The organism is Intrasporangium mesophilum (assembly GCF_054783095.1).
In genome coordinates this window covers 170,777-228,051 of the sequence record NZ_BAAGRF010000003.1, presented here as the reverse complement: position 1 = coordinate 228,051, position 57,275 = coordinate 170,777, and the positions used below count along the sequence as shown (strand labels likewise).

Annotated in this window: 54 protein-coding genes (2 of these 54 running past the window's edge); 22 read left to right on the top strand and 32 right to left on the bottom strand. The window is 70.4% G+C overall.

Annotated features, from left to right (window positions below; translation table 11 throughout):
- Positions 1-965: the 5' portion of an AAA family ATPase gene (locus tag ACYVLP_RS02395; RefSeq protein WP_460625925.1), read on the bottom strand. The gene continues 85 nt to the left of window position 1, outside the view; the window shows 965 of its 1,050 coding nt (coding positions 1-965); it begins with the start codon at positions 963-965; its stop codon lies beyond the left edge, outside the window.
- Positions 966-1,343: 378 nt separating this feature from the next.
- Positions 1,344-3,479 (bottom strand): DNA gyrase/topoisomerase IV subunit B, encoded by a 2,136-nt coding sequence (locus ACYVLP_RS02390; RefSeq protein ID WP_460625733.1) that lies wholly within the window; start codon positions 3,477-3,479, stop codon positions 1,344-1,346.
- Between the two features lie 366 nt (positions 3,480-3,845).
- Here ACYVLP_RS02390 and ACYVLP_RS02385 point away from each other — a divergent pair, with 366 nt between their 5' ends.
- Both ACYVLP_RS02385 and ACYVLP_RS02380 read left to right on the top strand, forming a co-directional pair.
- Positions 3,846-4,070, top strand: coding sequence for a DUF7455 domain-containing protein (locus tag ACYVLP_RS02385; protein ID WP_460625924.1), 225 nt, complete (start codon positions 3,846-3,848; stop codon positions 4,068-4,070).
- A gap of 108 nt (positions 4,071-4,178) precedes the next feature.
- Positions 4,179-4,667 (top strand): DUF456 domain-containing protein, encoded by a 489-nt coding sequence (locus ACYVLP_RS02380; protein ID WP_460625732.1) that lies wholly within the window; start codon positions 4,179-4,181, stop codon positions 4,665-4,667.
- 170 nt (positions 4,668-4,837) lie between these two features.
- Here ACYVLP_RS02380 and ACYVLP_RS02375 read toward each other — a convergent pair whose 3' ends face one another.
- From ACYVLP_RS02375 to ACYVLP_RS02350, 6 genes are all read right to left on the bottom strand, one after another.
- The gene (locus ACYVLP_RS02375; RefSeq protein ID WP_452267805.1) at positions 4,838-5,242 is read right to left on the bottom strand and encodes a DUF3040 domain-containing protein; all 405 of its coding nucleotides are present in this window, start codon (positions 5,240-5,242) and stop codon (positions 4,838-4,840) included.
- 124 nt (positions 5,243-5,366) lie between these two features.
- Positions 5,367-6,746, bottom strand: coding sequence for a DNA polymerase IV (dinB, locus tag ACYVLP_RS02370; protein WP_460625731.1), 1,380 nt, complete (start codon positions 6,744-6,746; stop codon positions 5,367-5,369).
- A gap of 123 nt (positions 6,747-6,869) precedes the next feature.
- Positions 6,870-7,634 (bottom strand): class I SAM-dependent methyltransferase, encoded by a 765-nt coding sequence (locus ACYVLP_RS02365; RefSeq protein WP_460625730.1) that lies wholly within the window; start codon positions 7,632-7,634, stop codon positions 6,870-6,872.
- A gap of 234 nt (positions 7,635-7,868) precedes the next feature.
- The gene (locus tag ACYVLP_RS02360) at positions 7,869-11,915 is read right to left on the bottom strand and encodes a DNA polymerase III subunit alpha (protein ID WP_460625729.1); all 4,047 of its coding nucleotides are present in this window, start codon (positions 11,913-11,915) and stop codon (positions 7,869-7,871) included.
- Between the two features lie 8 nt (positions 11,916-11,923).
- Positions 11,924-12,373, bottom strand: coding sequence for an SAV_6107 family HEPN domain-containing protein (locus ACYVLP_RS02355; RefSeq protein ID WP_460625728.1), 450 nt, complete (start codon positions 12,371-12,373; stop codon positions 11,924-11,926).
- A 43-nt stretch (positions 12,374-12,416) separates the two neighbouring features.
- Entirely contained in the window at positions 12,417-12,959 is a 543-nt protein-coding gene (locus tag ACYVLP_RS02350) for a DUF6504 family protein (protein WP_460625727.1), read from the bottom strand.
- 237 nt (positions 12,960-13,196) lie between these two features.
- Here ACYVLP_RS02350 and ACYVLP_RS02345 point away from each other — a divergent pair, with 237 nt between their 5' ends.
- Both ACYVLP_RS02345 and ACYVLP_RS02340 read left to right on the top strand, forming a co-directional pair.
- Positions 13,197-13,733, top strand: a complete 537-nt coding sequence (locus tag ACYVLP_RS02345) for a YbaK/EbsC family protein (protein WP_460625726.1) — start codon at positions 13,197-13,199, stop codon at positions 13,731-13,733.
- Positions 13,734-14,047: 314 nt separating this feature from the next.
- A complete protein-coding gene (locus ACYVLP_RS02340) occupies positions 14,048-14,824 on the top strand; it encodes a DUF4126 domain-containing protein (protein ID WP_460625725.1) in 777 nt (258 codons plus the stop codon).
- Positions 14,825-14,836: 12 nt separating this feature from the next.
- Here the strand turns inward: ACYVLP_RS02340 and metF are convergent, their stop codons facing one another.
- A complete protein-coding gene (gene metF / locus ACYVLP_RS02335; RefSeq protein ID WP_460625724.1) occupies positions 14,837-15,745 on the bottom strand; it encodes a methylenetetrahydrofolate reductase [NAD(P)H] in 909 nt (302 codons plus the stop codon).
- A 104-nt stretch (positions 15,746-15,849) separates the two neighbouring features.
- On the opposite strand from metF, the gene ACYVLP_RS02330 reads away from it, so the two are divergent.
- Positions 15,850-16,944: a polyprenyl synthetase family protein gene (locus ACYVLP_RS02330; RefSeq protein WP_460625723.1), complete on the top strand. Its 1,095-nt coding sequence runs from the start codon at positions 15,850-15,852 to the stop codon at positions 16,942-16,944.
- 35 nt (positions 16,945-16,979) lie between these two features.
- On the opposite strand, the gene ACYVLP_RS02325 is transcribed toward ACYVLP_RS02330, so the two are convergent.
- Positions 16,980-17,363 (bottom strand): Rv2175c family DNA-binding protein, encoded by a 384-nt coding sequence (locus ACYVLP_RS02325; protein WP_460625923.1) that lies wholly within the window; start codon positions 17,361-17,363, stop codon positions 16,980-16,982.
- Positions 17,364-17,667: 304 nt separating this feature from the next.
- Here ACYVLP_RS02325 and ACYVLP_RS02320 point away from each other — a divergent pair, with 304 nt between their 5' ends.
- From ACYVLP_RS02320 to ACYVLP_RS02310, 3 genes are all read left to right on the top strand, one after another.
- A complete protein-coding gene (locus ACYVLP_RS02320; RefSeq protein WP_460625722.1) occupies positions 17,668-18,612 on the top strand; it encodes a lytic transglycosylase domain-containing protein in 945 nt (314 codons plus the stop codon).
- Positions 18,613-18,698: 86 nt separating this feature from the next.
- A complete protein-coding gene (gene pknB, locus ACYVLP_RS02315; protein ID WP_460625721.1) occupies positions 18,699-20,738 on the top strand; it encodes a Stk1 family PASTA domain-containing Ser/Thr kinase in 2,040 nt (679 codons plus the stop codon).
- Between the two features lie 11 nt (positions 20,739-20,749).
- Positions 20,750-21,649: a DMT family transporter gene (locus ACYVLP_RS02310; RefSeq protein WP_460625720.1), complete on the top strand. Its 900-nt coding sequence runs from the start codon at positions 20,750-20,752 to the stop codon at positions 21,647-21,649.
- 87 nt (positions 21,650-21,736) lie between these two features.
- Here ACYVLP_RS02310 and ACYVLP_RS02305 read toward each other — a convergent pair whose 3' ends face one another.
- From ACYVLP_RS02305 to ACYVLP_RS02280, 6 genes are all read right to left on the bottom strand, one after another.
- Positions 21,737-23,452 carry an alpha/beta hydrolase gene (locus tag ACYVLP_RS02305; RefSeq protein ID WP_460625922.1) on the bottom strand — a complete coding sequence of 572 codons (1,716 nt, stop codon included), beginning with the start codon at positions 23,450-23,452 and terminating at the stop codon, positions 21,737-21,739.
- A 190-nt stretch (positions 23,453-23,642) separates the two neighbouring features.
- Positions 23,643-24,707: a threonine aldolase family protein gene (locus ACYVLP_RS02300; RefSeq protein ID WP_460625719.1), complete on the bottom strand. Its 1,065-nt coding sequence runs from the start codon at positions 24,705-24,707 to the stop codon at positions 23,643-23,645.
- Between the two features lie 13 nt (positions 24,708-24,720).
- A complete protein-coding gene (locus tag ACYVLP_RS02295; protein WP_460625718.1) occupies positions 24,721-26,157 on the bottom strand; it encodes a class II 3-deoxy-7-phosphoheptulonate synthase in 1,437 nt (478 codons plus the stop codon).
- 54 nt (positions 26,158-26,211) lie between these two features.
- A complete protein-coding gene (locus ACYVLP_RS02290; RefSeq protein ID WP_460625717.1) occupies positions 26,212-26,922 on the bottom strand; it encodes a response regulator in 711 nt (236 codons plus the stop codon).
- Between the two features lie 45 nt (positions 26,923-26,967).
- A complete protein-coding gene (gene macS / locus ACYVLP_RS02285; protein WP_460625716.1) occupies positions 26,968-28,179 on the bottom strand; it encodes a MacS family sensor histidine kinase in 1,212 nt (403 codons plus the stop codon).
- Positions 28,180-28,196: 17 nt separating this feature from the next.
- Positions 28,197-29,063, bottom strand: a complete 867-nt coding sequence (locus tag ACYVLP_RS02280; RefSeq protein WP_460625715.1) for a lysophospholipid acyltransferase family protein — start codon at positions 29,061-29,063, stop codon at positions 28,197-28,199.
- A gap of 138 nt (positions 29,064-29,201) precedes the next feature.
- Between ACYVLP_RS02280 and ACYVLP_RS02275 the strand changes: the two genes are divergently transcribed.
- The gene (locus ACYVLP_RS02275) at positions 29,202-29,819 is read left to right on the top strand and encodes a hypothetical protein (protein ID WP_460625714.1); all 618 of its coding nucleotides are present in this window, start codon (positions 29,202-29,204) and stop codon (positions 29,817-29,819) included.
- 131 nt (positions 29,820-29,950) lie between these two features.
- Here the strand turns inward: ACYVLP_RS02275 and ACYVLP_RS02270 are convergent, their stop codons facing one another.
- The 3 genes from ACYVLP_RS02270 to ACYVLP_RS02260 are packed head-to-tail and all read right to left on the bottom strand — an operon-like array spanning position 29,951 to position 31,912.
- A complete protein-coding gene (locus ACYVLP_RS02270; RefSeq protein ID WP_460625713.1) occupies positions 29,951-30,919 on the bottom strand; it encodes an ROK family glucokinase in 969 nt (322 codons plus the stop codon).
- Positions 30,916-31,464 (bottom strand): hypothetical protein, encoded by a 549-nt coding sequence (locus ACYVLP_RS02265; protein ID WP_460625712.1) that lies wholly within the window; start codon positions 31,462-31,464, stop codon positions 30,916-30,918. The genes ACYVLP_RS02270 and ACYVLP_RS02265 overlap by 4 nt, the downstream gene beginning before the upstream one ends.
- A 4-nt stretch (positions 31,465-31,468) precedes the next feature.
- Positions 31,469-31,912, bottom strand: coding sequence for an SRPBCC family protein (locus ACYVLP_RS02260; RefSeq protein ID WP_452267824.1), 444 nt, complete (start codon positions 31,910-31,912; stop codon positions 31,469-31,471).
- Between the two features lie 210 nt (positions 31,913-32,122).
- Between ACYVLP_RS02260 and ACYVLP_RS02255 the strand changes: the two genes are divergently transcribed.
- Positions 32,123-33,913, top strand: coding sequence for an AMP-dependent synthetase/ligase (locus ACYVLP_RS02255; protein ID WP_460625711.1), 1,791 nt, complete (start codon positions 32,123-32,125; stop codon positions 33,911-33,913).
- Between the two features lie 42 nt (positions 33,914-33,955).
- On the opposite strand, the gene ACYVLP_RS02250 is transcribed toward ACYVLP_RS02255, so the two are convergent.
- Positions 33,956-35,308 (bottom strand): hypothetical protein, encoded by a 1,353-nt coding sequence (locus tag ACYVLP_RS02250; RefSeq protein WP_460625710.1) that lies wholly within the window; start codon positions 35,306-35,308, stop codon positions 33,956-33,958.
- 109 nt (positions 35,309-35,417) lie between these two features.
- Complete coding sequence (locus ACYVLP_RS02245) at positions 35,418-35,705, bottom strand: hypothetical protein (RefSeq protein ID WP_460625709.1); 288 nt, start codon at positions 35,703-35,705, stop codon at positions 35,418-35,420.
- Positions 35,706-35,803: 98 nt separating this feature from the next.
- Here ACYVLP_RS02245 and ACYVLP_RS02240 point away from each other — a divergent pair, with 98 nt between their 5' ends.
- A complete protein-coding gene (locus tag ACYVLP_RS02240) occupies positions 35,804-37,720 on the top strand; it encodes a DEDD exonuclease domain-containing protein (RefSeq protein WP_460625708.1) in 1,917 nt (638 codons plus the stop codon).
- A gap of 19 nt (positions 37,721-37,739) precedes the next feature.
- A complete protein-coding gene (locus tag ACYVLP_RS02235) occupies positions 37,740-38,024 on the top strand; it encodes an Lrp/AsnC family transcriptional regulator (RefSeq protein ID WP_460625707.1) in 285 nt (94 codons plus the stop codon).
- 4 nt (positions 38,025-38,028) lie between these two features.
- On the opposite strand, the gene trpD is transcribed toward ACYVLP_RS02235, so the two are convergent.
- On the bottom strand, positions 38,029-39,081 hold the full coding sequence (gene trpD / locus ACYVLP_RS02230; protein ID WP_460625706.1) for an anthranilate phosphoribosyltransferase: 1,053 nt from the start codon (positions 39,079-39,081) through the stop codon (positions 38,029-38,031).
- Between the two features lie 8 nt (positions 39,082-39,089).
- A complete protein-coding gene (locus ACYVLP_RS02225) occupies positions 39,090-39,560 on the bottom strand; it encodes a response regulator (protein WP_460625705.1) in 471 nt (156 codons plus the stop codon).
- A gap of 180 nt (positions 39,561-39,740) precedes the next feature.
- Between ACYVLP_RS02225 and ctaE the strand changes: the two genes are divergently transcribed.
- The 5 genes from ctaE (at position 39,741) to ACYVLP_RS02200 (ending at position 44,799) form a co-directional block, all read left to right on the top strand.
- Positions 39,741-40,403: an aa3-type cytochrome oxidase subunit III gene (ctaE, locus tag ACYVLP_RS02220; protein ID WP_452267832.1), complete on the top strand. Its 663-nt coding sequence runs from the start codon at positions 39,741-39,743 to the stop codon at positions 40,401-40,403.
- A gap of 70 nt (positions 40,404-40,473) precedes the next feature.
- Positions 40,474-41,280, top strand: coding sequence for a cytochrome bc1 complex diheme cytochrome c subunit (qcrC, locus tag ACYVLP_RS02215; RefSeq protein WP_460625704.1), 807 nt, complete (start codon positions 40,474-40,476; stop codon positions 41,278-41,280).
- Between the two features lie 49 nt (positions 41,281-41,329).
- Positions 41,330-42,439 (top strand): cytochrome bc1 complex Rieske iron-sulfur subunit, encoded by a 1,110-nt coding sequence (gene qcrA, locus ACYVLP_RS02210; protein WP_460625703.1) that lies wholly within the window; start codon positions 41,330-41,332, stop codon positions 42,437-42,439.
- Positions 42,436-44,193 carry a cytochrome bc1 complex cytochrome b subunit gene (qcrB, locus tag ACYVLP_RS02205; protein WP_460625702.1) on the top strand — a complete coding sequence of 586 codons (1,758 nt, stop codon included), beginning with the start codon at positions 42,436-42,438 and terminating at the stop codon, positions 44,191-44,193. Before qcrA ends, qcrB begins: the two co-directional genes overlap by 4 nt.
- A gap of 252 nt (positions 44,194-44,445) precedes the next feature.
- Complete coding sequence (locus ACYVLP_RS02200; protein ID WP_460625701.1) at positions 44,446-44,799, top strand: metallopeptidase family protein; 354 nt, start codon at positions 44,446-44,448, stop codon at positions 44,797-44,799.
- Positions 44,800-45,146: 347 nt separating this feature from the next.
- On the opposite strand, the gene ACYVLP_RS02195 is transcribed toward ACYVLP_RS02200, so the two are convergent.
- Genes ACYVLP_RS02195 through ctaC form a run of 3 tightly spaced genes read right to left on the bottom strand, consistent with a single transcriptional unit; the run spans position 45,147 to position 48,228 of the window.
- Entirely contained in the window at positions 45,147-45,548 is a 402-nt protein-coding gene (locus ACYVLP_RS02195; RefSeq protein ID WP_460625700.1) for a cytochrome c oxidase subunit 4, read from the bottom strand.
- 5 nt (positions 45,549-45,553) lie between these two features.
- Entirely contained in the window at positions 45,554-47,314 is a 1,761-nt protein-coding gene (gene ctaD / locus ACYVLP_RS02190; protein ID WP_460625699.1) for an aa3-type cytochrome oxidase subunit I, read from the bottom strand.
- Complete coding sequence (gene ctaC, locus ACYVLP_RS02185) at positions 47,311-48,228, bottom strand: aa3-type cytochrome oxidase subunit II (protein WP_460625698.1); 918 nt, start codon at positions 48,226-48,228, stop codon at positions 47,311-47,313. Before ctaC ends, ctaD begins: the two co-directional genes overlap by 4 nt.
- Before the next feature lie 148 nt (positions 48,229-48,376).
- On the opposite strand from ctaC, the gene ACYVLP_RS02180 reads away from it, so the two are divergent.
- Positions 48,377-49,558, top strand: a complete 1,182-nt coding sequence (locus tag ACYVLP_RS02180) for a cysteine desulfurase family protein (protein WP_460625697.1) — start codon at positions 48,377-48,379, stop codon at positions 49,556-49,558.
- Positions 49,555-49,884: a sulfurtransferase TusA family protein gene (locus ACYVLP_RS02175; protein ID WP_460625696.1), complete on the top strand. Its 330-nt coding sequence runs from the start codon at positions 49,555-49,557 to the stop codon at positions 49,882-49,884. The genes ACYVLP_RS02180 and ACYVLP_RS02175 overlap by 4 nt, the downstream gene beginning before the upstream one ends.
- Here the strand turns inward: ACYVLP_RS02175 and aat are convergent.
- Positions 49,853-50,527, bottom strand: coding sequence for a leucyl/phenylalanyl-tRNA--protein transferase (gene aat / locus ACYVLP_RS02170; RefSeq protein ID WP_460625695.1), 675 nt, complete (start codon positions 50,525-50,527; stop codon positions 49,853-49,855). The two genes, ACYVLP_RS02175 and aat, sit on opposite strands and share 32 nt — an antisense overlap.
- Before the next feature lie 58 nt (positions 50,528-50,585).
- Positions 50,586-51,572 (bottom strand): carbohydrate kinase family protein, encoded by a 987-nt coding sequence (locus ACYVLP_RS02165; protein WP_460625694.1) that lies wholly within the window; start codon positions 51,570-51,572, stop codon positions 50,586-50,588.
- Positions 51,573-51,659: 87 nt separating this feature from the next.
- Here ACYVLP_RS02165 and ACYVLP_RS02160 point away from each other — a divergent pair, with 87 nt between their 5' ends.
- Entirely contained in the window at positions 51,660-51,854 is a 195-nt protein-coding gene (locus ACYVLP_RS02160; RefSeq protein WP_452267844.1) for a hypothetical protein, read from the top strand.
- A 100-nt stretch (positions 51,855-51,954) separates the two neighbouring features.
- On the opposite strand, the gene erpA is transcribed toward ACYVLP_RS02160, so the two are convergent.
- From erpA to ACYVLP_RS02140, 4 genes are all read right to left on the bottom strand, one after another.
- Positions 51,955-52,332 (bottom strand): iron-sulfur cluster insertion protein ErpA, encoded by a 378-nt coding sequence (gene erpA / locus ACYVLP_RS02155; RefSeq protein ID WP_045192555.1) that lies wholly within the window; start codon positions 52,330-52,332, stop codon positions 51,955-51,957.
- A 160-nt stretch (positions 52,333-52,492) separates the two neighbouring features.
- Complete coding sequence (locus ACYVLP_RS02150; protein WP_460625921.1) at positions 52,493-53,659, bottom strand: glycerate kinase family protein; 1,167 nt, start codon at positions 53,657-53,659, stop codon at positions 52,493-52,495.
- 206 nt (positions 53,660-53,865) lie between these two features.
- Complete coding sequence (locus ACYVLP_RS02145; RefSeq protein WP_460625693.1) at positions 53,866-54,996, bottom strand: S-adenosylmethionine:tRNA ribosyltransferase-isomerase; 1,131 nt, start codon at positions 54,994-54,996, stop codon at positions 53,866-53,868.
- Positions 54,993-55,811, bottom strand: a complete 819-nt coding sequence (locus tag ACYVLP_RS02140; RefSeq protein WP_460625692.1) for an SDR family NAD(P)-dependent oxidoreductase — start codon at positions 55,809-55,811, stop codon at positions 54,993-54,995. The genes ACYVLP_RS02145 and ACYVLP_RS02140 overlap by 4 nt, the downstream gene beginning before the upstream one ends.
- Before the next feature lie 140 nt (positions 55,812-55,951).
- Here ACYVLP_RS02140 and nadA point away from each other — a divergent pair, with 140 nt between their 5' ends.
- Together nadA and ACYVLP_RS02130 are read left to right on the top strand one after the other, a co-directional pair.
- Complete coding sequence (gene nadA / locus ACYVLP_RS02135; protein ID WP_460625691.1) at positions 55,952-57,166, top strand: quinolinate synthase NadA; 1,215 nt, start codon at positions 55,952-55,954, stop codon at positions 57,164-57,166.
- An 8-nt stretch (positions 57,167-57,174) separates the two neighbouring features.
- Positions 57,175-57,275, top strand: the beginning of a protein-coding gene (locus ACYVLP_RS02130; protein WP_460625690.1) for a metallophosphoesterase family protein. The gene runs 685 nt beyond the window's last position; the window shows 101 of its 786 coding nt (coding positions 1-101); the start codon lies at positions 57,175-57,177; its stop codon lies off the right edge, out of view.

Here is a 57,275-nt window from a genome sequence, read left to right as displayed (position 1 = left end):
ACACGGTGTCGCAGCACCCGGTGCGTCAGTGCCTTGATGTCGTCGGGGACCACGTGGTTGCGCCCGTCGATGAGCGCCCGAGCCCGGGCCGCGCTCGTGAACGCGATGCTCGCGCGGGGGCTCGCGCCGAAGTCGACGTAGGCCGCAAGACGCGGCTCGATGTAGTCACGCGGGTGGCGCGTGACGTAGCCGATCCCGACGACGTAGTTGACGATGGCCGGGTCGATGTAGACCCGGCCCACAAGTCCCTGCAGGCGCTTGACGTCGGGGATCGACACCACGGGCCTGGAAGCGTTGAGGAAGACACCGGAGTCGATGCGGCGCAGCACCTCGGCCTCCTCGGCCGGCGACGGGTAGTCGAGGACGTCTTTGAGCATGAAGCGGTCCATCTGGGCCTCGGGCAGCGGGTAGGTGCCCTCCTGCTCGATGGGGTTCTGCGTCGCAAGCACGAGGAACGGGTCGGGCAGGGCATAGCTGCGGTCGCCGATCGAGGTCTGTCGCTCCTGCATCGCCTCGAGCATCGCTGACTGGGTCTTGGCGCTGCTGCGGTTGATCTCGTCGAGCAGTACGAAGTTCGCGTGGACCGGCCCGAGCTGGGTCTCGAAGGTCCCAGAGTGCTGGTTGTAGACCTGGGTCCCGACGATGTCGCTCGGCAGCAGGTCGGGCGTGCACTGGATCCGGTGGAACCGGCCGCCGACGGCCTGGGCGATCGTCTGAGCCGCCGTCGTCTTGGCCAGGCCAGGCACGCTCTCGAGCAGGACGTGCCCGCCGGTCAGCAGCGCGACGAGCAGCGTCTCCTGGAGCCGCGACTGGCCGACCACCTTCGAAGCGAACGCGGTCGAGATCGCCTCGATGGTCTCCCCAGCCCAGTGCAGCTCGTCCGGCGTGAGGTACCGGGCAGCCGGAGGCGAGGAGGTGATGAGCGCTGGGGCGCCGGGTGAGCCCGTGCTGCCGTCGGGGTTCATGGTGCCGTCGGAGGTCATGGTGCCGTCGGAGGTCATGGTGCCGTCGGAGGTCATCGTGCCGTCGGAGCCCCACGCCGCCCCTGCGATGCCGGCCGCAGCCTCAGCGCCCGGACGCGCGCCCGCCGGCAGATCCACGGCGTAGCTGTCGTGGCCCGCTCGGAACGCGTCCGGCTGCTCGTCGGCGACCGACTCCTCCGCATTGACGTTGCCCACCATCGATTCCCCTTCTCGACGATTGCCGGCGGAGGGAGTCGCGCCGGCACCGACATCGTAAGCACGAGGGCTGTGCGACGCGGTGGTGTTCAGCCCTGAAGGGGCGCCCGGAAGGGCCCGGCAGACTCCCCGGGGACCCGGCTCCTCGGAGGCCGGGCCTGCGCCTCAGGCGTCGATCCGCTCACGGTCGACGTCGGCGGCGGACTCGATGATGAAGTCCTTGCGAGGGCCGACCTCGTTGCCCATGAGCAGGTCGAAGATCCGCTCGGCGGCCTCGAGGTCGCGCATCGTCACCTTGCGCAGGGTCCGATGACGCGGGTCCATGGTCGTGTCGGCGAGCTGGTCGGCGTCCATCTCACCGAGGCCCTTGTAGCGCTGCATCGGCTGTTTGATCCTCTTGCCGCTCTTCTCGAGCCGCGAGACGGTGCGCCGCATCTCGAGCTCGTTGTAGGTGTAGATGAGCTCGTTCTTCTTCGAGCCCTGGTTGATCACCTCGATGCGATGCAGCGGGGGCATGGCCGCATAGACGCGCCCGGCCTCGACGAGGGGGCGCATGTAGCGGAAGAACAGCGTGAGCAGCAGCGTGCGGATGTGGGCGCCGTCGACGTCGGCGTCGGTCATGATGATGACTTTGCCGTAGCGGGCGGCGTCGAGGTCGAACGTCCGGCCGGAGCCGGCGCCGATCACCTGGATGATCGAGGCACACTCGGCGTTCTTGAGCATGTCCGAGATCGTCGCCTTCTGGACGTTGAGGATCTTGCCCCGGATCGGCAGCAGCGCCTGGAACTCGGAGCTGCGGGCCTCCTTCGCGGTCCCCATGGCGGAGTCGCCCTCGACGATGAACAGCTCGGAGCGGTCGACGTCGGTGGTGCGGCAGTCCCGCAGCTTCGCCGGGAGCGAGGAGCTCTCCAGGGCGTTCTTGCGGCGCTGGGTCTCCTTGTGCAGACGCGCGCTGATGCGCGTCTTCATCTCGGAGACGACCTTCTCGAGCAGCCGGGTGGCCTGGTCCTTGTCGGCACGACGGGTCGATCCGAGGCGGGAGCCGAGCGCCTCCTCGACCACCCGCGCCACGATGGCGCGCACGGCGTTGGTCCCGAGGACCTCCTTGGTCTGGCCCTCGAACTGGGGCTCGGCGAGGCGCACGGTGACGACCGCGGTCATCCCCGCGAGGATGTCGTCCTTCTCCGGCTTGTCGCTGCCGACCTTGAGCCGCCGCGCATTGACCTCCAGCTGCCGCCGGAAGACCTTGAGCAGGGCCTGCTCGAAGCCGACGAGATGGGTGCCGCCCTTCGGCGTCGTGATGATGTTGACGAAGGACTGGACCTTCGTGTCATAGCCCTGGCCCCAGCGCAGCGCGACGTCGACCTCGCACTCGCGCTCCAGCTCGGTCGGCGTCATGTGGCCGTTGACATCGAGCACGGGCACGGTCTCGGTGAAGGTGCCCGATCCCTCGAGGCGCCAGACGTCGGTGATCGCGGCGTCCGGCGCGAGGAACTCGACGAAGTCGGTGATGCCGCCGTCGTGCTGGAAGACCTCCTCGACCGGCCCATCGGCGCTGGGCGTGCCAGGCAGGCCCCGTTCGTCGCGCAGGACGAGCCGCAGCCCAGGCACGAGGAAGGAGGTCTGCCTCGCCCGGTCGGCGATGGCGGGGTAGTCGAGCTCCGCGTCCTTGAGGAAGATCTGACGATCGGGCCAGAAGCGGATCCGCGACCCGGTCGCGCCACGCCGCGCCTTGCCGATGACCGGCAGAGCGCTCTTCTTCTCGTACGGCGTGAAGGACGACTCCGGCGAGTGTGGGCGACCTGCGGCGTCCGTGAACGTGCCTGGCTCGCCGCGGCGAAAGCTCATGCCGTAGGTCTTGCCCGCCCGCTCCACCTCGACGTCGAGGCGAGAGGACAGCGCGTTGACCACCGAGGCGCCGACCCCGTGAAGGCCACCGGTGGCGGCATACGACGCGCCACCGAACTTGCCGCCCGCGTGCAGCTTGGTGAAGACGACCTCGACCCCGGAGAGGCCCGTGCGGGGCTCGATGTCCACCGGGATGCCGCGTCCGTTGTCGCGCACCTCGATCGAGCCGTCGGCGCCCAAGATGACCGAGATGTCCGTGCAGACTCCGGCCAGGGCCTCGTCGACCGCGTTGTCGATGATCTCCCACAGGCAGTGCATGAGGCCGCGCTGGTCGGTGGACCCGATGTACATGCCCGGCCGCTTGCGGACCGCTTCGAGCCCTTCGAGGACCTGGAGGTGGCGAGCGGTGTAGTCGCCGTTGCCGGAGGGTGCGGGGCGGGAGGCGGAGGCCACGGTGAGTCGGTCTTCCTTCGTTCGGTGAGCAGTCCGTCGGCAGGTGTATGCCGGCCGGCACTGGCAGCCTAACGACCCGCGCCGACGGGGCCACGCAGGCTCGCGGTCCACCGGTCGAGACCGACCGCTCTGTCCCGGGGCCGCCCCGATGTGCGAGGTACTCGTGGACGGCTGACACGTAACGATCCGGGTGCGAGGAGCAGCAGCTGCCCGCAGCCTCGCCGCCGGGAAGGTTTCGACGTGATTCACTGTTGGAACGTCCGCGAGGTGCGGCCGGGCACGAAAAGCCCGCGTCGAGCGTCGTAGGTACGTGACAGGGTCCGTAGGACGGGACCCATGAGGAAGAGAAAGAAGGCGAGCACAGAGATGACGACAGCACTGGCACCCGAGTTGACGGCAGAAGACCGCTGCGACCGGTGTGGGGCCCAGGCGTACATCCGCGCCCGCCTCGTCACCGGCGGTGAGCTCCTCTTCTGCGCACACCACGGCCGTCAGCACATCCCGGCGCTCATGGACAAGGCGATCGACATCCACGACGAGTCCGAGCGGCTCAACGAGACGGCAACCTCGGCGTCCTTCGACGAGCGCTGATCCCTGGACCGTCCGAGACACTGATATCACCCGCCTCCCGCTGAGTCCCGTGCCTGCGAACCGTCGCGGAGTCGGGCCGGTCGGGGTCACCCCTGATCGAGGTGCCTTGTGATCACCGGCACCAACGTCCTGGTGTTCCTCGCGATGCTCGTGGGGACCGCGGGGATCGTGGTGCCGGTGCTGCCCGGGCTCATGCTGGTGTGGGCGGCCACCCTGGTGTGGGCGCTCGAGGTCCAAGGCACCACGGGCTGGCTGGTCTTCGGCACCGCCACAGCGCTGTATGCCGCTGCGATCGTCCTGCAGTACCTCCTGCCTGGGCGGCGGATGAAGAAGGCCGGGGTCGACTCCTGGGTCGTCGCGGTCGCGCTGGGCGTCGCGGTCGTCGGGTTCTTCGTGGTGCCTGTCGTCGGAGGACCACTGGCGTTCGTCCTGGCCATCTACCTGCTGGAGCTGGCCAAGCACCGCGAGCACACGGCGGCCTGGCGGGCCACGGGGCAGGCGATCCGCGCCGTCGGCCTCAACATGGGGATCGAGCTGCTCGCGGCCTTCGCCATCATGACGACGTGGGGCCTCGCGGTCTACCTCACCCGCCCCTGATCGAACTCTGAGCCGTCGCGCTCGGAGGCGTCGATCCCTGATGCGGCGGGCCTGCGTCCGAGCAGGTCGGCGGAGCGGCACCACTGCGCCAGCACGGGGGCGGGCCGCGCCCGCACAGCGCGACGACCGCCGGACATCGTCCGGCGGCCGTCGTCAAATGTCTGGGTTTGTCACCACTGGTCGCGGCGACGCTTCTCCCACCGCTCCTCGAGGCGCTCCATGAACGACGCCTGCTTCGATGGACCCGTCTTCGCTCCGCCGCTGCCGCTGCGGGGCTTGGGGTTGCCGTCGTTTCCCACTGCGGCCAACTTGGTCTTGGACGGCGTGATCGCGTAGACGATGCCGGCAACCATGATCGCGAAGCCGACCGCGCCGAGCCAGATGGCGCTGCTCATGGCGGAGAACACGACGAGTGCCAGGCCGGCCACGCCGGCCACGACGCCGGCCACTATGCGGCCTCGGCCCAGGACTCGCGAGTTCGACTTCTGGATCCGTGACGCGAACCGCGGATCCTCGGCGTAGAGGGCTTCCTCCATCTGCTGGAGCAGGGCTTCCTCGTGTTCCGAGAGTGCCACTCGGCACCTCCCTGTGCGATCTCGACTGTTTCGCAATCGTATGTCGAACCAGCCGACACGTGTTGCTTTCCTTCAGGATAAGTCGCGTTGCCCGCGATGGGAACCTGAGGGGAGGTCAGGTCGGTCACGCTGGTTCCGTCGGCGGGTCCTTGCGGTCCCCGGCCGGCCGGTCGACCGCCCGCCGGGCCTCGCCGCGGCGGGTCCAGGGGTCGGTCCGGCGCTGCGCCGGTGGGCTCGACCTGCGGCGCGCCTCGCGAGGGTCGGGGTCATCGGGACGGGCGGGCTGGTCGGGCAGCAGGCTCGCGGGGCGCACCGAGCCGGCACCGAACCGCGCTCCGGCGCGGTCGACCGCCCGGTCCGCCTCCCGCCATCCGTGCTCCGGCTCGTCGAGGCGCGCCTGGATCGGGGCCGCCGCCGTCGGGACCAGGCCTTCGAGCCGCACCCCGACGAGCCGGATGCGCGCCCGCTGCAGACCCAGCCGGTCGTAGAGCTCTCGCGCCGTGGCGAAGATGTCCCTCGACACGTCCGTGTGGTGGCGCAGCGTCTTGGCCCGGGTGATGGTCGTGAAGTCGGCGAAACGGACCTTGATCGACACGGTCCGCCCGGTCATCCCGGCTGCGCGTGCGCGCGCCGCCGTCCGGTCGGCGAGCCGGAGCAGCTCCCGGTGAATCCGGAGGGGGTCGTCGATGTCATGCGAGAAGGTCTCGTCGGCGCCGATCGACTTCTCTCGCCGCTCGGGGACCACGGTGCGCGGGTCACGACCCCAGGCGAGGTCGTGCAGGCTGCGGCCCGCGACGTCACCGAGGGCTCGTTGCAAGGTCTCCACGGGGGTGTGTGCGAGGTCGGCCACCGTGCGCAGGCCGAGGCGGTGCAGCTGCTCCTCGGTCTTGTCGCCGACTCCCCAGATGGCACCGACCGGCAGCTGGTGCAGGAACGAGACAACCTCGTCGCGGGGCACGACGATCAGGCCATCGGGCTTGGCGAGGTTGGAGGCCAGCTTCGCGACGAACTTGGTCGAGGCCACGCCGACCGAGCAGGTGATGCCCTGCTCGTCGGCGATCGTGTCGCGCAGCTGCTCGGCGATGGCCGTCGGGCGACCGAGGCGGCGCACGGCCCCGGACACGTCGAGGAAGGCCTCGTCGAGGGACAGCGGCTCGACGTTGTCGGTGATCGAGGCGAACGTGGCCATGACGGCGTCGGAGATCGCCGAGTAGCGCCGATGGTCGGGCTCGATGATGACCGCCTGCGGACAGAGCCGTTGCGCGCGTGCCATGGGCATGGCGGAGGTGACTCCGAAGGCCCGGGCCTCATAGGTCGCCGACAGCACGACGGACCGACCGCTCGCCCCGCCGATGATCACCGGCTTGCCTTTGAGGTCGGGCCGGGAGATGAGTGACGCCGACGCGTAGAAGGCGTCCATGTCGACATGCAGGACGGTGCACCCGGTGTCGTCGGGCGGCTCCGCGTCGTTACGGGTCGGCGCCGCGAACTGTCGGCGACTCACCGTGCACCCTCGCGGCGACACCCGCCAGTCGTCGGTGACCCGATGTGACCGGGGAGGCAAGGGCGCGACGGCGCTGGCAGTGCCGGCCGGACGGCATTCCGGCGCGGCACAGCCGGCGGGACCTCAGCCGCGGCGAGCGACGACGTGCAAGGCATAGCCGAGCGTCCGGAGGAACTCCCGGCCGGGGCCGGTGACGAGCAGGTCGTCGAGCTCGGCGAGCGCCGCGCGGTCGGAGTCGGAGTCGATGTGGGACGCCGGGACGAGATGCCCCAGGATGTCGGTGCCGCGGACCTGGACCTCGGTGAAGCCGGCCTCGGCGAGGAGCGCCTCGAGCTCGTCGACGTCGAACCGGCGCGGCAGGGGGTCGGTGCTGCCCCAGCGGCCCGATGGGTCGACGAGCGCGGACCGGGCCTGCGCGAACTCTCCGGCGATGGCCTTGGCGAACACGACCGCGAGACGTCCGGCCACGAGGAGCGAGAGCACCCCGCCCGGCCGCAGCGCGGCGCCGATCGCGCGCAGGGTGGCTGCCGGGTCGTCGACGAACTCGAGGGTGCCGTGGCAGCAAGCCAGGTCGACCTGGCTACCGGCAAGGACCGTGCTGAGCGAGTCGCCGTCGCCCTGCACCCCGCTGACCTGGTCGACGATGCCGGCTTCGCGAGCCCGTCGAGCCAGCGCAGCGAGGGCATCGGGGCTCGGGTCGACGACGGTGACCCGGTGGCCGGCTTCGGCGAGCGGGACCGCGACACCGCCCGTCCCGCCACCCAGGTCGAGAACCTCGATCGGGCGGCCGAGGCGCTCGGAGCACTCCGCGGCAAGCCGGGCCACGGCCGAGACGACAGCAGAGGGCCGGACCCCACCACGTCGCTGGGGGCGGTGCTCGTCGGGCACGGGATCCTCCGTCTGCTGGGTCGCGCGAACCGGCCTGCGTGCCGGGTTGCGTGCCGGTTTGTCTGCCGGACGGCCGTCGCATCGGCCCCGCGCCCGCGGTGGCGCTGGGTGTGCTGGCGGGCCGGATGGCCGATCAGGTGGTCAGCCTGCTTGCCGGTCACATGGTCGGCCGCGCTGCCGGTCACATGGTCGGTCGAGTGGTCGGTGGTGGGGCGGTTCGTGTGCAGGTTCACCCTAGTGCCCCGCGCTGCCGGGACTCGCATGCCAGAGCTTGCGTGGCGGCTCGTCGACGGCGTCGGCGGGGACCAGCCCCGACGTGCCGCGGGCACCGCGGACCTCTTCGCCCGCCGGCCTGATGTCGGCGTACGGCGACTGCTTGAACCCCGACGCGTGGACCAGCACCCTGCGCCCATCGCGGGTCTCGCCCACCCCGCGGGGCGCCTCGCCCGGACCGCTGAGGGCCGCCGCCCGTTCCCACGCGGTCCGGTCGGCCGCGTCGAGCGCATCCCGGACGGCGCCGATCCCCCCGGTCGTCCAGGCGTCCTGAAGCGCGCTGAGCTCCCACGCCCCGGTGGCCCGGATCGACAGGCCCTTCGGGCCGGTGCGACGGACCAGACCGCGGCACAGCAGCAGCCACGAGTGGAAGACGGTGGCGGCATACGGCCCCTGGACATCCTCGAAGAAGGTCAGGTCGACCGGTCCGGTCGCATCGTCGAGGGTGAGGAACACCACCCGGCGACCCGAGCGCACCGGTGGCGTCTGGGTGGCCACCTTGACGCCGGCGACCCAGACCTCCCGGCCGCTGCGCCCGGTCAGCAGGTCCCTGGCGCGGGTGATGCCGAGCGCGTCGAGCATCGGGGCGTAGAAGTCGACGACGTGCCCGCTCGCGTCGAGCCCGAGCACCTCGAGCTCGGCCCGGACCCGCTCCGGACCGGTCATCTCGGGCAGTCCGCTCGTCGCCGAGAGCCGTGGGGCGTCGCCGAGGTCGAGGGCCATCTGGGTGGGCATCTGGTCGGGGACGCTCGCGGGCGCTTGTGACTGGGCGGCCGCCAGCGCTCTGATGTCGCCGTCGGCGGACACCGACGTCACCCGCCGCCGCGACCGGTCCGCGGCGGAGACCGCGCGACTGGACCGCTGGGAGGCCGACCACCGGTCGAGCTCGGCGACGTGCAGCAGCAGGTCGCGGCGGGTCACCTTCCCGCGGCGACCCAGCCCGCTGCGCGCGCGCCGGACCGTTGCCCGGCCGCTGCCCTCGTCGAGGCGGGACGGCCCGCCGAGGTCGATGGCGTGGATCGTGTCGAAGGCACCGGCCAGCACGAGCCGCTCGGCCACCGGACGCGAGACGTGGGCGCGCTGCCAGAAGTCCGAGAGGCTGGTGTAGGGCTGACCGGCGACGACGTGGGCGACCTCGACCCCGCTGATGCCGTTCACGTCGGCGAGCGACAGCCGGATCGCCTCCCGGCCGTCCTCGGTGCGCTCGAACCGGTAGGTGCCGGTCGACGCGTTGACGTCGAGGCCGAGGATCTCGATGCCGAACGCACGTGCGTCGTCGAGAATGAGGCGTTTGGGGTACATGCCTGGGTCGTGGGTGAGCACCCCGGCGAGGAAGGCGGCCGGATGGTGCGCCTTGAGCCAGGCGGACTGGTAGGTCGGCAGGGCGAAGGCCGCTGCATGCGCCTTGCAGAAGCCGAAGGACGCGAACGCCTTGAGCACCTCCCAGATCTTGTCCGCGACGTCGGGGTCGTAGCCCCGCGCCGTTGCGGCCGGCCGCCACCAGCTCTCGACCGAGGCCTGCCCGTCGGTCGTGCCGAGCGCCCGCCGCACCTCGTCGGCCTGGGCCAGGGTCAACCCGGTCGTCTCGGCGACGATCATGAGCACCTGCTCGTGGAAGACGACGACCCCCTCGGTCTGCTCGAGCGCCGGGATGAGCGTCGGGTGGAGGTAGGACGGGTCCTTCCAGCCCTGTCGGGCGTTGAGGAACGGGATGATCATGTCGCTCTTGACCGGCCCGGGGCGAAAGAGCGAGATGTCGATGATGAGATCGTCGAAGCTCTGTGGCCCGAACTTGCCGATGAGCTCACGCTGCCCTGGGCTCTCGATCTGGAAGCAGCCGAGCGTCCGGGTCGACCGGACCAGCTCGAAGGTGGCCTCGTCGTCGAACGGCACCTGACCCTCGTCGTCGAGGTCGACCCGGAGGCCGTCGACCCGCTCGATCTCGTCGACGGCGTGCGCCATCGCCGACTGCATCCGGATGCCGAGGACGTCGAGCTTGAGCAGCCCCAGCTCCTCCACGTCGTCCTTGTCGAACTGGCTCATCGGAAAACCGAGCCAGCTCGCCTCGACCGGGGTGCGGTCGAGGAGTCCGGAGTCCGACAGGACCACGCCGCACGGGTGTAGCGCGATGTGCCGCGGCAGGCCGTCGAGCCGCTCGACGATGTCGAACATCAGCTGCAGGCGTGGCACGTCGAGCCCGCTCGCCCGCAGCTCGGGCAGCTCGGCGAGCGCGAAGCGGACGTTGCGCGCCGCGATGTGCGGGAACGCCTTGGCCATCGCGTCGACCTCGGGTGGAGGCAGGCCGAGCGCGGCCCCGGCGTCGCGGATCGCATGTCGCACTCGATAGGTGTCCATCATCGACACGCACGTGACCCGCTCCCCGCCGAAGTGCTCGAGCACCCGCTCGTAGATCTCGGTGCGGCGGGCCGACTCGACGTCGATGTCGATGTCGGGCAGCTCGGCCCGCAGGGGCGAGCAGAACCGCTCCATGAGCAGGCCGTGCCGCATGGGGTCGACGCCGGAGATGCTGAGCAGGTAGTTGACGAGCGAGCCGGCGCCCGAGCCGCGCGCTGCGACGCGAACCCCCATCTCGCGGATGAGGTCGCAGACCTGCGCCACGGTGAGGAAGTACGTCGCGTAACCGAGGGAGTCGATGACGGCGAGCTCGTCCTCGAGCCGGTCGCTCACGGCGGCGAGCTCGCTCTCGGAGCGCCCCGGGTAGCGGGCTGCGATCGACTCACGGCACCGACGCGCGAGGACCTGCTGCGGGTTGACCCCGGCCCGGATCCCGAGGACGCCTGGCTCTGGCAGGTGCACCGAGCCGATGCCGAGGTCGGCCCGCGGATCCTGGATGCACTCGGTGGCGAGCGTCGTCGTGCGGGCGATGAGCGCACGGGCCTGCTCGCGCGCGAGGGCGCCGCCACCGACCAGGCCAGGACCGGAGACCTGGACGACATCGAGCGCCAAGGCGTGCATGAGCGGCGTCGGCGACAGGTGGCCCGCCGTCGTGACGCGGTCGAGGTGGCGCTCGTCGAGCGCCACGAGCCGACGAGCGGCGTCGAGCACGTCGACGATGGCGGCGTCCTGCGGGTCGGCGTGGCGGACAGCAGCGGTGATGACGCTCGGCACCCCGACCTCCCGCGCCAGGGCAAGCATCCGGCCCGCCTGGCCGAGGCTGCCGGGCAGGTGCTCAGGGCCTCCGTGGCAGACCACCTCGACGACGACGCCGCCGTGTGGCAGGAGCGCCACCCAGCGCTCGAGCGCCGCCTTGGCGCGGCCGTGCCGCTTGGCGAGCACTTCGCGGCCGACGTCGGAGTCGGGCCCGAGCAGGACGACCAGCCGCGGGACTCGGGTCGACTCCTCGCACGCCATGGCCGCCGGGCCGGTATGCCGGACGGCGGGGTCCCCGGGCCCAGGTGGCGCTCCGGCGTGGTCGGCGACGACGCGCGCTGTCGTGACGGGGGTGCCTCGCTCGCCGCGCAGATGGGTCGCCGTAACGAGCCGGCAGAGGGCAGCCCATCCCTCCCCCGGGGACAGGCCGGTGCCGGCGCTCCCTCGCGCGAGCACCGTGACCCGGGGCAGCCGCGGGTCGACGAGGGCACCGCCCCGCACCGGGGTCCGGACCGCCTTTGCCCGGCGCTCCGGCGCATCTGCGCCGAGCGCGAGGTCGACGCCCAGGATCGGGGCGACCCCGTGGTCCATGCACGACCGGACGAACTTCACTGCGCCATAGAGTCCGTCGCGGTCCGTCAGCGCAAGGGCGGGCTGACCCCACGAGGCGGCCCGCTCGACGAGCTCATGCGGCTTGGCCGTGCCGTAGCGCATCGAGTAGCCCGACGCGACGTGCAGGTGCACGAAGGTCTCGATCGGCGCACGGTGCGCTGTGCCGGTGCTGCGGCCGGTCGCGTCCGTCGCACTGCTGGTCGCGCCGGCCGCGCCGATCGTGCTGGTGGCGTCCGTCGTGCTGGTCGTACCGGTTGTCGTCGCTGTGCTGGTGGTGCTCGTCATGCCACTGGTCACGCTCCGCTCGCCCGGCTCCTCGACACGGGGGTGATCGACTGTGGCAGCGGGATGGTCAGTGGCACCCCGAGGAGGTCCTGGACGATCTCGAGGAACATCTCGGCCTGGCGCAGCAGGTCGTCGGCCTCCCGGACCGAGATGTGGCCGCCACGGTCGATGACCGAGCGGTGGGCCGAGCAGGCCGCGAAGAATGCTGCCCACTCCCCCAGCTCAGGTGCGACCCCGGGCAGCACCTGCCAGACACTGCGTGGTCGCGACCGCGGCGTCGGCGCAGTGCGGGCTGCGACGACCGCGGCCGCGGCCCGCAGCGCACCGAGATGCGCGTCGCGGTACCGCTCGGACGCGTCGGAGGTGCGGCACGCGGCCTCGAGGGTCGTGCGGGCTCGCTCGAGCAGGTCGAGCACGGCGACCGAGATCGGCGGTCTGCGTAGCGGGGCGGTGGTCACGATCGGCTCCTTTCTCGTCACGGATGGCTCGTCAGTCACGCGGTCAGTCGGCGATGCGGACGAGCGACCACCGGTCGCTCGGGTCGTGGCCAGCCGCCTCGTCATGGGCCAGGTCGTAGACGCCGGGTGCGAACGACCACCCGGGGCTCGCCTCGACCCGCCAGATGTGCTGCTCGCTCGCGGCCGCGGCGAGCGTCTGGCCCGGGCGTACGTGCTCCTCCTCGGCCTCGAGGGCATCGCGCCACCAGGCCCGCCGCTCCCGCCAGTGGGCGAGCACGTCGCGGACGACATAGAGGCGGCCGCGCCAGATGAACGCGGCGGGGACCGCGCCCGAGTGCAGCTTCACCGGCACCTCGCTCGGCACGTCCGGGGTGCCGGCCGGGGCGGTGGGTGCCTCATCGGGCACCTCCCCCTGCACCCCGACCGGCACGCTCTCGAGCCGTCTGACCGGCACGTTCCGCTGCACTCCCACCGGCACCTCGGCCGGCACTGCGACCTGCACCTCGGCAGGCACTGCGACCTGCACCTCGGCCGGCACTGCGACCTGGACCTTGACCCTCACGGGATCGCTGAACCTGCGCACCACGACACGTCTCCCTCGGACACGTCGAGGCCGGACATCACGACCCAGGCCGCTCGCGCCCCACACGAGCAACCCGACACCAACCGACGACTGAGCTGACTGAAATACTGGTTGGACAGATCTCTGACTCGAACATCTGTTTCGAACATGTGTTCGATATGCACAGCGTAGCCCCCGGCGCCGACACCGTGTCAAGCGAGTCCGACGAGTCGGCTGAACGCCGACGCTACGGTGTCGCTCATGGTCCAGATCGACGCCCCGACGCCGCAGAACCCGTCCGCCGTGCTCGACCATCCGTCGGTCCGACGGGTCCGCACCGCCTTGACGGATGCCGGCGTCACGGGCGAGGTCGTGGTCCTCGACGGCGCAGCTCGGACGGCGGCCCAGGCAGCCGAGGCACTCGGCACCTCGGTGTCGGCGATCGCGAACTCCCTCGTGTTCCTGGCGACCCGCTCCGACGGGTCGCGGATCCCCCTGCTCGTGCTCACATCCGGAGGCCATCGCGTCGACACCGGCCACCTCGCGGCCGAGCAGGGCTTCACGTCGGTTGGCAGAGCGGACCCTGAGTTCGTCAGAGCCACAACGGGATTCGCGATCGGAGGCGTCGCGCCTGTCGCCCATACGACCCCGGTGACGACGCTGGTCGACGCTGCACTCGCCCAGCAGGCTGTCGTGTGGGCGGCCGCTGGTCACCCGCACACCGTGTTTCCGACGTCACATGACGAGCTCGTCCGGATCACCGGCGGACGCTCGGTCTCGGTCCGCCCGCCGGGCTGACCCGCCCTCCCACACGCCACATCGCCGCCCATCCAAGCCTGCGCTCACACGGGTCAGGGCACCCGCATGTCGGGTCGGCGGACCCCGGCCATCGCCCACGTGAGTAGGAGTGCTCAGGCGTCACACCCGCACCACCCGGCAGAGTCTGTCGTGCGGGCCCGGTCCGCGAACGGAGGGTTGCAGGGGTGCCGTCCGCTCGCGGATCGGGCCCCATGCGTGTCGTCTCTCGTGTCACCTCGTTGCACGCAGGCCGGGAATAGGGCACCGTCCCAGATGTTGGAACCGTGTTCTCGCCACCGCACGCAAGGAGCGACATGGGCACCGAGCTCATCCCCATGGCCTTCACCACCGGGTGGGGCAGCGGCATCAACGCGTACCTCGTTGTGCTCGTGCTTGGCCTTGCCGACAAGGCGTTCCACCTCAGCCAGATCCCGGATGCCCTGGCCCGCACCGACGTGCTCGTCATCGCCGGGATCCTCTTCGTCGTCGAGCTCGTCGCCGACAAGGTCCCGTACGTCGACTCGGTATGGGACACCATCCACACCGTGATCCGACCGGCCGTGGGCGCGACCATCGGCTACCTCATCGGCCATGACACCGCGAGCCTCGACGCCGCGATCGGTGCGGCCACGGGCGGCGTCACCGCCCTCATCTCGCACGGCATCAAGGCCGGCCTGCGCGGTGTCATCAACACCTCACCCGAACCGGCGAGCAACATCGTCGTCAGCACCTCCGAGGACGTGACTGTCACCGGGGTCACCGCGCTGGCCATCGCCCACCCCTGGGCCGCGGCAACGATCGCCCTGGTCCTGCTCGCCCTGGGCGCCTGGATCGTCTACAAGCTGGCCGGACGCATCCGTCGCCTCAAGCGACGCTACGACGCCTGGGGTGAACGCGTCGGCATCTCGCAGCCGCCTGCCCCGCGCACCGCCCCGCGAGCGGGCTCACCGCCAGGCTCCCCAGCAGGCTCCCCAGCTGGCTCACCGCCGACCCAGCCGATCCCGCCGCGGAAACCGTCGCAGCAGGTCGGCCCTCCGACCCCGTCGGCCGCCTCCGCCGACCCCGACACCGCCGGCGAGGAGCCGCGGTAGGGCGCTCTCGGCTCAGAGGCTGCCGAACACCTCGAGTGTCGCCGACGAACGGTTCATCGTGATGAAGTGGATGCCGGGCGCACCTTCGTCGAGCAGGCGACGCGACGACTCGGTGGCGATCGCCAGGCCCTCGGCACGCACGCCTTCGGCGTCGTCACCGTGGCGGTCGAGCCGCTCGGTGATGGCTCGCGGCATCGGCTGCCCTGCCAGCTGGGCCATCCGGATGACCTGGCGGGCGTTGGTGATCGGCATGATCGCGGGCACGACGGGCAGTCGGGAGCCGCGTCGGGCGAGCTCGTCGCGGAGCCGGAGGTAGTTGTCGACGTCGAACACCATCTGCGTGATGGCGAACTCCGCTCCCGCGCGCTCCTTGCGGATCAGCGTCTCGGCGTCCTCGTCGACGGAGCGTGACTCCGGGTGACCGTCAGGGAAGGCCGCGACGCCCACCGTGAAGTCGCCGAGAGCCTTGACGAGGCTGACGAGCTCGTCGGCGTGGTCGAAACCTTCGGGGTGGGCCACCCACGGCTGACCCAGACCGCCCTGAGGGTCGCCCCGCAGCGCGAGGATGTTGCGCACGCCGGCCGAGGCGTACGACCCGACGATGCCGCGGATCTCGGAGATCGAGTGCCCGACGCACGTGAGGTGCGCCATCGGAGTCAGCGACGTCTCCTCGAGCACGCGCTGGGTGAGTCGCACCGTGCGGTCGCGGGTGCTTCCGCCGGCGCCGTAGGTGATCGACACGAAGCTCGGCGACACCTTCTCGAGCCTGCGGATCGCCTCCCAGAGCTGCCCGACGGCGGCTTCGTCGCGCGGCGGGAAGAACTCGAAGCTGAACGTGGGGGTGTCAGCAGCGATCATCGCCGGAATCGACCGGGTGAACCGCTCCGCCCGAGCCATCGAGGATGCCGTGCCGTGTGCCATGCCGCACACGATAGGCCGCTCGTGTCCGCGTCGTGCGGGCTGTTCACGGGCCGACCACCGCTCCGCGTAGGCTGACCACGATTCCCGACTCGATGGAGGACGCCGTGCAGACCCCCACCGAACTCGACGTGCTCCGCCGTCGGGTCCAGCAGGCGATCGATGCCCAGATCGCCGGGGCCACGGAGTCGTTGGCTGTCATCGGCGACGAGACCGCTCCGCTCGTCGCGGCCGTGTCGGGCCTGCTGACCGGGGGTAAGGGCCTGCGCGCCCGCTTCCTCTACTGGGGCTACCGCGCCGCCGGCGGGGCCGACTCGGATGCCGTGGTCCGCCTGGCCGCGAGCATGGAGTTCTTCCAGGGTGCCGCGCTGCTCCATGACGACGTCATGGACCGCAGCGACACCAGACGAGGTATGCCGTCCGCACACCGCGCCGTTGCCACGCTGCACCGCGAGCGCGGTTGGGCAGGCGACCCGGACCGGTTCGGCGAGGGCACGGCGATCCTTGCCGGTGACCTCTGCCTCACCTGGTGCGACGAGCTCTACTCGACCTGTGGCCTGCCGGCTGCCGAGCTCGCCCGTGGCCGACAGCTGTTCGACACCATGCGGACCCAGCTCATGGGCGGCCAGTTCCTGGACCTTCTGGAGTCTGCCCGCGGGTGGGAAGGCCTCGACCTCGACGCGCGAGTTGCTTCGGCACGCAAGGTGATTCGCTTCAAGAGCGCGAAGTACACCATCGAGCACCCGCTGCTCATCGGCGCTCTTGTCGGCGGGGCCCCAGATCGTTCGCTCGCCCCGCTGTCCGACTACGGCCTTGCGCTCGGCGAGGCCTTCCAGCTGCGGGATGACCTGCTCGGCGTGTTCGGTGACCCGGAAGCGACCGGCAAACCCGCCGGCGACGACCTGCGCGAAGGCAAGCGGACGGTTCTGGTCGCCCACGCTCTCGACGCGGCATCCGACGTCGATCGCGCGACGGTCGAAGGACTGCTGGGCCGCGACGACCTCGACCTGTCCGGGGTCGAGCAGATCCGTCAGGTGCTCGTCAGGACCGGCGCCGTGGATCGGGTCGAGCGGCTGATCACGGCGCTCGCCGACGACTCCCGCAAGGCGGTGGAGCAGGCTCGGGGGACCGGCGCGTTCGACGCCGACGCGCTCGACGTGCTGGAGGAGCTCGTCGACGTGTCGACAGCCCGTCACGCCTGACCGCGGCCCGGGGCGGGGCGCCGCGGGCTCGCTCGTCAGAAGGCGAGTTCCTGCGCCCGGCGCCTGATCTCGGTCTTGTGCCCGGCGCGGAGAGCATCGATCGGCGCCCCCTCGACCGGGAGCGTGGGGTCAGGCGTGAAGAGCCACTCGATGATCTCGCCGTCGTCCATGCCACCATCGGCGAGCACGGTGAAGGTGCCCCGCAGCTCGGGTCGGGGGCCCGCCGTGTCGAAGAACTTCGCCGGCACCGACGGCACCCGCCGCGGCCCGATGCGAGCGCTGAGTACCTCACGGTCGGCGAGGTACTGCCGCACCTTCGCCAGCGGCACCCCCAGCTGCTCCGCGATGTCGGGGACCGTCAGCCACTCGCCGACCAGCGACTCGAGGTCGCTGGCCGTGTCGTCACCGGATTCGGTCAGGTTCGTCCCGTCGGTCTGGCTCGACCGCACCTGCTTGTCGCTCACGAGCGAAAAGTCTGCCACTGCGCGCCCGGCGGGGCGCGGCATGGTGACGCGACGAGCCGGCATACGGGCTGGTCGAGGTCGCCCGAGCGCCTCGGGGCGGTCTCAGACGCGCGAATTACAACCGTGTATTTTTACTTTAGTGCTCAACTGTGCGCTAGCGTCACATGCGTCACTCTGCCCACTCAACTACCATAAAGCCCTTCCCGAACCCCTCCACGCGCCGCATCACAGCACTCGGGCTCAGGAAAGGACCTCCGGAATGCCCCTCGCCGACGTCGCCGCGCTGGCGCAGCCGCCCCACGCCGTCGTTGCCCCCGTCAGACCACAGACCTGGACGACTGTCGTGGTGCGACCAGGCGACACTCTCTGGGCGCTCGCGATAGCGCACCGCACCACAGTCGCCGCCCTCGTGGAGAAGAACGAGCTGGCCGGCGGCGGAGCGATGATCCACATCGGGCAGCGGCTGCAGGTGCCGGGCCCGGCCACCTCCGCCCCCAGCTCGAAGCCCACGAAGAAGCCCACGACGACCAAGCCCGCGGCCTCCAAGCCGGCCGCCACGGGACGCGTCCACATCGTGCAGGCGGGCGACACGATGTCCGGCATCGCCGTGCGCTACCACGTGTCTCTGACCACGCTGCTTGCCGCAAACACGCTCAAGAACGTGCATCTGATCTTCGTCGGCCAGCGCATCATCGTGCCCGCGCCGCCAGCACCTCCTGCTCCGAGCAACGCCCCGCCGGCCGGGTACAAGCCATCCACGAAGACCGAGAAGGCAGTTGCCGCAAGCAAGGCGAAGCTCGCCCACGAGTCGGTCCCGACGCGCGCCCAGACGGCCGACATGATCCGAGCCACAGCGACCCGGCACGGCGTCGACCCGAAGCTCGCTCTCGCGGTCGGCTGGCTCGAGTCCGGCTGGTTCCAGCGCGCCGTGTCGTACACCGACGCGGTCGGGGTGATGCAGATCATGCCCACCTCCATCGCCTGGGCGTCCGAGCTAGCCGGCCGCACCCTCGACCGCTACGACACCCAGGACAACATCACCGCCGGTGTGCTCATCCTCCGCGCACTGCAGGCCACGGCCGACGACCGGGACGAGGCGATCGCGGGGTACTACCAGGGACTGCGCTCGGTGCGGACCAAGGGGATGTACGAGGACACGAAGAAGTACGTCGCCGCAGTCCTCGCCATCTACGCCAAGCTCTGAACGTCCAGGCCGGGCGCTCCCCCAAAGCTGCCGCCCCGGCGGCTGGCCTGCACAGGATGCGCTGGTTCAGCCCGTAAACTTCCCCCGTGACGTCCAGCGTGGCGGATGCGCTCGTCGGTCGGGTCATCGACGGTCGCTACCGGATCCTCTCTCACCTCGCAGACGGGGGCATGGCCTCTGTCTACGTGGCGCTGGACGGGCGCCTCGACCGGGAGGTCGCCCTCAAGATCATGCGCCCGGGCCTGGCCACCGATGACGTCTTCGTCGAGCGGTTCCGGAGCGAGGCCCGCTCGGCCGCCCGCCTCAGCCACCCCAACGTCGTCGCCGTCTACGACCAGGGCGAGGACGACGGCGACGTGTTCCTGGCCATGGAGCTCGTCGACGGGAAGACCCTGCGGGACGTCATCCACGAGGAGGCGCCGTTCACGGCCCGCGAGGCGCTGGCGATCCTCGAGCCGATCCTGCTCGCCCTGCGGGCGGCCCACTCGGCAGGGATGATTCACCGGGACGTCAAGCCAGAGAACGTGATCGTCCGGCGGGACGGCGAGGTCAAGGTCGCCGACTTCGGCCTCGCGCGGGCCATCACCAACCAGTCCACGACGAGCCAGACGGGCGTCCTGCTCGGCACGGCGTCGTACCTGTCCCCCGAGCAGGTCGAGTCCGGTATGGCCGACCAGCGCAGCGATGTGTACGCAGCCGGGCTGCTCCTGTTCGAGATGCTCACGGGGCGCAAGGCAGTCACGGGCGACACCCCGATCCAGATCGCCTACCAGCACGTCCACGGTTCGATCCCCGAGCCGTCCTCGATCGTCGACGCCGTCCCGCCCGAGCTCGACCTCCTGGTCGCTCGCGCCACGGCTCTCGAGCCGGACGACCGGTTCGAGTCCGCGACGGCATTCGTGTCCGCGCTGCGCAGCGTCCGGTCGCAGCTCACGCCGGCCGACCTCGACCGGCGTGGCGTCGCCGTGGACGCGCGGTCCTCCCCCGGCCTGCCGACGTCATCCGGCGCGGGGTCCGGCGCGGTGGCCGACGGGTCGCGCTACGCAGTGGCCGACGCGTTCTCCGAGGCGGCGCCCGCGGGCGCCTCGTCGCGCCGCACGCCGGACGAGGGTTCTGGCCCCTTCGACGACCACCCCGCGCGGTCGTCCCGCTCGGCCCTCGCCGGGCTGCCCATCCACGACGAGGACCCGCGCGAGCCGCAGGTCGAGCGGACCACTGCCCTGCCACTGAGCCGGACTCGCCGCCGGCGCGCCCGCTGGCCCTGGTGGCTCGCAGCGGCCCTGCTCGTGCTCGGCGGCGCGGCCGGCTGGTGGTTCATCGCCGGTCCCGGCGGCGTGACCGTCGTACCAGCGGTCGTCGGCCAGCCGGTCGGCCCGGCCCAGGCCGCCATCGACCAGGCTTCCCTGTCGATGGACCAGACCGAGGAGTTCTCCGAGACCAAGCCCAAGGGCATCGTGATCCGGGTCGATCCGGCCCCCGGCACCGAGGTCGCCAAGAGCTCGACGGTCAACGTCGTCGTGTCCAAGGGCCAGGAGCGGTATGCCGTGCCCAAGCTCGTCGGCGCCAAGGCCGCCGACGCCACCGGAGTGCTCGCGCCACTCACGCTTCGGGTCGGCGAGACGGAGGGGAAGTGGAGCGAGACGGTGCCTCAAGGCGTCGTCATCTCGCAGACCCCGGCGCCGGGCACGTCGGTTCGGCGGGCGACCATGGTCGCGCTCGTCGTGTCGAAGGGCCGACAGCCCATCAAGGTCCCGGACGTCCGCGGCTCCCCCGTCGATGCCGCGACCGCGGCGATCACCGGCGCCGGCCTCCAGGTCGCTCGCGGTGACGACGTCAACAGCGACACCGTCCCGACGGGACAGGTGGTCTCGCAGACCCCGGCGAACGGCACCCTTCACCGGGGCGACACCGTCACGATCGTCGTGTCCAAGGGACCGGTGATGGTGCAGGTGCCCAACGTCGTCGGCCAGCCCGTCGCGCAGGCCGAGAAGACCCTCACCGACCTCGGGTTCAAGGTCCAGAAGGACTACCCGTTCGGAAAGCTGTTCGACCTCGTCCGTGTCCAGAGCGTGACGCCCGGCCAGTCCGCCCCCAAGGGCAGCACGATCACGCTGACGATCGTCTGAGTCGCCGCCCGATGCACGCTGCTGCGCAGTCGCGCCTTGCCACGCTCCTGCTCGTGGCCCTGACCGCCGTGTGGGGCTCGACCTTCTTCCTGATCCGCGATCTCGTCGACGTGATCCCTCCGGTCGACTTCCTCGCCGTGCGGTTCTGCCTGGCTGCAGTGATCATGCTGGTGCTGTTCTGGAAGCCGGTGCGCGCTCTGACCCGGCGGCAGCTCGTCATCGGGATCGGCCTCGGTGCCCTCTATGGCCTCGCCCAGATCTTCCAGACGCAGGGGCTCGCCACGACGCCGGCATCGGTGTCGGGGTTCATCACCGGCACCTACGTCGTGCTCACACCGATCTTCACGGCCGTGCTCCTTCGAGAACGCGTGCCCGGATCAACCTGGGCCGCAGTAGGACTCGCGACCGCCGGCCTGGCGCTCCTGTCGCTCAACGGGCTCTCGGTCGGTGTCGGCGAGGCCATCACGCTGCTCGCCGCGGCCCTCTACGCGCTGCACATCGTCGGCCTCGGGAGGTTCACCTCGGCGGACAGCGCGACGGGGCTGTCCGTCGTGCAGATGGTCGTCATCGGGGTCATCTGCCTCATCGGTGCACTCCCGGGTGGGGTGGTCCTGCCGACCACTCCGGCGCAGTGGGCCTCCGTGCTCTACATGGTCGTCTTCGCGAGCATCCTGTCGCTGTGGGTCCAGACCTGGGCCCAGGCGCATATGCCCGCCACGCGGGCGGCGATCGTGATGACCCTGGAGCCGGTGTTCGCGGCCCTCTTCGCCGTCACCCTCGGCGACGAAACCCTGACGTGGCGAATGCTCGTGGGCGGCGCGCTCGTGCTCACCGCCATGTATGCCGTCGAGCTCCTCGCGCGCCGACGCCCCGGTGAGCTGCCCGCCGAGGCCCTCCACCACGAGGTCTGACCCACCTTCGGGCGGCTCCGCGACGGCTCTCGCGCCATGCTTGTGGGGTCGGGCCGGACGCGGCCCCCACAAGCATGGCGGAGCGACTCAGTCGTCGTGAGCGACGGCGTCGCGCACCGCGGTGAGCACGTCCGGCGTGACCCCCTGAGGCTTGAGGACGGCATTCCACGCGTCGACCTGCTCCTCGGTGTACTTGTGGCCGAAACCGCCCGGCACACCCGTCGAGAAGGGAAGGTCCGCCGTCACCTGCCAGAACGTCACGAACGGGATCCAGATCATGTCGAGCGTGTCCTTGCCGGGTGGCTCATTGATCCAGTCAGGCTCGCTGAAGATGAGGTTCGGGCTCCACCAGACGATCGGGTCGGAGGCGTGCATGAGGTACAGCACCCGGTTGCCTTCCCAGGGCTGGCCGTCGGGTGGGATGTCCGCACTGGCGTCACTGGCGAAGCGCACGGTGCGGCCGTCCTTGTAGACCGGCTGGATCTCGAGGCTGTTCGAGTCGCGGTGGTCGGTGAACTCGCGGAACAGGGTGTTGAAGTTGGGCGGTCCGACGAAGACCGTGCCCGCGGTCCGGTTGCGCAGGTCGAACTCGCCGCTGAAGGCGGTCTCCCCACCGAACGACCCGAGGCTCTCGCCGGCGACATACAGCCGCGGGCGGTGGTCCTGTGGCAGTCCGATCCAGTGCTCGTAGACCGCGTCGAAGAGCGCCCGCCCGGCCTCTCGGGCCTTGGACTGGTCCACCAGGTAGGAGATCCACGAAGGCAGGTAGGAGTACTGCATCGCCACCGCCGCCGAGTCGCCGCTGAGGTACTCGAAGCTGTCGATGAGGGCCGGGTCCACCCAGCCGCTCCCGGTCGTCGTGATGACGAGCAGGTCGGCTCGGTCGAATCCTCCCGCCCGAGCGAGGTCGTCGACCGCCAGGCGGGCCCTGGCTTCGGCGTCGTCGGCGGACTCCAGGCCCGCGTAGGCGCGGATCGGCTCCTTCGCCGCATGGTGGATGACCGCCTGGATCTGACTCGCCGACGGGCCGGACGCGGCGAACGTGCGTCCCTCACGACCCAGCGTGTCCCACGGCACGAGGGACCCGGCTCCACCGGATCGCAGGGCCGTCGTCGGCTGCGTCACGCCTTCCTCGGTGATGCCGTTGCGGACCGAGAACGTCTGGTCCGCGATGTTCCGGAGGCCGTCGAGCAGCACCCCGGTCACGAGCAGGTAGACGAACGAGGCGACCAGCGCCCAGCCGACGAAGTTCGCGGCGCGCGGGCCGATCCACCGCTTGAGCAGCCGGACGACGCGGTGGTAGAGCGCGCGAACCCCGCGCCCGGCAGCGAGCAGCAGCCCGAACAGCACGACGGCGAACAGCGGCGACAGGATGACGAGGGCGAGGTTGTACTCGTCGACCCCCATGATCCGACGGATCTCGTACTGCCAGTACTGGCCGAAGCCGAACGCGAGCGCCAGCAAGGCGCCACCGGCGATGAGGAACACCCGCCACGACCTCGGTTGCGGCGTACGGGCCTGACGGTCGGCGAATGCTCGCCAGATCCACGCGGCGGTCACGCCGAGGCCGTAGCCGATGGCGCCCGTGATGCCGCAGACGATGCCCTGGAGGAGCCCGCCCCGGGGCAACAGCGACGGAGTGTAGGACACCGCTGCGAAGATGACCGCGCCCCAGCAGCCGGGGAGCGTGAGCTTCGCCCACCGGACCATGCGGTCCAGTATGCCGGTGGGAGGCGGTGTCTGCGCCGGCTGGGTCGACGCACCCATGGCCGACGTCGGCTCATCTGGATCGGTCTGGCGCACCAAGGCGACCTCCTGGACGTCCGGGCCCCTGACTGCCCCAACGTAGGGCCTCAGACCCCCGCGCATCGGAGAAACACGCAGACCGGTGACCGGACGCCGCGTTCGACGGCGAACTCCCTGTCACCACACTGAGTTCGCCGTCGAACGCGGCGTTCGGCGCGTGTCTGGTTGCTGCCCGGGGGCCGAGAAGTCAGGCGGCGGTCGGCGGGTTGCGGAGCAGGCCGGTGAGGACGTCGATCGCGACGTCGGTGCCGGCGTCATCGACGTCGAGGTGCCAGACGAGGCGCACGGCGCCCGACCCCACGGCATACGTCCGCACGCCGGCGTCGAGCGCCGCCGCGACGAACGCCGAGGACGCCCAGCCCGCCGCGGAGACGTCGACGATGACGATGTTGGTCTCAACCGTGGTGAGATCGACCGAGCCTGGGGCAGCCTCGGCCATCGCCTCTGCCGCCCGTCGAGCCCGGGCGTGGTCGTCGGCGAGTCGCTCGACGTTGTTGTCGAGCGCAAAGAGGCCCGCAGCAGCAAGGATCCCGGCCTGACGCATGCCGCCTCCGAAGCGCTTGCGCCAGATGCGCGACTCGGCCATCGCCTCCGCCGAGCCGGCGAGCACGCTTCCGACGGGCGCGCCGAGGCCCTTGCTCAGACAGACCGACACCGTGTCGAACTCGCGACCGTAGTCAGTGAGCGACACGCCGGAGGCGACATGAGCGTTGAACAGGCGCGCCCCGTCGAGGTGCATCGCCACGCCACGCTCGCGGGTGACCGAGCGGGCCCGGCGGATCTCCTCGATCGGCTGGACGGTGCCACCGCCGAAGTTGTGCGTGTTCTCGACGACGACCAGCGAGGTGCACACCTGGTACGGGCCGACGCCGGTGATCATCAGCGCTGCGGCGTCGTCGGCCCGGAAACGGCCTCGCTCGGACACCCAGGTGCGCGACGAGATGCCCGACAGCACCGCCGCCGCACCGAGCTCGGCTCGCACCACGTGGGCAAGCGAGTCCCCCACAAGCTCCTCGCCCGGCTTGACGTGCACGCGCACGCCGAGCTGGTTGGCCATCGACCCGGACGGCGTGAAGAGGGCGGCCTCCTGGCCGAGCATGCCCGCGACCCGCTCCTCGAGGGCCCGCAGGGTCGGGTCCTCACCGAAGACGTCGTCGCCGACCTCCGCGGCCGCCATCGCGGCGCGCATCGCGTCGGACGGCTTGGTGAGGGTGTCGCTGAGCAGGTCTGCGTGGTACGGGCTGGCGGTCACAGGCGCGATGGTCTCACGCCTGACCCAGCATCTCGGCGACGACGAACGCCAGCTCGAGCGACTGCTGGTGGTTCAGGCGGGGGTCGCAGACGGACTCGTAGCGCTTCTCGAGGTCGGAGTCGATGATCTTCTCCGCTCCGCCGAGGCACTCGGTGACGTCGTTGCCGGTGAGCTCCACGTGGATGCCGCCGGGAATCGTGCCGAGCGACCGGTGGACCTCGAAGAAGCCGCGCACCTCCTCGACGATGTCGTCGAAGTCACGCGTCTTGTAGCCCGTCGAGGACTCGAACGTGTTTCCGTGCATCGGGTCGCAGATCCAGGTGACCGTCGCCCCGGACGCCGTGACCTTGTCGACGAGCGCAGGCAGCGCGTCGCGCACCGTGCCCGCTCCCATCCGGGTGATGAACGTCAGGCGGCCAGGAGTCCGGTCGGGGTCGACCTTGTCGATGAGCCGGAGCACCTCGTCGATGTCGGCCTTGGGGCCGAGCTTGACCCCGATCGGGTTGCTGATCCGCGAGACGAAGTCGACGTGCGCGCCGTCGAGCTGGCGGGTGCGCTCGCCGACCCAGACGAAGTGGCCGGAGGTGTCATAGAGCCGCCCCGAACGCGAGTCGATCCGGGTGAGCGGACGCTCGTAGTCGAGCAGCAGCGCCTCGTGTGCTGCGTAGAACTCGACCGTCCGCATCGCATCGAAGTCGGCGCCGCAGGCCGCCATGAAGCGCATCGCCTTGTCGATGTCACGAGCCAGCTTCTCGTAGCGCGCGTTCGCGGAGTTGGCGACGAAGCCGCGGTTCCAGTCGTGGACGTGACGCAGGTCGGCGAAGCCGCCGGTGGTGAAGGCGCGCACGAGGTTCAACGTCGCGGAGCTCGCGTGGTAGGCCTGAACAAGCCGCTGCGGGTCGGGCATCCGGGCCGTCTCGTGGAACGCGAAGTCGTTGACCATGTCGCCGCGGAAGGCGGGCAGCGTCACGCCCTCGCGGGTCTCGACGGACGAGGACCTCGGCTTGGCGTACTGCCCGGCCATCCGGCCGACCTTGATGACCGGCACCGATGCGCCGTACGTAAGCACGGCGGCCATCTGCAGGATCGTCTTGATGCGGTCGCGGATGTTGTCCGCGGTCGCGGAGGCGAACGTCTCGGCGCAGTCGCCGCCCTGGAGCACGAAGGCCTCGCCGACGGCGGCCTTGGCCATCCGGTCGGTGAGGATGTCGCACTCGCCGGCGAAGACGAGGGGCGGATACGTGGCGAGGGTCTCGGTGGCCTGGGCGAGGGCGGCGGTGTCCGGCCAGCTCGGCTGCTGTGCGGCTTCGAGCTCGGCTGCCGCCGCCGTCAGGGCGGCGAGCGCCTCGGAGCCCGCTGCGGGCTCGAGGCCGACATCGGCAGTGACGGTCCTCATGTTCACCCAGACAGCGTAGACGGCGCCCAGAGCGTGCCCTGCACGGGTCCGCATCCCGAAATGACCACGGTCGCCGCCGCACCTCGAGTGCGCCGAGGTGCGAGCCGGTCAGGCGTCCGGATCAGTGGGGTCCGACAGGTCGATCCCGCGCTCCATGGCGAAACGGACCAGCTCGACACGGTTGTGCATCTGCAGCTTGCCGAAGATGTTCTGCACATGGTTCTGCACGGTGCGGTGCGACAGGAACAGAGTTGCCGCAATCTCCTTGTAGCCCATCCCGGTCGCGACGTACTTGAGGATCTCCGTCTCGCGCGTCGTGAGCTCGGGGATCGCGCGCTCGTCGCTCGGCGCCGCCTGGGCTCGCCGGAACTCACCCAGCACCAGCCCGGCGAGCCCCGGAGTGAACACCGGTTCCCCTGCCGCTGTCGCCCGCACCGCCGCGAGGAACTCGTCCCGGCCGGCTGACTTGACGAGATACCCGAGTGCGCCCGCCTTGACCGCTTCGAGGACGTCCTGCTGGTCACCGCTCGCCGACAGGATGAGGATCCTGGTCGGCACCTCGGCCGCCGCGAGCGCGGCGCAGACCTGGGCCCCGTTGAGGCCCGGGAGGTTGAGGTCGAGCACGAGCACATCCGGGCTCGTCGCCCTCGTCCGCACCACAGCCGAGCGGCCATCATCGGCGGTCGCGACGACGTCGAAGCCGGCGCTCGCGAGGTCACGGGCCACCGCGTCGCGCCACATCGGATGGTCGTCGGCGACGACGACACGGATCCGGCCGCCGGCATTCGCCTCGCTGGTCAGGTCGTGCTGGTCGGTCACGGTCCTCCTCCGTCTGCGTGGCTGGTGCGGGGTGCTGCTGCGATTTCAGGTGGGCGCAGAGCCGGTGCGCCGGGCCGCGTCCTTCCGTGGCACCCGTAGCTCCACGGTCGTGCCACCCGCCGCTCCCGAGGTGATCGTTGCACTCCCTCCGAGGTCGGTCAGGCGCGCCCTGATACTTGACGAGACGCCCAGCCGTCCCTGTCCCACGGCCTCCTCGAGCCGGCCCGCCGATACGCCGCGACCGGAGTCCCGGATGGTGACACAGACTCCGGACCGTTCGTCGTCGAGCAGGACCCAGGCCTGCGCGCCGGCGCCTGCGTGCTTGCGCACGTTGTCCAGTGCCGCCTCGACCGCTGCGACGACCTCGTCGGCGACCTTGCGAGGCAGCAGGATCGGGTCAGCCGGTGCCACGAGCTGCACGTCGTCCGCCTCGACGTGGCGCAGCAGGGCGCGTAGGTCGGCGTCGCCCGTGACAGCCCGGTCGACCTCGGTGAGGTCGGTCTGGCTCACGAGGGTGCGCAGGATGCGCTCCTGCTCGCCGGCCATCGCGCCCAGGGTGGCCGTCTCGCCGCCGATGTCGGTCGCGCGACGGTGGATGAAGGCGAGAGTCTGAAGCACCCCGTCATGCACCGTGCGGGCCAGCCGGTCGCGCTCGACCCGAGCCGCCTCGCGGCGCATCGCCTCGGCCAGCGCCGCGTGGCTCGACCGGGCGAGATCGACGCAGAAGCCCACGCAGCCGCCGAGGAGGAAGCCGAAGACCGAGTTCGAGATGGTGTTCGGTGTCGGCTCGATGACCTCGATGAACGAGCACGTCGCGACGACCGCGGCCGCCATGATGCCGCCCCGCCAGCCGCGCAGGATGGCGAAGCCGACGATCGCGGCCGACGGCCAGATGGACGGGAGTGTCCGCGCGCCGCCCATGATGACCTCGGGCGTGTCGACGAGCCTGGTCGCCAGGATCGCAGCGCACCCGATCGCGAGCTCCACCGAGTAGGCCTGGACCGTGCGCATCGGGCGCACGGTCTGGACGACCGTCCACCCGGTGAGCACTCCGAGCACGGCGATCGCGCCGCCCAGGTGTGCGATCTCGGCGTGGCGCGCCCACACCGACCACACGGCATACAGCAGCGCCAGGCATCGGAAGACGTCGACTGCGCGCCAGAGGGCGCGCACGATCGCGTGCTCGTCGTCGAGGACGGCTCGCGGCGTCGGCGTCGAGGAGGTCGCCAGCTCGTGCCTCTCGTCGCGCAGTCGCAACGACCGGAGCATGAGGGCTAGGAGGCGGCGACCACGGGGCCGTGGCCCTCGTCGTCGTCGGTGTCGGAGCCCGCCTCCGCCTCGTTCGAGTCCGCCTTGGCGGCTCGCTCCCGCCCCTCGGCTGCGTCGAGCGCCTCTTCCAGCTCGGGCGCCGCACTGCCGGGCTTGGCCGCCTCCTGCAGCTCGCGTGCCTTGGCCCGGGCCGCCGCGACGAGCCGGTCCTTCATCGACGTGGCGTACATGTCGACGTACTCCTGGGCCGACAGCAGCATGAGCTCGTACATGATCTCGTCGGTGATCGAGCGCAGGACGAAACGGTCGTCCTCCATGCCCTCGTAGCGGGAGAAGTCGAGCGGCTTGCCGACCCGCACACCGACACGCATGATCCGCGGGATGACCTTGCCGGTCGGCTGGGCCTTGTCGGTGCCGATCATCGCCACCGGGATCACCGGCACCTTGGCCTCGAGGGCCATCCGGGCCACGCCCGTGCGGCCGCGGTAGAGCCGGCCGTCGGGCGAGCGGGTGCCTTCGGGGTAGATGCCGAGAAGCTCACCACGGCGCAGCACCTTCAGGCCCGAGTTGAGCGCGGCGTTGCTCGCCTTGCCACCGGACCGGTCGACGGGCAGCTGGCCGACGCCCCTGAAGAACGCCGCCGTCAGGCGGCCCTTGAGACCGCGACCTGTGAAGTAGTCGCTCTTGGCCAGGAACGTGACGCGGCGCGGCACGCAGATCGGCAGGAAGATCGAGTCGGAGAACGACAGGTGGTTGGAGGCGAAGATCGCAGCGCCGGTCTCGGGAACGTTCTCCTCCCCCTCGACCCACGGTCGGAAGAGGAGCTTGATGATGGGCCCGACGATGATCGTCTTCAGGAACCAGTAGAACAACCGCGTCCGCCTTCCACATGTGACGGCTCGAACTCTACGACACTCGCGCCTGCACAGCGGGGCATGCGAGGATCATCAGGTCCGAACGCATCGCCGCTCGAGCCTCGTGCTCGGTGGCCACAGCACCAAGGAAACGTCGTGAGCGAACGCGACCTCGACGCGGAGTTCGAGCGCATCATCGCCGGGTGGGACGACGAGGCTCCCGACCCGCAGCTGAACCCTGCTGCCGGTGCGCTCGAGGCGTCGCCCGACCTGACGGCCGAGACCGGCGAGGTCGGATCGTCCGAGCCCGGTGGCCAGGGCACGGCCGGCGCGAGTGCCGATCAAGGCGTCGTGGACGCGGGCGGCACTCCCGCCGACACTGGCCCGTCGGGCACCGCGGGTATGCCGCCTGGCCAGTCCGGTGGCGTGCTGGACCTCCCGATCGCCTCCACGACGTCGCACGCCTGGCGCGGTAGCGGCCCGCAGAGCGACGACGTCGATGGACTGCTCGATGCGGTGGACCCCGACGACGACCACTTCGTGCCGCCATCCGAGATCGACCTGCCATCGGCCGAGGCCGACCCGATGTACTGGGCGATCGTCGTCGGGCTGGCGGGCGGGCCCCTGCTGCTGCTCTACGTGCTGCTGTTCGACCGTGACGGCAGCGGCTGGTGGATCGTCACCGGTCTGACGATGACCGTCGTCGGCTTCATCCTGCTCGTGCTGCGCGGCGGCACCGAGCGCGACCCGTTCGACGACGGCACGCGCATCTAGAGCCTCGCGTCCGGACCGCCCACGCCCGAGCGCCGGACCCCGGACCGTCTCCTTCCGCAACACACCGAAGAGCAGCAAACTCCTCCGCTAATAACCGACAGGAGTTTGCTGCTCTTCGGTGTGTTGCAGGGTCAGCGGCCGGTGCGGGCGAGCTCCGCGGCTCCGATGAGTCCCGCGTCGCTGCCCAGCACCGCGCGCACGATCCGCGCTTGGGGCCGGTAGCCGCGTCCTGGCAGCTGGCGCCGGAACGCCTCGCGCGCCGGAGCGATGAGCATCTCGTCGGCTGCGCTGACGCCCCCACCGATGACGAACAGCCCAGGGTCGAAGGCTGCCGCGAGGTTCGCCATGCCGATCCCGAGCCACTCGCCGATGTCCGCGATCAGCTCGCGGGCGGTCGCGTCGCCGTCGCGGGCCGCCTCGGTGATGACCGGGCCGGTCAGCGCCGACGTGTCCCCACCGAGCCGAGCAAGCAGGTCGACCACCACGGGCGACCCGGCTTCGATCATCGCCCTCGCCTCGCGCACCAGCGCGTTGCCGCTGGCGTACTGCTCCCAGCACCCACGGTTGCCGCACTCACATCTCGCGCCGCCCGGCACGACCTGCATGTGCCCGAACTCGCCGGCGATGCCGTACCGGCCCCGCTGGACCGCGCCGTCGATGATGAGGGCACCGCCGATACCGGTGCCGAGGGTGATGATCACCACGTGCGACTCGCCTCGTGCGGCGCCGAAGGTCGCCTCGGCCCAGGCTGCAGCGTTCGCGTCGTTGTCGACGGTGATCGGCAGGTGGATCCGCTGCGACAGCGCATCCCGCAACGGCTCGTTCCGCCAGGACAGGTGGGGTGCGAAGACCACGGTCGAGCGGTCCTCGGCGACGAACCCGGCGGCCCCGATCCCGACCGCGGTGACGTCGGCCGGGTCGACCTTCGAGAGGAGCTCCTCCACGGACTCCACGATGGTGTTCTCCACGACCGACGGCGAGGTCGACCGGTGCGGCGTGTCTCGACGGGTCCGGTGGATGATCGTGCCGGTTTCGTCGACGACTCCCCCGGCGACCTTGGTGCCGCCGATGTCGATGCCGATGGCGAGGTTCCGGCTCATGAGGGCGCCTCTCCGTGAGGCTGGTGAGGGTCGTCGGCTTCGTGCGTGGGGCCGGCCTCGGAGTCCGTGCCGTTCCTGCCGGCGTCGGACTGTCGCTCCCGCTGGGCGGTCGCCAGGTCGCGCAGCGCGGTCGCGGCGAACCCGACGAAGTCGGCGACCTTGTCGATCGTCTCGGGGTTGACCTGCTGGACGAACGCGATGAGCTGGCAGACCGGGCACACCGCGCAGGCAGCCGGGGTGCGACCCCCGCACGTGCACTCGTGCTGGCCATCGGGGCCCGAGCGCTGTGACCCGTTCTCCTGCCTCTGCCCGCTGCCGGACGAAGCGCCGGCGCCGCGCGCGTCATGGCCCGGCTGCGCGCCGTCTCCAGCCGACTCACCGGCGCGGCCGGACGGCATACCCGCCGGTGGGGCCCACCCACGCTGGGACAACAGGTCGACAAGCAGGGCTGCCTCCTGCTGGACCGTGCCGGGCTGGGGCAGCTCGGCCCGGCGGCGCGCGCGGGCCTCGGCGGGGGTCTCCTGCGGACCGTCGTTGGACGTCACGTGGTCAGGCCTCGACCCGCTTCTTCAGCTGTTTGAGAGCGGTGTCGATGATGACCTTCTCCGCCTTTCGCTTGAGCAGACCGATCATCGGGATCTTCACGTCGACCGCGAGGCGGTAGGTGACCTTGGTCCCCTCGCCGTCGGAGGCCAACGTGTAGGAGCCGTTCATGGCCTTGAGGACCTGCGCCGAGACGAGCGACCAGGACACGACACCGGTGCCGTCCTCGACGACGTCCCACTCGTAGTCGAGGACATACGTGTCCTTGATCGCGCCCGCGTCGAGGGTGAACTCCACCTGGTCGGCCCACCCGTCGCCCTCCTCCGCGAGGACGCGCACCTCCTTCACGTCGTTGGCCCACTCGGGGTACGCCTCGAAGTCGGCGATGACGTCGAGCACCTCGCCGGGAGCGGCGTCGATGACGATGGAGGACTCCGTACGATCGGCCATGCGCCGAAGGCTATCGCGTGGGCCCCGGCCCCACTCTGAAGTGCCTGCCCACAGCGCGCCGACGCACGTGCGAAGATGTGAGCGGCGGGGAGCGTTCTGCGACTTGGGGACCGCCTCCGTCCGATCGCGTGACGGTGCGCACCATGACGGCGCGTCGCGGTTACCGGTCGGTAAGGTGCAGCTCATCCGGCCCCGCATCAGGAGTGACCAGTGAAGGAAAAGGTCGTCGCACCGCTCGCGCCAACCACGTCCGAGGGCAGCCTCGCCGACCTGCCGGTGCGTAACGCCAAGGAGTCCCCGAACGAGACAGCGTTCTCGCGCAAGACGCCCGCCGGCGGGTGGACCCATGTGACCTGGGTCCAGTTCGCAGACGATGTCAACGCCGTCGCCAAGGGTCTCGTCGCGTCGGGCGTCGAGCCTGGTGACGTCGTCGGGCTCATGTCGCGCACCCGCTACGAGTGGACCCTGGTGGACTTCGCCGCCTGGACCGCCGGCGCCGTGGTCGTGCCGATCTACGAGACGTCGTCCGCCGAGCAGGTCCAGTGGGCGCTGTCCGACTCCGGTGCCTCGACCGTCGTCGTCGAGACCGAGGCGCACCGCGCCGTCGTCGACGAGGTCCGGCCCTCGCTGCCGTCCCTCACGAACGTCGTCGAGATCGCCGCCGGAGGCCTGGACGCGCTGCGTGAGAAGGGCCGCGGAGTCCCCGACTCGGCACTGGACGAGAGGCGCTCCGGCCTGGACCGGACCACGCTCGCAACGATCATCTACACCTCCGGTACGACCGGCCGACCCAAGGGCTGCGAGCTGACCCACGGCAACTTCCTCGACCTCGCAGAGAACGCCATCGACAAGCTCGGTCCGGTCATCCTCGTCGACAACGCGTCGACGCTGCTGTTCCTGCCGCTCGCCCACGTCTTTGCCCGGTTCATCGAGGTGCTCTGCGTCGCGGGCAAGGCCCGCATGGGTCACTCGTCCGACATCAAGAACCTGCTCGACGACTTCGCGGGCTTCCAGCCGACGTTCGTGCTCGCGGTCCCACGCGTCTTCGAGAAGATCTACAACTCGGCCGAGGCCAAGGCCTCCGCGGACGGCAAGGGCAAGATCTTCCTGCGCGCGGCGACGGTCGCCATCGCGTACAGCCAGTCTCTCGACGCCGGCCGACCGGGCCTCGGGCTCCGGCTCCAGCACGCCCTGTTCGACCGGCTGGTCTACTCCAAGCTCCGCGACGCCATGGGGGGCCGGGTGCGGCATGCCGTGTCAGGCGGAGCTCCCCTCGGCACCCGCCTCGGCCACTTCTACCGTGGCATCGGCGTCGTCATCCTCGAGGGCTACGGCCTGACCGAGACCACTGCCCCGGCCGCTGTCAACACTCCCGACAAGATCAAGATCGGCACGGTCGGCCCACCGCTGCCCGGCACCGGCATCCGCATCGACGCCGACGGCGAGATCCTGCTCAAGGGTGTCGGCGTCTTCAGCAGCTATCACAACAACCCGACGGCCACGGCCGACGCGATCGTCGACGGCTGGTTCCACACCGGCGACGTCGGTGAGCTCGACGACGACGGCTACCTGCGGATCACCGGCCGCAAGAAGGAGATCCTCGTCACCGCCGGCGGCAAGAACGTCGCCCCCGCGGTCCTCGAAGACCGGCTGCGCGCGCACCCACTCGTCTCTCAGTGCATCGTGGTCGGCGACCAGAAGCCGTTCATCGCCGTGCTCATCACCCTGGACGACGAGATGTGGCCGCTGTGGGCCCAGTCGCACGGCCTCGAGGGTGTCTCGATCGACGAGGCGCGGAGCAACCCGACCGTGATGCAGGCGCTCCTGGAGGCGGTGGACCGGGCGAACGAGGCGGTCTCGAAGGCCGAGTCGATCCGCAAGTTCGCGGTGCTGCCCGGCGACTTCACCGAGGCCAACGGCTACCTCACGCCGTCCCTGAAGCTCAAGCGCGCCCTCGTCATGAAGGACTTCAACGAGGACGTGGAGAAGCTCTACGCCTGATCTGGCGACCGAGGACACCGAGCCATGTCGCGGTGTCCTAGCTCAGTCGAGCAGCCCGCGGATCCGCGCCTGCCAGTCTCGCACGATCGTGCTCTCCCGCGTGTGCAGCGTCTGTTCGAACGCCAGGGCGAGCGCGGCGTCGCGGTCGCCGACCTGGGCGGTCGGCAGGGAGATGCTGCCCGCTGCCGCCTCGTACAGCCGCACGAGGTCAGGAGTGCCGTACTCGTCGGCGATCGTGCGGACTGCAAGCAGGGCCAGACCGTATGCCGTCTGGAGCCGACCCGCGCTCGGGTCGAAGTCCGCGTCCGTCGGCAGGGCGTGCGGGACCCCTTGGTCGCGAGCCTGTTTCAGAGCCGGAGCGGCGATGGTCGCCTCCGGCAGGTCGATGCGTCGGTACGCGACATAGTCGGCGAAGCCCTCAGCGAGCCAGAGCGGGACGGTCTGCGTCGTTGCCGCGCGGACGGTCGCATGGGTCAGCTCATGGGTCATCACGACGTCGCGCCCGTCAGGCTGGAGCGCGGTCCACGCCCCCGGGATGAGCACGATGCGGTCCGCGCCGGCGTGCTGGCCGGGTGTCAGCGGGCCGTCGGTCGCAGCGGCCACCCCGTCGAGATCGGCGGCGCTGCGGCCGAGCAGCCGGGCTGCGTCGGCATCCGTTGCCGGGGCCACCCAGACCGCCGGCTGGGACTCGCCCCAGACTGCGGCGACGCGGGCGCGAGCCGTGGCGGTCCGGCGGACGATCTCGTCGACGCGGGCCCTCGAGCCCACCGCGAGGACGAGTGCGTGCGGTGTCCGGCGGACCACCAGCCCGTCGAGGTCCCACGGCTGGGGGCGGCCGGACGGCGTCGATGCGGTGAGGACGGCGGCCTCGGGATGCGCGGGGTCGGCCTTGAACGTCAGGTTCAGGTCGAAGCTGCGCGGGGAGGTGTCGAACCCATGCAGCTCGTAGCTGAGGTTCGCCTTGACGTCCCACTTCACGGGGGTGCCTGCGGGGGTGGGCAGGGGTTCGGACTGCTCGCGCAGGGCCACGATGCTCATGCGCCTCGCTCCCATGGCCGTCATGCGGTCGAAGACCCGCTGCTGGGTCGCTGCGAGGCGCGCGTCCGGATGGCTGCCGAGTGCCTCGAGCCAACCGGCCCGGTCCCCCTGGTCGACGGCGGAAACCCGCTGTTGCAGGATCTGGCCGACGGCCTCGTTTCGGGCCGCAGCCCACGCCGCAGCAGGGATCTCGCCGTTGGTGGTGGTGGCGCCCCCCGATGTCGCTGACGTCTGGGCTGTGCCAGTCGTCGCGACGCTGGGCGCCCCCCTTTCGCAGCCGCCGACCGCGCCGATGGCAAACATCGCCACCACGGCCGCCGCAGCAGCCGTGGACCGGGCACTGCGCTGGCGGGACACGCGGTCATGGTGACATGACAGCGTGTGAGCCAGCCGAACGCGCGGGCGCCCGATGGCGCGGGCGCGTGCGCCAGCAGGTCCAGAAGCGTCATCAGCAGGGTGGGGCCCCTCAGACAGCCCGTCTGGCTCCGCGCGCACGGCCAACGGGAAGCTCCTCGTCGAGCACGGCACGGGCGGAGTTCGCCGCCGTGGTGTTGACCAGGCCGGCGGCCAGCAGCGCCGACACGGCTCGGCGCTCGGCCCGGTCAAGAGGCACTGTCCTCTCGGGGCCGTCGGGGCCGTCGGGGCCGTCGGTGCCGCCCCGGTGGACCGCGCGGCCCACCACGCCGATCGTCTGGTCGGGCGACCCTTCCGCCCCGACGACGGGGATCGTGGTCAGTGCGTTCAGTGCGGTCACGACGCATTCGGCGCAGTGGACGTCCCGCACCGGGCAGGTCTGGCAGTCAACGAGCATCTTCCTCGCCACCCTTCGTGTCTCGTTGCGATCTGTCACGGATGACGCTATGGGAGACCACCGACATCGCCGTCGCGCAGGGCGCAGGACCGTCGTCCCTCGAGCGCCTCTCGCGCTGCGTCCTCTGGATCCATCACTGCGACAAGGCCCGTCGCCGCCGCGCCTCCGCAGCGTTGTCGGCGGTGCGGCATACCGTCAATGTCATGCACGCGATCCAGTCGACGTTCGACGACCTCGGCACCTCCCTGGCCGACGTCACGTTCGTCGTCGTGGACCTCGAGACCACAGGCGGCACTCCGGCCGAGTGCGGCATCACAGAGATCGGCGCCGTCAAGGTGCGCGGCGGCGAGGTGCTCGGAGAGTTCCAGACCCTCGTCAACCCGGCCGAGCCGATCCCGGCGTTCATCTCCGTGCTGACCGGCATCACCGACGCCATGGTCAACGACGCCCCACGCATCGAGAGTGCGCTGCCCGCCTTCCTCGAGTTCGCGGCGGGGAGTGTCCTCGTCGCGCACAACGCCGGCTTCGACATCAGCTTCCTCAAGTCGGCCGCTGCCCGCACCGGCGCGCCGTGGCCGGGCTTCCCGGTGCTCGACACGCTCCAGCTGGCGCGTCAGCTCGTCGTGCGGGACGAGTCGCCCAACCATCGGCTCGCCTCCCTCGCGCAGGTGTTCGGCTCGACGACCACACCGGACCACCGCGCCCTGCACGATGCGCGGGCAACGGTCGACGTGCTTCATGGGCTCATCGCACGGGTCGGCAACCTCGGCGTGCACACCGTTGAGGAGCTGTCCAGCTACAGCTCGCGCGTGACGCCGGTCCAGCGACGCAAGCGGTTCCTGGCCGACCCGCTCCCCCACGCGCCTGGTGTCTACCTCTTCAAGGACGGCAACGGCCGGGTGCTCTACGTCGGCACGAGCCGCGACATCCGGGCGCGGGTGCGCACCTACTTCACGGCGTCCGAGCAGCGCAGCCGGATGGCCGAGATGGTGCGTCTGGCCCATGTCGTGCACCCTGTCGTGTGCCAGACGTCCCTGGAGGCACAGGTCCGTGAGCTCCGGCTCATCGACGAGCACAAGCCACGCTTCAACCGCCGCTCCAAGGACGGCCGCAAGACGATGTGGGTCAAGCTCACCCAGGAGCGCTTTCCGCGCCTGTCCATCGTCAAGCAGGTGCGCGACGACGGGGCCAATTACATCGGGCCGTTCCGGTCGCGGGCGACCGCCCAGGCGGCCGTCGACGCGGTGCACGAGGTCGTGCCACTGCGCCAGTGCACCGGCCGCCTCACCGGAAAGGGGTCCGCGTGCGCACTCGCCGACATGGGCCGGTGCGGCGCGCCGTGCACCGGCGCCCAGTCCGAGGGCGACTACGCGATCGTCGTGGCCGAGTGTGCCGCGATCTTCACCGGAGACGCCCGGCCCGGGGGCGAGCTCATCCGCGCGCGCCTCGAGGAGCTCGCCTCGCAGGAGCGCTTCGAGGACGCCGCTCGGGTGCGCGACCGCTTTCTCGCACTGGTGCGAGGCGCTGCCCGTGCGCAGCGGCTCGCGCCGCTGACGCAGTCACGCGAGATCGTCGCAGCCCGACGCAGCGACGACGGCGGGTGGGAGCTCGTGTGCATCAGGCACGGACGGCTCGCCGGCACCGTGGTGAGCCCGCGCGGCACCGACCCGATGGCCCAGGTGCGCACCATGCAGGCGACGGCCGAGGTGGTCTCGACGCCGACCCCAGACCGGCCGTCCGCACTGACCGAGGAGACCGAGATCCTGCTGCGCTGGCTCGAGGCACCCGGCGTGCGGATCGTCGAGCTGGACGGCTCGTGGACCTGCCCGGTCGGCGGCGCCGGCGCGCTCCGCCAGCAGCTCGAGCCCGCTGCCTCCTCGGCCCGCGATGCCGTCGGTTTCGACAACGACGTGCCCGCCGCGAGGCCTCGTCGTGGCGCCCTGCGTCAGGCAGGCTAGGCACGGCTAGGGTGGTCCCGTGATCACCGCCATCGTCATGATCAACTGCGAGGTCGACCGGATCCCCGAGGTCGCCGAGGAGATCGCCAACATCCCGGCGGTGTCCGAGGTCTACTCCGTGACCGGCGACGCCGACCTCATCGCCATGGTTCGGGTCAAGACACACGACGAGTTCGCGGACGTCATCGCCGACCGCCTCAACAAGGTCGAGGGCGTCGTCGGCACGTCGACCCACATCGCCTTCCGTACGTACTCCGCCCACGACCTCGAGGCCGCGTTCAGCCTCGGGCTGGACGGCGAGTAGGCCCCTAGGCCCGGGTCGCGGCGACCCATCGCTCGACGACCTTCGTCGCGGCGCCGCTGTCGATAGCCTGCGCCGCGAGGTCGACGCCGGCGCGCAGGTCCGCGTGGAAGGCCTCCGCGGTGCGGCCGGAGTCGGGCCGGGTCAGCGCCAGGGCGATGCCGGCGTTGAGCAGTACCGCGTCGCGGACCGCGCCGGTCGCCCCGGCGAACACGTCGCGCACGACCTGTGCGTTGTGCGCCGCGTCACCGCCACGCAGCTCCTCGACGGAGTGCGTCTCGAACCCGACCGCCGTCGGGTCGAGGACGAGGTCCCGCACCTGGCCTCCACGGACCCACCAGACGCTCGTCGTCGTCGAGACCGTCACCTCGTCCAGTCCATCGTCGCCGCGGAACACGGCGGCGTCCTTGCCGCGGTCCGCGAAGACGCCGGCCAGAAGCGGAGCCATGCGGGCGTCCGCACAGCCCACGACGGCATACGTCGGCTGGGCCGGGTTGGTCAGTGGGCCCAGGAAGTTGAACGCGGTGCCGATCCCGAGCTCCCGGCGGGGCACTGCCGTGAAGCGGAACGACGGGTGGAACGTCTGGGCGAAGCAGAACGTGATGCCGGCCTCGCCGGCGATCGCGACAACGCGCTCCGGAGGAAGCGAGAGGTCGACGCCGAGCGCCTCGAGCACGTCGGCCGACCCCGACGACGAGGATGCCGCCCGGTTGCCGTGCTTGACGACGCGGACGCCCGCCGCGGCCGCCACGATCGAGGACATCGTCGAGATGTTGACCGTGTGGGCCCGGTCGCCGCCGGTGCCCACGATGTCGAGACTCGGACCCTCCACCTCGATGCGATGCGCGTGCGCGAGCATCACCTCGGCGAGCCCGCGCATCTCCTCGACGCTCTCGCCCTTGGCCCGCAGCCCCATGAGGAAGCCGGCGATCTGCACTGGCGTCGCCTCACCGGACATGATCTGGCCCATGGCCCACTCGGCCGCTGCCCGGTCGAGGTCACGGCCGGCGATCAGCTCGGCGTAGACGGACGGCCAGGACTGCGCCACGTCCTGCGTCATCGGCGGCGTCAGGCTTTCGCGACCGCGGCGCGCGCAAGCGTCGTCACTGCCGACGTCAGCGCGATCGGGTCGAGCGGGTGCGGCACCGCGAGGTCGGCCTGCGACCAGGCCGCCAGCCAGCTGTCCTGCGGACGGCCGGTGAGCACGATGATGGGCGGGCAGTTGTAGATCTCGTTCTTGAGCTGCCGCGCCAGGCCCAGACCGCCGACCTTGGCCGCCTCGCCGTCGAGCACGAGGATGTCGAACCGGTCGGTCTCGACCGAGTGGACCACAGCATCCGCGGTCGCGCACTCGTGCCAGCGCACGACCTCGACGTCCTTGGCCGGCCGGCGCCCGACAGCGGCGCGCACGGCGTCGCGCGTGGTCACGTCGTCGCTGTAGAGCAGCACGCTGACCCGCCTCACGGGCTCCGTGGCACCGGTCTGCGTCGCGACAGTGGTGGACGTGCCCTGGTCGGGGGTGTCGTTCGAGGCGGTCATGGGCCAGATGCTACCGGGGAGGCGCCCCCACACCGCAGTGACCTCCCGCGCAGCGGGCACCGGTTTGCGCACTCTGTACGCAAGGGCGTCGGGCCTCTGTGACGGAATGGTCACGAAACCCCGAGGGGGCACCTCGAATCCGGGGGGTCGCTCGCACAGCCCGACATGAATGTGGGAATAATGTCCAACGTGGCGACAGCATCGGCAGTTCCTTCCAGCGCAGTAGCGAATCCGGCCCACCACGGCCCGGCGACCCGCCCCAACATGGTCGCCGTCGGCACCATCGTGTGGCTCTCGAGCGAGCTCATGTTCTTCGCGGGTCTGTTCGCCGTCTACTTCCAGCTCAGGTCGGTTCGGCCCGAGCTCTGGGCGGAGCAGACCGAGAAGCTGAACCTCCCCTTCGCGAGCGTCAACTGCCTCGTGCTGGTCGTCTCCTCCGTGTGGTGCCAGCTCGGTGTCTGGAAGGCAGAGCGCGGGCAGAAGGCGCGTACCGGCAAGCTGCTCGACATCAAGAACTGGGGCATGCGCGAGTGGTACGTCATCACGTACCTCTTCGGTGCGTTCTTCATCGCCGGCCAGGTGATGGAGTACGCCGAGCTCGTCTCGGAGAACGTCACGCTGAGCTCCGACGCCTACGGCTCGGTCTTCTTCATGGCCACCGGCTTCCACGGCCTGCACGTGACCGGCGGCCTCATGGCCTTCCTGCTCATCATCGCCCGCACCTTCACGACGCGTCGCTACACCCACGCCAACGCGACCGGCGCCGTCGTCACGTCGTACTACTGGCACTTCGTCGACGTCGTGTGGATCGCGCTGTTCGCGACCATCTACATCCTGCGTTGACCCGTATGCCGGTCCCCAAGCCCCATCAGCCCACCCAGCCCGTGACCACCTTGGACGACAGGAACACAGAGTGAAAGCCTTGGCCGCCCGACGCCGACACCCCGCCGCGATCGCGGTGCTGCTGCTGCTCGGCCTGCTCGTGACCGGTGGCGCCTACTCGTTCCTGGCTCCGAAGGATGCCAACGCCGCCGCGTCGGTGGCCGCCGACCAGGTCCAGGAGGGCAAGGACCTCTTCATCGCCAACTGCGCGAGCTGCCACGGCCTCAACGCCCAGGGCACCAAGTCGGGCCCCTCGCTGGTCGGCGTGGGCGCGGCTGCGGTCGACTTCCAGGTCGGCACGGGCCGGATGCCGCTCGCCGGACCGAACGTCCAGGCCCCCATCAACAAGGTGAAGTTCTCCGACGAGGACATCGCCGCCCTGTCGGCCTACGTCGCCTCGCTCGGCCCCGGCCCCTCGGTCCCGGACGAGAAGTACACCAAGGTGATCGAGCCCGGCACCCCGGAGAACAACCGGGCGATCGCCGAAGGCGGCCAGATCTTCCGCGTGAACTGCGCCATGTGCCACAACTTCGCCGGCGCCGGCGGAGCGCTCACCCGCGGCAAGTACGCCCCCTCGCTGCAGGACACCACGCCGCGGCACATCTACGAGGCGATGATCACCGGCCCGCAGTCCATGCCGGTCTTCAACGACTCGAACCTCACGCCCGAGGCGAAGCAGAAGGTCATCTCCTACCTCAAGGCGCAGGAGGACCAGACCAACGTCGGCGGGTTCACCCTCGGCAACCTCGGGCCCGTCTCCGAGGGCCTGTTCGCCTGGGTGTTCGCGCTCGGCATCCTCATCGGCTGCGCCGTCTGGCTGGGCAAGAAGGCCGCATGACCCGCAACTGCATCGTCCCGCTCACGAACGACGACAGGACCATCACCCGATGACCGACCACGAGACCACGCCTGACGAACCGGGCAGCGAGCTCGTCCCTGCGCCCAGCGACGGACACGAGCTGCTTCCCGCCTCGCTGATCCGTGGTGCCGACCAGTTCGAGAACCCCGGCCTACCGGCCCACATCCACCGGCTCGCCGACGACCAGCCGAAGGCGGCCAAGCGCGCCGAGCGCCAGGTGGTGGCGCTGTTCACCCTCTCGATGATCGCCACGCTCGTCTTCCTCGTGGGCTATTTCGCCATCCCGGACGACGCGACGTTCTTCTTCCCGGGCATCGGCAAGGCCTCCACGCTCAACGTCGCGCTCGGCCTCTCCCTGGGCTTCGCGATCTTCTTCATCGGCATCGGTGCGGTCCACTGGGCCAAGACGCTCATGTCGGACGAGGAGATCGTCGAGGACCGCCACCTGCAGGCCTCGAGCACGAAGGACCGCGCCGAGGCGGTCAAGGTCGTCGCGGACGGTGTGGACTCGACGCAGCTGGGCCGCCGCCCGATGCTCAAGTACACCCTCGGCGGCGCTGTGGGCCTGTTCATCCTGCCGCTCGGCCTGCAGGTCGTCGGCTCGCTCGGCCCCACGAATGTCGAGCAGCTGAAGACCACGATCTGGGATCCGAAGTACAACGACGGCAAGCCGATCCGACTCATGCGTGACCCGGAGATGACCCCGATCAAGCTCTCGGACGTCACGCTCGGCTCGGTCTTCCACGTCATGCCCGAGACGCTCCAGAAGTACATCGACGAGGGCAAGGAAGTCCTCGAGCAGAAGGCCAAGGCGGCCGTCATCCTGATCCGTCTCGACCCCAACCTGATCAACAACCAGCAGGAGAAGGAGTGGGGCATCGACGGCACGGTGGCCTACTCCAAGATCTGCACCCACGTCGGCTGTGCGGTCGGCCTCTACGAGCAGCAGACGCACCATCTGCTCTGCCCCTGCCACCAGTCGACCTTCGACCTCACCGAGAACTGCGAGGTCATCTTCGGTCCGGCCAAGCGGCCGCTGCCGCAGCTTAAGATCATTGTTGACGACGCGGGTTACCTCGTCGCCCCGCAGGGCTTCCAGGAGCCCGTCGGACCGAGTTTCTGGGAGCGTGCCCGATGAGCACGATCAACGACACCCGTCCCGCTGACGCACTGCGCGCCGGCGACCGGCAGGCAGATGCGCAGCACGCCGCGAACAAGCAGCTGGGCGGCATCGCCGGATGGTTCGACGACCGGCTCGGCGGCGCCAAGGGCGTCTCCTACCTGTCCAAGAAGGTCTTCCCCGACCACTGGTCGTTCATGCTCGGCGAGATCGCGATGTACTCGATGATCGTCTGCCTGCTGACCGGCGTGTTCCTCACCTTCTGGTTCGTGCCGAGCGCCAGCTCGGTCGTCTACGACGGCTCGTACATCCCGCTCCAGGGCGTCACCGTCTCGGACGCGTACCGCTCGACGCTGGACATCTCGTTCGACATCCGCGGTGGCCTTCTCATCCGCCAGATCCACCACTGGGCCGCGCTGGTGTTCGTCGTGTCGGTCTTCGTCCACATGTCGCGCGTGTTCTTCACGGGCGCGTTCCGCAAGCCGCGCGAGATCAACTGGGTGTTCGGCACGATCCTGTCGCTGCTGGCCTGCATCGAGGGCTTCGCCGGATACTCGCTGCCCGACGACCTGCTCTCGGGCACCGGCATCCGCGCCATGAACGGCTTCGTCCAGTCGGTCCCGATCATCGGCTCGTACATGTCGTACTTCATCTTCGGCGGGCCCTTCCCGGGCGAGGCGATCATCCCGCGCCTGTACTCGCTGCACGTCCTGCTCATTCCCGCGATCCTCGTGGGCCTGTTCACGGCGCACATCCTGCTCGTGTTCGTGCACAAGCACACGCAGTACCCGGGCCCGGGCCGGACGAACAACAACGTCGTCGGCTACCCGTTCATGCCGGTGTACATCGCCAAGGCCGGCGGCTTCTTCTTCATCGTCTTCGGTGTCATCGCCCTCATCTCGGCAGTCGTGACGATCAACCCGATCTGGGCGTATGGCCCCTACGACCCGTCGCCGATCACGGCCGGCTCTCAGCCTGACTGGTACATGGGCTTCGCCGACGGCGCCCTACGTCTGCTGCCCGGCTTCCTCGAGTTCGAGACGTTCGGCTTCACGTGGAGCATGAACATCTTCCCGGGCTCGATCCTGCTGCTACCGATCATGTGGACCCTCATCGGCGTCTACCCGTTCGTCGAGAAATGGGTCACCGGCGACAACCGGGAGCACCACCTGCTCGACCGTCCCCGGAACAACCCGACCCGCACCGCGATCGGCGTCGCCGGCATCACGGCATACGTCGTGCTCTTCTTCGCCGCCGGCAACGACCTCATGGCGATCAAGCTGCACCTGTCGATCAACGACATCACGATGGCGCTGCGCCTGCTGTTCTTCATCGGCCCGCCGATCGCCTTCTGGATCACCAAGCGCATCTGCCTCAGCCTGCAGCGCGCCGACCGCCAGAAGGTGCTCCACGGCCGCGAGACGGGCACGATCTGGCGCTACGCCGACGGTCGGTTCGAGGAGATCCACGCTCCGCTCACACCCGAGGAGCGGTGGCCGCTCGTCCAGCACGAGGTCATGGAGCCGCTCCAGATCACGGCCGAGAAGGACCCCAACGGGGTCGCGAGCCCCGTGGCCCGCAGCCAGCGCCTGCGTGCCAAGCTCTCGAACTTCTACTTCAAGGACCGCGTCGCGCCGCCGACCCCGTCGGAGCTCGAGGCCGCGCACGCCGAGCATGCCCCGCACGCCCCGGCCCCCGAGGCGCAGCCCGAGGCCATCGAGGCCGGCGCCAGCCAGGAGCGCGAGACGGTCAAGGCCACCAAGCAGGACTGAGCGCGCGCTGGGCCCAGTGGCCCGTCGAAAGGCCCCGGTTCCCGCAAGGGACCGGGGCCTTTCGGCTGGGCACCTTCCCCCTGGCCCGCATCCCATCCGGGCAGGTCATATGCCGCTGGCCGTCGGATGCCGCTGTCCTGTTCGCGGCCGCTGGCCCTTCCCACGCCGCCCGCCGGCGCGCCGCCAGTGACGGCCGTGGGGCCCCAAAGGGGTTCGCGCGGAGGCGTCTGCGCGGCGTGCGAGACTCGCACCATGCAGCACCTCACGGACGAGGAGTTCGAGGAAGCCGTCGGCGAGGCCCTCGACTCGATCCCTCCCGAGCTCGCCCGTGCCATGGACAACGTCGTCGTGCTGGTGGAGCAGGAGCCACCGCCAGATGACCCCGACCTGCTGGGCTACTACAGCGGCACTCCCCTGACCGAGCGGGGCACCTGGTGGGACGCCGGCTCCCTGCCGGACCGCATCACCATCTTCAAGGGACCCCTCGAGCGGATGTGCGACTCGACGGACGAGCTGCGCGACGAGATCGCGATCACCGTCGTGCACGAGATCGCCCATCACTTCGGCATCGACGACGCCCACCTGCACGAGCTCGGCTGGGGCTGAGCCGACGACAGCCATCGCCCACATACAGAGACGCCCGAGGACCGCTCGGAGCCCCGGAAGCGCAGGGATGTGCACGGCGTCTCGCCGGTGGGACAGTTCCTCAGAGAACCCTGTGAGGGCCCTTTACGACCCTAGGGGCGAGGTCTACCGTCGAGGGAACCAACAACCGATCGGACGGAGGTGCCCTCGGATGTTCTCTCCCACACGATCGCACTGCGAGCCTGAAGGGCCGTGAAGGAAGCCAGACGACTGAAGGGGAAGGCCAGGCGCCTTCCCCTTCGGCATGTTCGGGAACGGGTGAGGCCCGGCGCGTCAGCGACCGGGCCTCACGTTCGTCGGGCGTGGCCTCAGATGGAGTACTCGCCCGAGAAGGACTCGAAGACCCACAGGCACACCGCGACGACGCCGAAGAAGGCGCCGATGATGAACAGCCACCACCCGATCGCGAGACCGGCGAAGCAGAGCGCGCCGGAGGCGCCGAGCCACAGCGGGGTCCAGGAGCTGGCGACGAAGTAGCCGTAGTTGCCCTCGGCCTCGGCGATCTCGCCGGAGACGTTGTCCTCGGGGCGCAGCGGCAGCTTCTTGCCGGTCATCCAGAAGTAGAAGCCGGACAGCAGGAACAGGCCGCCGGTCAGCACCAGGGCGGTGAGCCCGATCGGCTCGGTCCACTTGGTCCAGAACCCGTAGATCAGGGTCACCGGGACGAAGAAGACGAACAGGTAGATGAAGAGCTTGGTCTCGACGCGCATCGGGGTCAGTCCTCACGCCTGTCGGTGGTGGTCGCCGGCTCGTGCTCGGCGGTGTCAGCGCCGCCCATGACCTGCACGAGGGTGCCCTGGTCGGCCACGGGAGAGTATCCGGCTGCGGCCTCGGGGTGGTGCAGGTCGAACGCGGGCCGCTCGGAGCGGATCCGCGGCAGCGACGTGAAGTTGTGCCGCGGCGGCGGGCACGAGGTCGCCCACTCGAGCGAGGCGCCGTAGCCCCACGGGTCGTCGGACTCGACGAGGGGGGCCTTCTTCCACGTCTTCCAGACGTTGTAGACGAACGGGATCATCGAGGCGCCGAGCAGGAACGCGCCGCAGCTCGACACGATGTTCGCCGCCTGGAAGCCCTCTTCCGGCAGGTAGTCGGGGTATCGGCGGGCCATGCCCTCGACACCGAGCCAGTGCTGGATGAGGAAGGTCGTGTGGAAGCCGATGAAGAGCATCCAGAAGTGGATCTTCCCGAGCCGCTCGTCGAGCATGCGGCCGGTGAGCTTCGGCCACCAGAAGTAGTACCCGGCGAACATCGCGAACACGACGGTGCCGAAGACGGTGTAGTGGAAGTGCGCCACGACGAAGTAGCTGTCGGAGAGGTGGAAGTCGAGGGCCGGGCTGGACAGGATGATGCCGGTCAGACCGCCGAACAGGAAGGTGATGAGGAAGCCCATCGCCCACCACATGGGGGTCGCCATGACGACCTTGCCGCCCCACATGGTGCCGATCCAGTTGAAGAACTTCACGCCGGTCGGCACGGCGATGAGCATCGTCATGACCGCGAAGAAGGGCAGCAGCACCTGACCGGTGACGTACATGTGGTGCGCCCAGACGCTCGCCGACAGGGCGGCGATCGCGATCGTGGCGAAGACCAGCGTCTTGTACCCGAAGATCGGCTTGCGCGAGAAGACCGGCAGGACCTCGCTGATGATGCCGAAGAAGGGCAAGGCGATGACGTATACCTCCGGATGGCCGAAGAACCAGAACAGGTGCTGCCACAGCATGGCACCGCCGTTCTCCGGGTCGAAGATATGCATCCCGAACCGTCTGTCGCCGCCGAGCGCGAACAGCGCGGCCGCGAGGATCGGGAACACGATGAGGATCAGCAGCGAGGTGACCAGCGCGGTCCACGTGAAGATCGGCATCCGGAACATCGTCATGCCCGGCGCGCGCATACACACGATGGTGGTCACGAAGTTGACCGCACCGAGGATGGTGCCGAAGCCGGCGAGCGCGAGGCCGAAGACCCACAGGTCCCCGCCGAGGCCCGGCGTATAGCTGACGTCCGACAGCGGCGCGTACGCGAACCAGCCGAACGCGGCCGCGCCCGACGGCGTGAGGAAGCCTGCGGAGGCGATCAGGCCACCGAACAGGTAGAGCCAGTAGGCGAACATGTTGAGCCGCGGGAACGCCACGTCGGGCGCACCGATCTGCAGCGGCATGAGGGCGTTGGTGAACCCGGCGAACAGCGGAGTCGCGAAAAGCAGCAGCATGATCGTGCCGTGCATCGTGAACAGCTGGTTGAACTGCTCCTGGTTGTCCACCACCTGCAGGCCGGGCGCCATGAGCTCGGCCCGGATGAGCAGGGCCATGATGCCGCCGAGCAGGAAGAAGATGAAGGAGGTGATGAAGTAGAGGTTGCCGATCACCTTGTGGTCGGTCGTCGTCACCCACTTGACGAAGGTCTGCCCCTTCGCCAGGCGCGGACGCGCCATCGAGGCCGGAACCTGGGCCTCGCGGTTCACGGTTGCGGAGGTCATTGGTTGCTCCCAGTGCGGGCGGGTGCGGGGATCTTGTCAGCGTCGGCCGGGACCATCTTCTCGCGGCTCGCGTCGACGGGGATCAGGCCGGTCTGACCGATGGACGCCAGGTGCGCCATCTCCTGGTCGTACTCCTGCTGGGTGACGACCTTGACCATGAAGAGCATCTCGGAGTGGTAGGCGCCGCACAGCTCGGCGCACTTGCCCTGGAACTCGCCGGTCTGGGTGGGCACGAGCTGGAACTTGTTCGTCTTGCCCGGGATCATGTCCATCTTCATCATGAACTGCGGCACCCAGAAGCTGTGGATGACGTCGCGCGCGTTGAGCACGAACTCGACCCGCTTGTCGACGGGCAGGAAGAGCACCGGCATGTCGGCGCGCTTGCCCGTGGTGCCGTCGAGCTGGACGTGGACGCCGCTCTCGTGGACGTTCGAGTCGATGTAGTTGAAGTCCCAGCTCCACTGCTTGGCCACGACGCTGATCGTCAGGTCGGGCTTCTGGCTGGTGCTGGTGAGGGCCGACTCGTCGCGGGCGGTGTAGTAGAAGAAGACCGCGACCATGAACACCGGGATGACGGTGTAGAGCAGCTCCATCGGCACGTTGTACCGGAGCTGGACGGGCAGCGTCTCGTCACCCTTGCGCTTGCGGAACCGGACGGCCGCATAGATCATCAGGCCCCACGTGAGGAAGCCGACGAGAAGCACGGCGATCCAGCTGCCGATCCAGAGGTTCTCGACGCGGTAGCCGCTGTCGGAGACCGGCTGCGGGAGGTAGCCGTTCTGGATCCGGCCCTGGCAGCCTGTCAGCGCCAGACCGGCCACCGCGGCGAGCCCCGCCATGCGGATCGCCCTGCGTCGCCCTCGGGCCCGGGTCACCACCGGCGCTCCCGCGGGCGTCTCATCGTGCTCAGGCACCAGGTGCACCTTTCGTTCCGTTCGTGAGTGCGCGGCGCGCGCACATTCGAGCGAGTTCACGTCGATCTCAGGGCACGCTGTGCCCACCCACCGAACCCTACCGCCCTGCCCAGCGCCTTGTCCGGCAGGGGGCGGCTAACGTTGCGGCGTGGTCAGTCACGATCTGGGCACGCCCGCGAGGCGCCTGCTCGACGCCGCGTCGGGCCCCCTTCACCCCGTCGCCCGCGACACTCTCGTGGCTGCCGTCGAGGCGGGCTGGGCTGACCCCGCGCGGCTCTATACCGAGGGGCGTCGGGCCCGAGCGCTGCTCGACCGGGCCCGTGAGGTGGTAGCCGCCGGGATCGGGGTCCGACCGAGCGAGGTGAGCTTCCTCCAGAGCGGTCCCAGCGCGCTCACCAGGGCGCTGGAGGGACTCCTCTCGGCCGCCAGCCGCCGCGGAGCGCGCACGGTGGCCTCCGCGGTCGAGCACTCCGCCGTCCTGGTCCCTGGCCGCGGGCGGTCGGGGCGCGCGGACGACCCCGGCCTGCTCGCGGAGATCCCCGTCGACGAGACGGGCCGGGTCGACCTCGACGCCTGGCGCGCGGCGCTGACGGCCCCTGGCACGGTCGTGGCGGCGCTGCAGAGCGCGAACGGCGAGGTCGGCACCCGCCAGCCGCTCGAGGGCGCCCACGCGGCGACCGAGGCCAACGGCATACCTCTGGTGGTCGACGCCATGGCGTCACTGGGGCGCGAGCCCGTGCCGCCGCACTGGGAGGTCCTGGTCGGCGACGCCCGGTCGTGGGGCGGTCCACCACTCGGTGTGCTCGTGGTGCGCGACGGCGTGCGCTGGAGCTGGCCCGACGCCCGCGCGGACGTCGAGCACGGTCGCACCGACGTGACGCCGTGGGTGCCGCTGGCACTCTCGGCGGCCGAGGCCTGGCAGCAGTCCCAGGCGACACGCAGCGCGGACGACGCGGTCGAGCGACGCCTCGTCGACATGGTGCGGACCGCAGCAGCAGCCGTCCCGGACACGCAGGTTGTCGGCGACCCGGTTGACCGGCTTCCCCACGTGGTGACCTTCTCCAGCCTGTACGTCGACGGAGAGGTCGTGGTCGGCGCGTTCGACGCGGCGGGGTTCGCCGTGGCGAGCGGCTCGGCCTGCACGTCGAGCACCCTCGAACCGAGCCATGTCCTAGCCGCCATGGGTGTGCTCACTCACGGCAACGTCAGGATCACCCTCCCTCTGCTGGCCGTCTCGCCCGGCGTCGCGGCCGATGTCGAGGACTTCTGTGCCGCGATCGGACCGACCGTTCGCTCGGTGCGCGAGCAGCTGGGGGTGGCCGACCTGTGACGGGCCAGCAGAGGGACATACCCGGCGAAGTGCCCGCCGAGGTGCCCGCCGAGGTGCCCGCCGAGGTGCCCGACAGTGGCCACGTGGTGGTGGACTCCCGCGGCGAGCGATGCCCGCTGCCGGTGATCCGGCTGGCTCGGGTGGTCAGCGAGCAGCCGGCACTGCGCGCCGTGACGGTTCTGGCCACCGACCCGGCTGCCGCGCACGACATCCCGGCCTGGTGCCGGATGCGCGGCCACCGCTACGTCACGTCGCGCGACGAGGGCGACCACACGGCATACGTCGTCGAGCTGCTCAGGCCCAGCGCGCCGGCAACGGGGCGCTGAGCACGGCCGGCAGCATCGCGAGGTAGTCCGCGCGCGGCACCTCGCGCACGCCCAGCGTGGCCAGGTGCGGCGTCTGCCACTGGACGTCGATGAGACGGCGGGGGTCCCCATCGACGACGAGCAGGTCACGCAGGCCGACGAGTGCGGCCTTGGACGCGTCGCGAACGCGGTGGAACATCGACTCCCCCGCAAAGAGCCCTCCGATCGCCACGCCGTAGAGCCCGCCGACGAGCTCGCCGCCCTGCCACGTCTCGACCGAGTGAGCCCATCCCGCCTCGTGCAGGGCGTGGTATGCCGTCGCGATCTGCGGGGTGATCCAGCGCCCTTCGCGGTCGGGCGAGGCACAGGCCGCGACGACCGCTCCGAAGGCGCTGTCCACCCGGATCTCGAAGCGGGGCAACGACTTTCGCAACGACCGGCTCACCTTGAGCTCGCTGGGGCGGAGGACTCCGCGCGGGTCGGGTGACCACCACCCGATCGGCTCGCTGCCGTGGTCGCCGATGCCCATCGGGAAGACGCCGATCGAGTACGCCTCGTACAGTGTGCCGAGCTCGAGGTCGGCGCCGATGCCGATGAGGTCCTCCCCGTCCGGAACGCGGTCCAGCGCGAAGTCCCAGGGCGTCGGTGGCGGTGGCGTGGGCACGGTGACCGCTTCGGCTCTCGTTCGGCGCTTGGTATCGGTGACCGTCAGGCGGGCGGGGTCAAGGACGGGGGCAGCGGATGCGGGGACCGATCTCGGCGGCCGACTCAGGGCCGTACGCCTCGGTCAGCCGTTGCAGGAACCGCGTCTGGCCCAGCTCGTACTCCTGGGTGCCGACCGTCTCGATGACGTAGGTCGCGAGCATCGACCCCAGCTCGGCACATCGCTTCATCGGCAGGTCGTTGGCCAGGCCGGTGAGGAAGCCGGCACGGAACGCGTCGCCCACGCCGGTCGGGTCGGCCTTGCGCACCTCCCGGGCGATGCCCACGTCGATCGGGTCCTCGCCGCGCACCCGGATGGTCACGCCGTCCTTGCCGCGGGTCTTGACCTGGACGCGGACCCGCTCGGCGAGCTCGTCCTCGCTCCACCCGGTCTTCTGGCAGGCCAGGTGGCTTTCGTACTCGTTGGTGAACAGGTACTCGGCGCCGTCGACGAGCCGCTCGATGGTGTCGCCGTCACAGAACGCGAGCTGTTGGGACGGGTCCGCCGCGAACGGTATGCCGCGCGACCGGCACTCGTCGGAGTGGCGCAGCATCGCCTCCGGGTCGTTGGCGCCGACGACCACGAGATCGAGGCCGCCGACGCGCGCTGCCACCGGCGCGAGCTCGATGTCGCGTGCCTCGGACATCGCCCCCGCATAGAAAGTCGCGATCTGGGCCATGTCGCGGTCCGTGGTGCAGATGAAGCGGGCCGTGTGCTGCGACGCGGAGTAGTGCACCGAGCCGCAGTCGACCCCGTGGCGCTCGAGCCAGGAGCGGTAGTCCGTGAAGTCCTCCCCCACCGCGCCGACGAGCACTGGCCGCAGGCCGAGGTTCGCCATGCCGAAGGCGATGTTCGCCGCGACGCCGCCACGCCGGACCTGGAGGTCCTGGGTGAGGAACGACAGAGAGATCTTGTCGAGCTGCTCCACGACGAGCGAGTCGGCGAAGAGGCCGTCGAAGGTCATCAGATGGTCGGTGGCGATGGATCCGGTGATTGCGATCTGCACAGCAGAGAACCTAGCGCGTGGGACACCGCTGCGACCTACCCGCTGGTACGGGTGTTCAGCAGGAAGCCGGCGACCTAGCGTTGATCCATGAGCCAGGCACTGGAGTTCCCCTCGCCACGAGACGGGCTCGACTCGGGCAGCGTTGCCGAGCTCGTCGAGGACTGCCGGGACCTCTCCCTCCCTCGCACCGCGCCGCCGGCATGGCAGCCCCAGCACGTCGACATCGTCGTGCCGGAGGAGGCGCCGCGGATGCTACTGGGTCTCGGCGACTACGGCAGCTGACGCCGGCTGACCGCAGCAGTGCCTGACATCGCGAAGGGCCCGACCGGTGACGGTCGGGCCCTTCGTGGTTGCCGGTCTGGGGTCCGGCGACGAGCTGGGATCAGCTGAAGGAGTCGCCGCAGGCGCAGCTGCTGCCGGCGTTGGGGTTGTCGATCGTGAAGCCCTGCTTCTCGATCGTGTCGGCGAAGTCGATGGTCGCGCCCTCGAGATACGGCGAGCTCATGCGGTCGACGACGACCTCGACGCCGTCGAAGTCGCGGACGAGGTCACCGTCGAGGGTGCGCTCGTCGAAGTAGAGCTGGTAGATCAGGCCGGAACAGCCGCCGGGCTGGACGCCCACGCGGAGACGGAGGTCGTCACGACCCTCCTGCTCGAGGAGGCTCTTGACCTTCGTCGCGGCGACGTCCGTCAGCACGACACCGTGGGCGGGAGCCTCGGTCTGAACCTCGGCGGGAGAAGCGTTCGTCTCGACACTCATGTGTTGGTCCTTCACGTCGTGGAGCACGGGTCAGGAGTGACAACCCATGCCATGCCGGATCTGTTCCCGGTCACCCCAGGATACGTCGGGTGCGCCTCGCGCCACGCATCCCCGCCGTGTTCTCCGGCTCACGATGGGCTCACGATGGGCTCGCGGTGGCTCACGATGTGGACGGCGACCAGGTCCGTGCCACTCTGGCGGTGCGTGCGGTCAGCTGTCCGACGGGGTCGGCGAGGGAGGCGGCAACGTGTTCCGGACGGTCGGCGACGGCATACACAGCGGCCAGGCCGGCTGCCATCGACTCGCGGCGGCCGACCAGCGACTGCCCCGGGATGGCGATGGCCGGGATCCCCACGCGGGCTGCGGACTCGGCGACGCCGACGACGACCTTGCCTCGCAGGGACTGCCAGTCGAAGCAGCCCTCCCCCGTCACGACGAGGTCGGCGTCGGCCAGCAGGTCGCCGAACCCGACCGCGTCGAGCACGGCCTCGACCCCGGACACGCGTCGTGCACCGAGTAGGTGCAGCGCGTACCCGAGGCCGCCTGCTGCTCCCGCTCCGGGCTCCCGCTCCGGGCGGAGCAGGTTGCCGGTGAGCAGGTCTCGTGCCGGGGGCCTGACCCGGGACACGATGTCGGCGAAGTGACCGAGGGCGTTCTCGAGTCGCTGAGCGTCCTCCTCGGAGGCACCCTTCTGCGGAGCGAACACGGCGCTCGCGCCCTTGAGGCCGAGCAGGGGCGAGTCGACGTCGCTCGCGATGACGAGGTCGACGCCGGACAGTCGGTCACGCGCCGCGTCCAGGCCGGCCACGTCGTCGACGGTCGTGACCTCGAGGGCCAGGCCGCCCCGGGCGAGCCGGGCCACGCTGCCGACCCCCAGCGCTGCCAGCAGCCCCGCACCGGCGTCGTTGGTGCCCGACCCGCCGAGACCCACCACGACCCGCCGGGCCCCGGCGTCGAGGGCTGCGAGCACGAGCGTCCCGACCCCGTAAGTGGTCGTTCTCGTCGGGTCGCGCTCGTCCGGAGCGAGCAGGTGGAGCCCGGCGGCCTGCGCAGACTCGACGTATGCCGTCCGCTCGGCGGCGCCGTCGACGAGCAGGATCGTCGCGGGCACCTCGTGGCCGAGGGGGTCCGTCGCGACCACCGCCTGCATCTCGCCGTCGAGGTTGGCCGCGAGCACGTCGACGAAGCCGGGCCCGCCGTCCGAGAGCGGCACGAGCGTCAGCGTGTCGTGCGGTGCCGAACGGGCCCACCCGTCCGCCATCGCGGCGGCAGCCTGCTGCGCAGTGAGAGACCCGGTGTAGCCGTCCGGAGCGAGGATGACGTGCACGTGCGGCATCCTCCCACTCCGTCTGACTGGTGAGGCGGAGCGGCCACTCGACCCTGACGGGGTGTGACAGAGCGACCACTCGACCCTGACGGGGGTGTGACGGAGCGGCCACTCGACGTGACGGGTGCGCGGCTTCTCAAGTCGAGTGGCCGCGTCGTTCCACGCGACCTCTCCGGTCGAGTGGCCGCGTCGTCCCATGCGGTCTCCTACGTCACCTGCCGGGCGGGCAGGAACAGTCCCGAGTCGCCGAACTCGTGCCACGCGTAGCGGTGCTCGACCGCGGCGTCGTACGCCACCTGGGTCAGCTCCGGCCCGGCCACGGACTCGACGAGGAGCAGGTGCGAGGCGTCGGGGTTGTGCCATCCGGTGACAAGACCGTCGACGACCCGGGCCGGGCGCACGGGAGAGATCACGAGGTCGGTCCAGCCGGCCGCCGCATGGACGAGCCCGAACTCGTCCGTCGCCGACTCCAGCGCCCGCGTCGCCGTCGTCCCGACCGCGACGACCCGGCCTCCGCGGGTGCGCACGTGGTTGACGAGCGCAGCGGTGCTGCCCGACACCGCGAACCGCTCCGGCTGCGGCGCCTCACCTGCCTCCTGCGAGGAGAGGCCCGTATGCAGCGTCACCGGCGACACGAGAATCCCCGCCGAGACCAGACGCGTCACGAGCTCGTGCGTGAACGGGCGTGCCGCGCTGGCCATCTCGGCGCTGCCGGGCAGGTGACCGAAGACGGTCTGGTAGTCGGCGAGCGGGAACCGGGAGCGCAGGTAGCCGTAGGCGATCGGCCTGCCATGGACGCGAAGGTATGCGGCGAGGCCGCAGTCGCCGAGCTCAGCCGCACGCCAGAGTCGGTTCCCGCGACCGCTCGGCGAGGACCCGGGCTCCGGGTACGGCGCCTCGAGGCGCAGTCGCGGCGCGGCACCACGGGCGCCGCGCCCGCCGCGGAGCTCGACCAGGTCGCCGTCAGTCGCATCGAGGATCGGGCGCGCACCGTCCGGCGCGGTGCGCAGCTCGACGACCCAGCTGCAGTCGTCGAGCTCGGTGGCGACGTGGACGACGACCGAGCCCCGACCCGCGAGTCGGCCGTCGGTCTCGGCGGCGACCGTCGCCGAGTTGTTCACCACGAGCAGGTCACCGGGACGCAGGTGCTCACCGATGTGGTCGAAGGTCGTGTGGGTCACGGACGTCGCGCCACCGCTGTCGGTGGCGGCCTGCGCAGCCACCAGGAGCCGGACGCCGTCGCGGCGGACTCCTCGAGCCTCCGGCGGGGCGTCGGCGGTCAGGTCGTCGGTCGGCCGGAACGCGGTGTGCGGCTGGTGTGCGAGCGCAGCAGTCACGAGACCACCGCCGGGTGCTCAGCCGCCGTGCGATCCGAGGTGTCGCCCGCGCTCGCCTCGCTCGAGCCACCGGCCGCGCCCTCCCTGAGGTCAGCGGCCCGGTAGCGACCGCTTGGCGGTCTGGCGTCGAGCAGAGCCAGGATCCCCGGCACCGCAACCTCCTCCGGGAGCGGCCGGTCGCTGATGTCCTCGCCGAGGAACGCGTCCTGGTGCATCGCGGTGCGCATGTCGCCCGGGTCCACGGCATACGCCCGAATGCCGTCTGCCTCCTGCGCCAGCGTCAGCGTGAGGTGGTCGAGCGCGGCCTTCGAGGCGCCGTAGCCGCCCCAGGTCTCGTAGTGCTCCACCCCCGCGTCGGAGGACACGTTGACGACGGCCCCACGGGCCACTTCCAGGGCGGGAAGCAGGCTCCGCACGAGATCGTGCGGCCCGAGGACGTTGACAGCGAGCACCGCTGCCAGGTCGTCAGTCGTCAGGTCCCGCACCGGACGCAGCGGCACCGGGCCCAGCGTGCTGGCGTTGTTGACGAGCAGGTCGAGCCCGGCGTCCCCGACCAGCTCGGCCACTGCGGCGACGACCTCGCGACGGTGCACGGCGTCGGCGACATCGCCGACGACGCCGACGACGGTCGCGTCGCCGGCCGGAGTCGAGAGGGTCCCAGGAGAGGCAGTGCGGCCGGAAAGGTCGGTGACCGTGTCGCTGAGGTCGTAGGTACCACGGGCCGTGACGACGAGGCGCCAGCCCCGATCCGCGAGGGCGCTCGCGAGCGCCCGGCCCAGGCCGCGGGTCGCGCCCGTGATGAGTGCGGTTGGCATGTCGTCTCCTTTGCTCCAGGGCCGGGGTGCCCTGCTGCGCTCAGCGTCGAACATCAAGGTGACTTGAAGTCAAGCACCGACATCGATCCACGCATGGACCACTGGGCGGTCGACCCGGCCCGGCGGCATACGATCTGGGCATGACGACGGACACGGCCTCGGCACCGGCCCCGCTGCCCCTGCTCGTGCTCGGCCAGGGCACCGACCTGCACACCGAGCGCGGCGTCGAGTGCCCGGGCGACCTTCCTGCCCCCTCCGACCCGGGCCTCGTCGAACGCGCCCGGGCGGCCAAGGCCGCTCTCGGCGACCGCGTGTTCGTGCTCGGTCACCACTACCAGCGCGACGAGGTCATCGAGTTCGCGGATGTCACCGGGGACTCCTTCAAGCTCGCGAGAGATGCGGCCGCACGACCCGACGCGCCGTACATCGTCTTCTGTGGCGTGCACTTCATGGCCGAGTCTGCCGACATCCTCACGGGGGACGACCAGACGGTGATCCTCCCTGACCTCGCGGCCGGCTGCTCCATGGCCGACATGGCGGCGATCGCCCAGGTCGAGGACTGCTGGGAGCAGCTGCATGCGGCGGGTGTCGCGGACCAGACGATCCCCGTCACGTACATGAACAGCTCGGCCGCCATCAAGGCTTTCACGGGGCGCCACGGCGGCACGATCTGCACGTCGTCCAACGCGCGGACCGCCCTCGACTGGGCGTTCGAGCAGGTCGGCGGGCTCGGGCTGGACGGCAGCGGCACCGGCAAGGTCCTTTTCCTGCCGGACCAGCACCTCGGTCGCAACACCGCCGTTCGCGAGCTCGGGCTCTCACTGGACGACTGCGTCGTGTGGGACCCGCACCGTCCGAACGGCGGCCTGACCGCCGAGCAGCTCACGAGCGCCCGGATGATCCTCTGGCGCGGCCACTGCTCCGTGCACGGGCGCTTCTCGGTCGACGCGGTGGAGACTGCTCGACGCGAGATCCCGGACGTCAAGGTTATCGTGCACCCCGAGTGCCGCTACGAGGTCGTGGAGCTGGCCGACGAGGTCGGGTCGACCGAGAAGATCATCCAGACGATCGCGGCAGCGCCGGACGGCACGTCGTGGGTCGTGGGCACCGAGCTCAACCTCGTGCGACGTCTGGCGACGCAGTTCCCGGCCCAGCGGATCGCCTTCCTCGAGAAGAACGTCTGCTACTGCTCGACGATGAACCGCATCGACCTGCCGCACCTCGTCTGGGCGCTCGAGTCGCTCGTCGAGGGGCGCGTGGTCAACCCGATCCGAGTCGACCCACAGGTGCAGGCCGAGGCTCGGGCCGCGCTCGACCGGATGCTCGCCCTGCCCGGCACGACCCACAAGGACTGAGGGCCCCGGTGCCGAGCGCCTCTGGCGACCTCCACCGGGTCGCGGTGATCTCCGATGTCCACGGCAATCTCACGGCGCTCGAGGCGGTGCTGGCGGACATCGAACGCCG

Coding starts and splice junctions, on each gene's coding strand:
- ctaD (WP_460625699.1), bottom strand. CDS start 47,314: ATGACCTCCGCAACCGTGAACCGCGAGGCCCAGGTTCCGGCCTCGATG.
- ACYVLP_RS02310 (WP_460625720.1), top strand. CDS start 20,750: ATGCACGCTGCTGCGCAGTCGCGCCTTGCCACGCTCCTGCTCGTGGCC.
- qcrB (WP_460625702.1), top strand. CDS start 42,436: ATGAGCACGATCAACGACACCCGTCCCGCTGACGCACTGCGCGCCGGC.
- ACYVLP_RS02340 (WP_460625725.1), top strand. CDS start 14,048: ATGGGCACCGAGCTCATCCCCATGGCCTTCACCACCGGGTGGGGCAGC.
- ctaE (WP_452267832.1), top strand. CDS start 39,741: ATGTCCAACGTGGCGACAGCATCGGCAGTTCCTTCCAGCGCAGTAGCG.
- ACYVLP_RS02385 (WP_460625924.1), top strand. CDS start 3,846: ATGACGACAGCACTGGCACCCGAGTTGACGGCAGAAGACCGCTGCGAC.
- ACYVLP_RS02195 (WP_460625700.1), bottom strand. CDS start 45,548: ATGCGCGTCGAGACCAAGCTCTTCATCTACCTGTTCGTCTTCTTCGTC.
- ACYVLP_RS02200 (WP_460625701.1), top strand. CDS start 44,446: ATGCAGCACCTCACGGACGAGGAGTTCGAGGAAGCCGTCGGCGAGGCC.
- ACYVLP_RS02295 (WP_460625718.1), bottom strand. CDS start 26,157: ATGCGGACCCGTGCAGGGCACGCTCTGGGCGCCGTCTACGCTGTCTGG.
- erpA (WP_045192555.1), bottom strand. CDS start 52,332: ATGAGTGTCGAGACGAACGCTTCTCCCGCCGAGGTTCAGACCGAGGCT.
- qcrA (WP_460625703.1), top strand. CDS start 41,330: ATGACCGACCACGAGACCACGCCTGACGAACCGGGCAGCGAGCTCGTC.
- ACYVLP_RS02320 (WP_460625722.1), top strand. CDS start 17,668: ATGCCCCTCGCCGACGTCGCCGCGCTGGCGCAGCCGCCCCACGCCGTC.
- trpD (WP_460625706.1), bottom strand. CDS start 39,081: ATGACGCAGGACGTGGCGCAGTCCTGGCCGTCCGTCTACGCCGAGCTG.
- metF (WP_460625724.1), bottom strand. CDS start 15,745: ATGGCACACGGCACGGCATCCTCGATGGCTCGGGCGGAGCGGTTCACC.
- ACYVLP_RS02140 (WP_460625692.1), bottom strand. CDS start 55,811: ATGCCAACCGCACTCATCACGGGCGCGACCCGCGGCCTGGGCCGGGCG.
- ACYVLP_RS02260 (WP_452267824.1), bottom strand. CDS start 31,912: ATGGCCGATCGTACGGAGTCCTCCATCGTCATCGACGCCGCTCCCGGC.
- ACYVLP_RS02160 (WP_452267844.1), top strand. CDS start 51,660: ATGAGCCAGGCACTGGAGTTCCCCTCGCCACGAGACGGGCTCGACTCG.
- ACYVLP_RS02240 (WP_460625708.1), top strand. CDS start 35,804: ATGACGCTATGGGAGACCACCGACATCGCCGTCGCGCAGGGCGCAGGA.
- ACYVLP_RS02270 (WP_460625713.1), bottom strand. CDS start 30,919: ATGAGCCGGAACCTCGCCATCGGCATCGACATCGGCGGCACCAAGGTC.
- ACYVLP_RS02360 (WP_460625729.1), bottom strand. CDS start 11,915: ATGACGAGCACCACCAGCACAGCGACGACAACCGGTACGACCAGCACG.
- nadA (WP_460625691.1), top strand. CDS start 55,952: ATGACGACGGACACGGCCTCGGCACCGGCCCCGCTGCCCCTGCTCGTG.
- ACYVLP_RS02225 (WP_460625705.1), bottom strand. CDS start 39,560: ATGACCGCCTCGAACGACACCCCCGACCAGGGCACGTCCACCACTGTC.
- ACYVLP_RS02345 (WP_460625726.1), top strand. CDS start 13,197: ATGGTCCAGATCGACGCCCCGACGCCGCAGAACCCGTCCGCCGTGCTC.